Annotated in this window: 53 protein-coding genes and 1 pseudogene (2 of these 54 cut by a window edge); 42 read left to right on the forward strand and 12 right to left on the reverse strand. The window is 42.6% G+C overall.

Annotated features, from left to right (window positions below; all coding sequences use genetic code 11):
- Positions 1–2,070 carry the 3' portion of a methionine synthase gene (gene metH / locus MLE13_RS10070; protein ID WP_240749583.1) on the forward strand. The gene continues 1,368 nt to the left of window position 1, outside the view, so the window shows 2,070 of its 3,438 coding nt (coding positions 1,369–3,438); its start codon lies off the left edge, out of view; its stop codon occupies positions 2,068–2,070.
- A gap of 511 nt (positions 2,071–2,581) precedes the next feature.
- Here the strand turns inward: metH and msrA are convergent.
- Complete coding sequence (msrA, locus tag MLE13_RS10075; RefSeq protein WP_240749584.1) at positions 2,582–3,721, reverse strand: peptide-methionine (S)-S-oxide reductase MsrA; 1,140 nt, start codon at positions 3,719–3,721, stop codon at positions 2,582–2,584.
- A gap of 222 nt (positions 3,722–3,943) precedes the next feature.
- Between msrA and MLE13_RS10080 the strand changes: the two genes are divergently transcribed.
- Positions 3,944–4,951: an LLM class flavin-dependent oxidoreductase gene (locus MLE13_RS10080; RefSeq protein ID WP_240749585.1), complete on the forward strand. Its 1,008-nt coding sequence runs from the start codon at positions 3,944–3,946 to the stop codon at positions 4,949–4,951.
- 56 nt (positions 4,952–5,007) lie between these two features.
- Entirely contained in the window at positions 5,008–5,133 is a 126-nt protein-coding gene (locus tag MLE13_RS17995) for a hypothetical protein (RefSeq protein WP_276323892.1), read from the forward strand.
- 158 nt (positions 5,134–5,291) lie between these two features.
- Here the strand turns inward: MLE13_RS17995 and MLE13_RS10085 are convergent, their stop codons facing one another.
- Positions 5,292–6,320 (reverse strand): NADP-dependent oxidoreductase, encoded by a 1,029-nt coding sequence (locus MLE13_RS10085; RefSeq protein WP_240749586.1) that lies wholly within the window; start codon positions 6,318–6,320, stop codon positions 5,292–5,294.
- Between the two features lie 181 nt (positions 6,321–6,501).
- Here MLE13_RS10085 and MLE13_RS10090 point away from each other — a divergent pair, with 181 nt between their 5' ends.
- Positions 6,502–7,626, forward strand: a complete 1,125-nt coding sequence (locus MLE13_RS10090; protein WP_240749587.1) for an NADH-dependent flavin oxidoreductase — start codon at positions 6,502–6,504, stop codon at positions 7,624–7,626.
- Positions 7,627–7,694: 68 nt separating this feature from the next.
- On the opposite strand, the gene MLE13_RS10095 is transcribed toward MLE13_RS10090, so the two are convergent.
- The gene (locus tag MLE13_RS10095; RefSeq protein WP_240749588.1) at positions 7,695–9,023 is read right to left on the reverse strand and encodes a TrkH family potassium uptake protein; all 1,329 of its coding nucleotides are present in this window, start codon (positions 9,021–9,023) and stop codon (positions 7,695–7,697) included.
- Between the two features lie 274 nt (positions 9,024–9,297).
- Here MLE13_RS10095 and MLE13_RS10100 point away from each other — a divergent pair, with 274 nt between their 5' ends.
- The 13 genes from MLE13_RS10100 to MLE13_RS10160 all read left to right on the forward strand — a co-directional run bounded on the left by MLE13_RS10100 (position 9,298) and on the right by MLE13_RS10160 (position 25,518).
- Entirely contained in the window at positions 9,298–10,146 is an 849-nt protein-coding gene (locus tag MLE13_RS10100; protein WP_240749589.1) for a MurR/RpiR family transcriptional regulator, read from the forward strand.
- 131 nt (positions 10,147–10,277) lie between these two features.
- Positions 10,278–11,162, forward strand: coding sequence for an N-acetylmuramic acid 6-phosphate etherase (murQ, locus tag MLE13_RS10105; RefSeq protein WP_240749590.1), 885 nt, complete (start codon positions 10,278–10,280; stop codon positions 11,160–11,162).
- Between the two features lie 24 nt (positions 11,163–11,186).
- Positions 11,187–12,566, forward strand: coding sequence for a PTS transporter subunit EIIC (locus tag MLE13_RS10110; RefSeq protein WP_240749591.1), 1,380 nt, complete (start codon positions 11,187–11,189; stop codon positions 12,564–12,566).
- A gap of 61 nt (positions 12,567–12,627) precedes the next feature.
- Positions 12,628–13,680 carry a DUF871 domain-containing protein gene (locus tag MLE13_RS10115; RefSeq protein WP_240749592.1) on the forward strand — a complete coding sequence of 351 codons (1,053 nt, stop codon included), beginning with the start codon at positions 12,628–12,630 and terminating at the stop codon, positions 13,678–13,680.
- Positions 13,681–14,187: 507 nt separating this feature from the next.
- On the forward strand, positions 14,188–15,822 hold the full coding sequence (locus tag MLE13_RS10120; RefSeq protein WP_240749593.1) for a serine hydrolase domain-containing protein: 1,635 nt from the start codon (positions 14,188–14,190) through the stop codon (positions 15,820–15,822).
- 15 nt (positions 15,823–15,837) lie between these two features.
- Positions 15,838–17,943 (forward strand): glycoside hydrolase family 3 protein, encoded by a 2,106-nt coding sequence (locus MLE13_RS10125; RefSeq protein ID WP_240749594.1) that lies wholly within the window; start codon positions 15,838–15,840, stop codon positions 17,941–17,943.
- Positions 17,944–17,961: 18 nt separating this feature from the next.
- Positions 17,962–19,215, forward strand: a complete 1,254-nt coding sequence (locus MLE13_RS10130) for an exo-beta-N-acetylmuramidase NamZ family protein (protein ID WP_240749595.1) — start codon at positions 17,962–17,964, stop codon at positions 19,213–19,215.
- 640 nt (positions 19,216–19,855) lie between these two features.
- The gene (nagE, locus tag MLE13_RS10135) at positions 19,856–21,766 is read left to right on the forward strand and encodes an N-acetylglucosamine-specific PTS transporter subunit IIBC (protein WP_240749596.1); all 1,911 of its coding nucleotides are present in this window, start codon (positions 19,856–19,858) and stop codon (positions 21,764–21,766) included.
- Positions 21,767–21,830: 64 nt separating this feature from the next.
- On the forward strand, positions 21,831–23,000 hold the full coding sequence (nagA, locus tag MLE13_RS10140) for an N-acetylglucosamine-6-phosphate deacetylase (protein ID WP_240749597.1): 1,170 nt from the start codon (positions 21,831–21,833) through the stop codon (positions 22,998–23,000).
- Complete coding sequence (gene nagB / locus MLE13_RS10145; RefSeq protein WP_240749598.1) at positions 22,997–23,737, forward strand: glucosamine-6-phosphate deaminase; 741 nt, start codon at positions 22,997–22,999, stop codon at positions 23,735–23,737. The genes nagA and nagB overlap by 4 nt, the downstream gene beginning before the upstream one ends.
- A 5-nt stretch (positions 23,738–23,742) precedes the next feature.
- The gene (locus tag MLE13_RS10150) at positions 23,743–24,465 is read left to right on the forward strand and encodes a GntR family transcriptional regulator (RefSeq protein ID WP_240749599.1); all 723 of its coding nucleotides are present in this window, start codon (positions 23,743–23,745) and stop codon (positions 24,463–24,465) included.
- A 19-nt stretch (positions 24,466–24,484) separates the two neighbouring features.
- Positions 24,485–24,754, forward strand: coding sequence for a phosphocarrier protein HPr (locus MLE13_RS10155; protein WP_276323893.1), 270 nt, complete (start codon positions 24,485–24,487; stop codon positions 24,752–24,754).
- A 29-nt stretch (positions 24,755–24,783) separates the two neighbouring features.
- On the forward strand, positions 24,784–25,518 hold the full coding sequence (locus MLE13_RS10160) for an SIS domain-containing protein (protein ID WP_240749600.1): 735 nt from the start codon (positions 24,784–24,786) through the stop codon (positions 25,516–25,518).
- 587 nt (positions 25,519–26,105) lie between these two features.
- On the opposite strand, the gene MLE13_RS10165 is transcribed toward MLE13_RS10160, so the two are convergent.
- Positions 26,106–26,699, reverse strand: coding sequence for a YdhK family protein (locus MLE13_RS10165; protein ID WP_240749601.1), 594 nt, complete (start codon positions 26,697–26,699; stop codon positions 26,106–26,108).
- A 133-nt stretch (positions 26,700–26,832) separates the two neighbouring features.
- Between MLE13_RS10165 and MLE13_RS10170 the strand changes: the two genes are divergently transcribed.
- The 3 genes from MLE13_RS10170 to MLE13_RS10180 are packed head-to-tail and all read left to right on the forward strand — an operon-like array spanning position 26,833 to position 29,852.
- Positions 26,833–27,771, forward strand: coding sequence for a F510_1955 family glycosylhydrolase (locus MLE13_RS10170; protein WP_240749602.1), 939 nt, complete (start codon positions 26,833–26,835; stop codon positions 27,769–27,771).
- A gap of 31 nt (positions 27,772–27,802) precedes the next feature.
- Entirely contained in the window at positions 27,803–29,191 is a 1,389-nt protein-coding gene (locus MLE13_RS10175; RefSeq protein ID WP_240749603.1) for a sensor histidine kinase, read from the forward strand.
- Positions 29,184–29,852, forward strand: a complete 669-nt coding sequence (locus MLE13_RS10180) for a response regulator transcription factor (protein ID WP_240749670.1) — start codon at positions 29,184–29,186, stop codon at positions 29,850–29,852. Before MLE13_RS10175 ends, MLE13_RS10180 begins: the two co-directional genes overlap by 8 nt.
- 38 nt (positions 29,853–29,890) lie before the next feature.
- On the opposite strand, the gene MLE13_RS10185 is transcribed toward MLE13_RS10180, so the two are convergent.
- The 3 genes from MLE13_RS10185 to MLE13_RS10195 form a co-directional block, all read right to left on the reverse strand.
- Positions 29,891–31,369: a phytoene desaturase family protein gene (locus MLE13_RS10185; protein WP_240749604.1), complete on the reverse strand. Its 1,479-nt coding sequence runs from the start codon at positions 31,367–31,369 to the stop codon at positions 29,891–29,893.
- Positions 31,370–31,476: 107 nt separating this feature from the next.
- Positions 31,477–31,803, reverse strand: coding sequence for a four-helix bundle copper-binding protein (locus tag MLE13_RS10190; protein ID WP_240749605.1), 327 nt, complete (start codon positions 31,801–31,803; stop codon positions 31,477–31,479).
- A gap of 99 nt (positions 31,804–31,902) precedes the next feature.
- A complete protein-coding gene (locus MLE13_RS10195; protein WP_240749606.1) occupies positions 31,903–32,157 on the reverse strand; it encodes an SHOCT domain-containing protein in 255 nt (84 codons plus the stop codon).
- A gap of 193 nt (positions 32,158–32,350) precedes the next feature.
- On the opposite strand from MLE13_RS10195, the gene MLE13_RS10200 reads away from it, so the two are divergent.
- The 5 genes and pseudogenes from MLE13_RS10200 to MLE13_RS10220 all read left to right on the forward strand — a co-directional run bounded on the left by MLE13_RS10200 (position 32,351) and on the right by MLE13_RS10220 (position 36,282).
- Entirely contained in the window at positions 32,351–32,890 is a 540-nt protein-coding gene (locus tag MLE13_RS10200; protein WP_240749607.1) for a GNAT family N-acetyltransferase, read from the forward strand.
- A 96-nt stretch (positions 32,891–32,986) separates the two neighbouring features.
- Positions 32,987–33,712: an ABC transporter ATP-binding protein gene (locus MLE13_RS10205; protein ID WP_240749608.1), complete on the forward strand. Its 726-nt coding sequence runs from the start codon at positions 32,987–32,989 to the stop codon at positions 33,710–33,712.
- Positions 33,709–34,729: pseudogene (locus MLE13_RS10210) on the forward strand (ABC transporter permease). Before MLE13_RS10205 ends, MLE13_RS10210 begins: the two are co-directional and overlap by 4 nt.
- A gap of 497 nt (positions 34,730–35,226) precedes the next feature.
- On the forward strand, positions 35,227–35,511 hold the full coding sequence (locus MLE13_RS10215; RefSeq protein WP_008432718.1) for a DUF5316 domain-containing protein: 285 nt from the start codon (positions 35,227–35,229) through the stop codon (positions 35,509–35,511).
- Between the two features lie 18 nt (positions 35,512–35,529).
- Positions 35,530–36,282 carry a class I SAM-dependent methyltransferase gene (locus MLE13_RS10220; protein ID WP_240749609.1) on the forward strand — a complete coding sequence of 251 codons (753 nt, stop codon included), beginning with the start codon at positions 35,530–35,532 and terminating at the stop codon, positions 36,280–36,282.
- Between the two features lie 116 nt (positions 36,283–36,398).
- On the opposite strand, the gene MLE13_RS10225 is transcribed toward MLE13_RS10220, so the two are convergent.
- Entirely contained in the window at positions 36,399–36,755 is a 357-nt protein-coding gene (locus tag MLE13_RS10225) for a DUF1801 domain-containing protein (RefSeq protein ID WP_240749610.1), read from the reverse strand.
- Positions 36,756–36,768: 13 nt separating this feature from the next.
- Entirely contained in the window at positions 36,769–37,287 is a 519-nt protein-coding gene (locus MLE13_RS10230) for a helix-turn-helix domain-containing protein (protein ID WP_008497335.1), read from the reverse strand.
- 161 nt (positions 37,288–37,448) lie between these two features.
- Between MLE13_RS10230 and MLE13_RS10235 the strand changes: the two genes are divergently transcribed.
- From MLE13_RS10235 to MLE13_RS10245, 3 genes are read left to right on the forward strand one after another with little or no spacing between them, the layout of a single operon-like run.
- Entirely contained in the window at positions 37,449–38,762 is a 1,314-nt protein-coding gene (locus tag MLE13_RS10235) for an MFS transporter (protein WP_240749611.1), read from the forward strand.
- 24 nt (positions 38,763–38,786) lie between these two features.
- On the forward strand, positions 38,787–39,770 hold the full coding sequence (locus tag MLE13_RS10240; RefSeq protein ID WP_240749612.1) for an ornithine cyclodeaminase family protein: 984 nt from the start codon (positions 38,787–38,789) through the stop codon (positions 39,768–39,770).
- Positions 39,771–39,818: 48 nt separating this feature from the next.
- Positions 39,819–40,136: a hypothetical protein gene (locus MLE13_RS10245; protein WP_240749613.1), complete on the forward strand. Its 318-nt coding sequence runs from the start codon at positions 39,819–39,821 to the stop codon at positions 40,134–40,136.
- Between the two features lie 214 nt (positions 40,137–40,350).
- Here the strand turns inward: MLE13_RS10245 and MLE13_RS10250 are convergent, their stop codons facing one another.
- Positions 40,351–40,911, reverse strand: a complete 561-nt coding sequence (locus MLE13_RS10250) for a maltose acetyltransferase domain-containing protein (protein WP_240749614.1) — start codon at positions 40,909–40,911, stop codon at positions 40,351–40,353.
- Positions 40,912–41,026: 115 nt separating this feature from the next.
- Between MLE13_RS10250 and MLE13_RS10255 the strand changes: the two genes are divergently transcribed.
- A complete protein-coding gene (locus MLE13_RS10255; RefSeq protein WP_240749615.1) occupies positions 41,027–41,668 on the forward strand; it encodes an alpha/beta family hydrolase in 642 nt (213 codons plus the stop codon).
- A gap of 126 nt (positions 41,669–41,794) precedes the next feature.
- Here the strand turns inward: MLE13_RS10255 and MLE13_RS10260 are convergent, their stop codons facing one another.
- Positions 41,795–42,892: an ABC transporter ATP-binding protein gene (locus tag MLE13_RS10260; protein ID WP_240749616.1), complete on the reverse strand. Its 1,098-nt coding sequence runs from the start codon at positions 42,890–42,892 to the stop codon at positions 41,795–41,797.
- Between the two features lie 107 nt (positions 42,893–42,999).
- Positions 43,000–43,890 carry a PucR family transcriptional regulator gene (locus MLE13_RS10265; RefSeq protein ID WP_240749617.1) on the reverse strand — a complete coding sequence of 297 codons (891 nt, stop codon included), beginning with the start codon at positions 43,888–43,890 and terminating at the stop codon, positions 43,000–43,002.
- A gap of 154 nt (positions 43,891–44,044) precedes the next feature.
- On the opposite strand from MLE13_RS10265, the gene MLE13_RS10270 reads away from it, so the two are divergent.
- The 13 genes from MLE13_RS10270 to MLE13_RS10330 form a co-directional block, all read left to right on the forward strand.
- A complete protein-coding gene (locus MLE13_RS10270; protein ID WP_276323894.1) occupies positions 44,045–45,634 on the forward strand; it encodes a glycoside hydrolase family 13 protein in 1,590 nt (529 codons plus the stop codon).
- A 24-nt stretch (positions 45,635–45,658) separates the two neighbouring features.
- Positions 45,659–46,531, forward strand: a complete 873-nt coding sequence (locus tag MLE13_RS10275) for an ROK family protein (protein WP_240749619.1) — start codon at positions 45,659–45,661, stop codon at positions 46,529–46,531.
- A 214-nt stretch (positions 46,532–46,745) separates the two neighbouring features.
- Positions 46,746–48,053, forward strand: a complete 1,308-nt coding sequence (locus MLE13_RS10280; RefSeq protein WP_240749620.1) for an ABC transporter substrate-binding protein — start codon at positions 46,746–46,748, stop codon at positions 48,051–48,053.
- A gap of 441 nt (positions 48,054–48,494) precedes the next feature.
- Positions 48,495–49,355 carry a carbohydrate ABC transporter permease gene (locus MLE13_RS10285; protein WP_240749621.1) on the forward strand — a complete coding sequence of 287 codons (861 nt, stop codon included), beginning with the start codon at positions 48,495–48,497 and terminating at the stop codon, positions 49,353–49,355.
- Positions 49,355–50,170, forward strand: coding sequence for a carbohydrate ABC transporter permease (locus MLE13_RS10290; RefSeq protein ID WP_065528480.1), 816 nt, complete (start codon positions 49,355–49,357; stop codon positions 50,168–50,170). Before MLE13_RS10285 ends, MLE13_RS10290 begins: the two co-directional genes overlap by 1 nt.
- 13 nt (positions 50,171–50,183) lie before the next feature.
- A complete protein-coding gene (locus MLE13_RS10295; protein ID WP_240749622.1) occupies positions 50,184–51,203 on the forward strand; it encodes a LacI family DNA-binding transcriptional regulator in 1,020 nt (339 codons plus the stop codon).
- 12 nt (positions 51,204–51,215) lie between these two features.
- Entirely contained in the window at positions 51,216–52,853 is a 1,638-nt protein-coding gene (locus MLE13_RS10300; RefSeq protein WP_240749623.1) for a glycoside hydrolase family 13 protein, read from the forward strand.
- 213 nt (positions 52,854–53,066) lie between these two features.
- Positions 53,067–53,633: an MEDS domain-containing protein gene (locus MLE13_RS10305; protein ID WP_240749624.1), complete on the forward strand. Its 567-nt coding sequence runs from the start codon at positions 53,067–53,069 to the stop codon at positions 53,631–53,633.
- Positions 53,634–54,105: 472 nt separating this feature from the next.
- Positions 54,106–54,552: a DUF4385 domain-containing protein gene (locus MLE13_RS10310; protein ID WP_240749625.1), complete on the forward strand. Its 447-nt coding sequence runs from the start codon at positions 54,106–54,108 to the stop codon at positions 54,550–54,552.
- A 64-nt stretch (positions 54,553–54,616) separates the two neighbouring features.
- Positions 54,617–55,501 (forward strand): TIGR01777 family oxidoreductase, encoded by an 885-nt coding sequence (locus tag MLE13_RS10315; protein ID WP_240749626.1) that lies wholly within the window; start codon positions 54,617–54,619, stop codon positions 55,499–55,501.
- A gap of 152 nt (positions 55,502–55,653) precedes the next feature.
- A complete protein-coding gene (locus MLE13_RS10320) occupies positions 55,654–55,917 on the forward strand; it encodes an RNA polymerase sigma factor (protein ID WP_240749627.1) in 264 nt (87 codons plus the stop codon).
- A 140-nt stretch (positions 55,918–56,057) separates the two neighbouring features.
- Positions 56,058–56,522 carry a MarR family winged helix-turn-helix transcriptional regulator gene (locus MLE13_RS10325; protein ID WP_240749628.1) on the forward strand — a complete coding sequence of 155 codons (465 nt, stop codon included), beginning with the start codon at positions 56,058–56,060 and terminating at the stop codon, positions 56,520–56,522.
- On the forward strand, positions 56,519–57,671 hold the 5' portion of the coding sequence (locus MLE13_RS10330) for an ABC transporter ATP-binding protein (RefSeq protein WP_240749629.1). It continues 572 nt past the right edge of the window; 1,153 of the gene's 1,725 nt are visible here — the first part of the coding sequence; the start codon lies at positions 56,519–56,521; its stop codon lies off the right edge, out of view. The genes MLE13_RS10325 and MLE13_RS10330 overlap by 4 nt, the downstream gene beginning before the upstream one ends.

Here is a 57,671-nt window from a genome sequence, read left to right on the forward strand (position 1 = left end):
GTTGTGGTTGGAACGATTGATGAAGTGGGAATGGCCGTTACACGTGAACGGAAACTTGAAATTGCAGAACGCTCTTATGATTTACTAGTCAATAAATGGGGACTTGCACCAGAAGATATCATTTTTGATCCACTCGTGTTCCCAGTCGGAACAGGAGATCAACAATATATCGGTTCTGCAGTTGAGACGATTGAAGGCATTCGTCTCATTAAAGAAAAGCTGCCGCGTACGTTAACAATTCTAGGCGTCAGCAACGTATCATTCGGCTTGCCGCCGGTTGGTCGTGAAGTGTTGAACGCCGTGTATTTGTACCATTGCACACAGGCCGGTTTGGATTATGCCATCGTCAATACAGAAAAACTAGAGCGCTATGCATCGATTCCGAAACAAGAAATTGATATGGCCAATGAACTGCTATTTACCACTACAGATGCTACCTTAGCTGACTTTACGGCTTTTTATCGTGATAAGAAAAAAGAGAAAACCGAAGACGATATCCCAAAAACGGTACCAGATCGCTTAGCTTACTATATTATAGAAGGAACAAAAGAAGGGTTAATTCCCGATTTGGAAAAAGCGTTGGATATGTACGATGAACCACTTGATGTCATCAATGGACCTTTGATGAAAGGAATGGCTGAAGTGGGTCGATTGTTTAACGACAATCAATTAATTGTTGCGGAAGTGCTGCAAAGTGCAGGTGTTATGAAAGCAGCAGTGTCATTTCTTGAGCAGTTTATGGAGAAAAAAGAAGACGATTCTGGTAAAGGGAAGATCGTATTGGCTACTGTTAAAGGCGATGTTCATGACATCGGCAAAAACTTAGTGGAAATCATTTTGAGCAATAATGGCTTTAAAGTCATTGACGTCGGGATTAAAGTGACACCGGCTACGTTGATCGAAGTGATTCGAAAAGAAAAGCCGGACATGATTGGTTTGTCAGGTTTACTCGTCAAGTCGGCAAAACAAATGGTCATTACCGCGCAAGATTTTAAAGAAGCAGGCATAGATGTACCTATTTTGGTAGGGGGAGCGGCGTTATCGAGACGCTTTACCGAAACGAAAATTTCAGCAGAATACGACGGTCCGGTCATTTACGCGAAAGATGCGATGCAAGGACTCGACTTGGCGAACCGTTTGCAAAGTGGAGCAGGAAAAGCGGAGCTGTTGTTAGAATTAGATGTGCAGAAAGAAAAACGCCAAGCATCTGAAGCGGTCCGCGCAGCCAAACCAGCTGTGGCTGTGGCTGAAAAACCGGTCAAAACAGTACGAGAAGATGTCACAGTTTACGTGCCAAATGATTTGCGTCGTCACGTATTGAAAGATTATTCAGTGGCTCATTTATACCCGTACGTCAATATGCGCACATTGATTGGCCACCACCTTGGGTTAAAAGGCTATAGCGAAAAAACACTAGCAAATGGCGATCCGCGTGCTGTTCAGCTTCATGAACTGGCTACTGAGTTCCTAGGTTCAGGTGTATTAAAGCCATCGGGTCTGTATCAGTTTTTCCCGGCTCAAAGTGACGGAGACGATGTTATCGTTTACGACCCAACAGACGGCAAAACGGAAATTGAGCGATTTACATTCCCACGTCAATCAGCGCCACCATTTTTATGTTTGTCCGATTACTTAAAATCTGTCGACAGCGGCGAAATGGATTACGTGGCCTTTATGCAAGTAACGGCTGGATTTGGTGTACGCGAGCAAGCGACACGCTTGAAAGAACAAGGCAAATTTTTAGAAAGCCATGCACTGCAAGCAACAGCACTTGAATTAGCAGAAGGCTTTGCCGAACGCATTCACCAAGAAATCCGCGACCAATGGGGATTCCCAGACGCAACCGATTTCTCCATGCGCGAACGCTTTGCTGCCAAATACCAAGGACAACGGTTCTCTTTTGGATATCCCGCGTGTCCGAACTTAGAAGACCAAGCCAAATTATTCAACTTAATCAAACCAGAAGATATCGGCGTTCATTTAACCGAAGAATATATGATGGACCCTGAAGCATCAGTGTCCGCGATTGTCTTTGCGCATCCGGATGCGAGATATTTTATTGTGGATTGATGGAAGAAAAGCGGAAGCGCCCGTGTAGCTCTGCCGGGCATAAGACAGACCAGCGAAGTGGCGCACTTTGCCACACAGCTGGGTTGGCTTATGACCCAAAGAGCTGGGCGCTGGAGCCTGGACAAAGAAAAGCGGAAGCAGCCGTGTAGATTCGATGGGCATAAGACGCACTGGCGAAGCGGCGTTCTTTGCCGCACAGCCAGAGTGGCTTATGACCCAAAGAGCTGGGCGCTGGAGTCTAGACAAAGAAAAGCAGAAGCGTCCGTGTAGCTCTGCCGGGCATAAGACAGACCAGCGAAGTGGCGCACTTTGCCACACAGCTGGGTTGGCTTATGACCCAAAGAGCTGGGCGCTGGAGCCTGGACAAAGAAAAGCGGAAGCGGCAGAGGCTGTGCCCGCGGAAAGCGTCCGCCTGTAGCGAATTATTCACCTCGAAAACAACGAAAATCCCGAACACCATTTAATAGATGGTGTTCGGGATTTTGTGTTTTCATTTATTAATGACAGGCAATTAATTTACTTTATCCAACAGGAAGCCATAGCCTTGTGCTTCCATTTCTGCTTGAGGCACAAACAGCAACGCCGCACCGTTCATGCAAAAACGCAAGCCACCTTTGTCTGCGGGTCCGTCGTTAAAGACATGCCCTATGTGATTATCTCCGGCACGACTTCTAATTTCGGTTCGTTTCATGAAGAACAAGCCGTCATCGTGTTCAGTCACTACGTCGGGATCAATCGGCTTTGTGAAACTCGGCCATCCGGTTGTAGAATCGTATTTGTCGGCAGAAGAGAAAAGCGGTTCTCCTGTTGTGATGTCGACGTAAATTCCTGGTTCATAAAAACCATCATATTCACTTGAAAATGCTCGTTCTGTATCATCTTCTTGAGTGACGGCATATTGAATATCGGTTAATGTTGCTTTTAGTTCGTCGTCACTTGGTTTCGGATAAAGCGCTGGGTCGATTAACGACTGCGCGTCTTCACCTATTTTTTGATCTTCCAACGTATCAAATTCGACGTGGCAGTAGCCATCAGGATTTTTTTCGAGATAATCTTGGTGGTATTCTTCAGCTAAATAATAATTATCTAGCAATTCAACTTCGGTAACGATGGGGTCATCATAGCGATCTTCTTGGGCCGTCACCACTTTATCGATCACAGCAAGATCATCTTCATTTTCATAATAAATGCCTGTTCGGTACTGTTCACCTCGGTCATTGCCTTGTTGATTTAACAGCGTTGGGTCAATGATGAGGAAGTAATGATCAAGCAATCCTTCTAAATCCACGCGTTCAGGATCGTAACGGACATGGACCGTTTCAGCGTGTCCGGTGTTTTCACGAATAACTTCTTCGTAAGTAGGATTTTCGGTATTGCCATTCGCGTAACCCGATGTCACATCGTAAACGCCGTAAACTCGTGCCATATAAGCTTCGACGCCCCAGAAACAGCCGCCAGCTAAGTAGATATCTTGTAGTTTATCTGTATCGAACTCGAGGTCTGTGTTTGGATTGTCTGGAAATTTGGACGTGCTTGTCTTTGTTGCTTGCCCCGAATCAGCGCTGCTCGACTCCGAGACACTTGAGCTTTCACAACCTGAAAGCAGCAATAGCAATAAAATTACAAAGCCTGCAAATGTCAGTGTTTTCATATCAAAGCTCCTGCCTTTCTTGGTGGAGTGATTTCGTAACGGTTCTTAATCTTAAGTTTAAGCTACTAGCCAATAAAAGCGGTACTGAGGCGATTCGAAAAAAACTGATAATTTAAAGTGTTTGTCACAAAATGGATTTATTCAGTATCGGCAAGACTGTAGAGTAGAAGGGGATTTGATTGGCGTGCTAAGATTTAGTCATTGTGGAAAGGAGGCGGGCAAATGGTTGTGTTGAACGTCTTGGATTATTCACCAATTGATGAAGGACAGACTGCGTCGGTGGCGCTTGAACAAACTACTGAGCTTGCGCAGCTAGCAGAAACGCTTGGCTTTAAGCGATTTTGGGTAGCTGAGCATCATAAAGTCGAATCGGTCGCAGGCAGTACGCCGGAAATGTTGATGATGCATTTAGCAACTTCTACTAGAACCATTCGCATCGGATCGGGTGGTGTCATGTTGCCTCATTACAGTGCGTATAAAGTAGCAGAGAATTTCCGTATGCTTGAAGCGTTGCACCCGGGCCGCATTGATCTTGGCATTGGTCGTTCACGAAGTTATCGCAACGTTAACGAAGCGTTAAATGAAAGCAAAACAAAACGGTTGCCGTACGATCAACAAGTAACGGACCTTCAAAAATATTTCTCCGATGATACGAAGAGTGAGCATCGCTTTCAATCGTTAGTGGCGATGCCGATTATAAATACAGCACCCGAAATGTGGCTGCTCGGTACCGGACTTGGCAGTGCGAAATTGGCAGCTGAAAAAGGCATGAGTTATGCGTATGCACATTTTGCGAAGCCTTTAGGACAATCAGTCGATGTCGTGAAAGCGTATCGTGCGGAATTTCAGCCATCGGTATTTTTACAAGAACCAACAGTGATTCTAGCTGTTTTTGCAGTGGTTGCTGAAACGGAGGAAAAAGCTGAGGAGTTAGCAACTGCGTTTGATTTGTGGTTGTTGTTTATTGAATCGGATTCACCACCACCTTATTATCCCTCGGCGGAAACAGCTCGGAAGCGAGGCTTTAGTGCAAGTGAACAAGAAAAAGTGGATCGCAATCGTCAGCGCATGTTAATCGGAACTGCGGAGCAAGTAAAAGAGCAAATTGAAGATCTTGCTGAACGATTTGGAGCAGATGAAGTCACCGTAATTCCGAATATTTCGGGTGCCGCTAACCGCATGAACACACTGCGTTTATTGGCATTAGTATTTGATTTATCTGGAAAATGAAACCATTTGTGTCTTGCTGCGTATTATGTAAAAAAGCAGAAGGGTAGGCGTGGTAAATGGAAATCAAAACGAAGAGGAAAAATCGCGGGTGGATTTTTGATGTGATTGAATTTATATTAGAAGGCTTGGAGCTTTTATTTGTCTTGCCGCGCATGGTCTTTCGTTTTCTCAAAGATTTATAAGGGGTGTTGACGCTGGTGGACAGTATTTCTCGATTTTGGACAGTATTCGGCTCGATTTCGACAGTATTCTATCCAATTCGGACAGTATTTCATATAATCTCGACAGTATATCCATTAAATGGAAAAAAGCCGCCTAATTTAGGCGGCTTTTCTTCGTTTTATAGCTTGGCAAACTCAGGGTCTGCGACTTTTACTAATTGTTTACCGAGATTTGTACCTTTGAACAAGCCAAGGAACGCTTCCGGCGTATTTTCAAAGCCTTCGACAATCGTTTCGTCGTATTTCAATTTGCCTTCTTGTAGCCATTGCGTAAGTGCCGCAACGCCTGTTGGCAATTCTTTTGCGTAGTCGCCAAGCGTAAAGCCTTTCATCATTGTGCTGGTCCGAATAAATTGCCCTTGCATGCGTGGACCAAGGTCTCCCTCTTCATTGTTATAAGAAGAGATAGCACCGCATAATGAAATGCGTGCATGTTTGTTTAACTGGCTAATCACTGCGTCGGAAATATCGCCACCGACATTATCAAAGTACACGTCAACGCCGTCAGGAAGCGCGTTGATTAAGTCTTCTTTGAAGCTGTCTTTTTTATAATTCACCGCAGCGTCAAAACCGAGTTCATTGATCAAGTAATCGATTTTATCATCAGAACCGGCGATGCCAACAACGCGAGTCTCTTTGATTTTAGCGATTTGGCCTACAATCGAACCGACTGCACCGGCTGCGCCTGAAACGACAATTGTTTCTCCTGCTTGCGGGTTCGCGATATCAAGTAATCCGAAATAAGCAGTAAGTCCAGTCAATCCAAGAACACTCAAGTGTGCCGTAATAGATGCGGCAGTTGGGTCAATTTTTTGTAGCTTGCTGGCATTGGCTACATTGTACTCAGCCCAGCTCAGATTGCTGCTGACAATATCACCTTTTTCGAATAAATCCGAGCGCGATTCGACGACTTCAGCTAAAAGACCGCCAGTTAATGCTTGGTTTAATTCGAATGGTGGAATATAAGATTTTACATCTCTCATACGTCCACGCATATATGGATCTACTGATAGGTAAAGCGTTTTTAACAAAACTTCATTTTCAGCGGGTGTCGGAATTTCTTTTTCGACAAAATTAAAATCATCATTAGTTGGCATGCCTTCTGGGCGGTTCGCCAACTGAATTTCTTTATGTAATTGAGCTGTCATGAAAAATTCCTCCTTTAGATACGAATTCGAGAAAAGCGTACCACTTAGATAAAGAGTGGTCAAAAATAATGTACCGAAAAAACGAGGCGAGCGCGTATTCTTGATTCCTTAAAATCCATATGCTATTTTGAAATACCGATACCTTTCGGAAAAGATGAGAACGAAGAAAAGAGGAACTTCCATGAAGCCATTATATAAAGATTTATTTAACGAAATCACTTTGCCAAATGGCGTCGTGTTAAACGATCGTCTTGGTGTGGCACCGATGACGACTTATTCAGGAAATAAAGATGGCACGGTTTCCGATGAAGAGTTAAGCTATTACAACCGCCGCGCGGGTCTAGGCAGTTTATACGTTACGGCGTGCATCGCGGTTTCAGAAAATGGCATTGCGTTTCCAAATCAGTTTATTGGATTTGACGATAGTGCATTGCCACGCTTGAAACAGCTGGCAAAAGAAATGAAATCAAAAGGCAGTAAAGCTATACTGCAAATGCAACACGGCGGTCGACAAAGCAAGCCTGAATTGATTAAAGCAAACGAAACGGTAGCGCCAAGTGCTGTTCCAGGTGAAGCTGGCAAGCCAACTCCGCGCGAATTGACTGAAGCCGAAATTTACGCGATTATCGAAGATTTTGGTGAGACGACAAGAAGAGCGATTGATGCAGGATTTGACGGTGTTGAAATTCACGGTGCTAACACGTATTTGCTTCAGCAATTTGTTTCATCCGTGACAAACCAGCGTCAAGATCAATGGGGAGGCACGCTTGTAAATCGCATGAGATTCCCACTTGCTGTTATGAAAAAAGTTCAAGACACCGTTGCTAAATATGCGGATGAGCAATTTATCGTAGGTTACCGCCTATCGCCAGAAGAAAACAATGAAAAAACTACAGGTTATACAATTGAAGAAACGAAAATATTGGTGGAAGAATTAATCGATCGTGGCATTCATTATATTCATGTGTCGTTGTTCGAATTTAAGAAAACGCCAAAAGGCGCTGAACAAGGCGACAGCATCATTCGTATTTTAGCGGATCAAATTAAAGGCCGCGTGCCATTTGTAGCTGTTGGTAGTGTGAAAACACCAGAAGATGCTTTATCGGTCATCGCAGAAGGTGCCGATATAGTCGTGATGGGTCGCCAAGCATTGATCGATCCTGAGTGGACAGAAAAAATCAAACAAGGCAAAGAGCAGGAAATCAATCCCGTTATCAAGCAAAACATGGTAGGAACATTAGATATCCCACAAAACATGTGGCATTTGATTACATCGTACGGCATGGTTACAGTATCGGATAATTAATTTTTCATTTGTAAAAACGCTGATAAAAAGCGCAGTTCCGAAACATTCGGAACTGCGCTTTTTTGCGTTCATCCAGTAAATACTGGGTCATAAGGATATCGATAATTTTCTTTGCGCGGTTTCATTAAGATAAAGAACAAGGTCAATGGACCGATGCGGCCTGTAAACATGACTATGCTTAATAAAACTTCGCCAATACTAGTCATGTCTCCGCTAATGCCCATCGACAAGCCGACAGTTCCAAACGCTGAGACGACTTCAAATGCTAAAGGCAAGAACGGGATTTTTTCGGATACGGTTAATAGGAATAAGAATAAAACAACGAGCAAGACGCTAATCGTCGTGATGGCAAGTGAGCGAATGACGGTCTCTAGTCGAATAGAGCGGCCAAAGATTTCTGGTTCTCGCCGTGAGCGCAGAAAAGAAACGGTAGCTAGGATAACCACAATAAAAGTGGTCAGCTTAATGCCCGAAGCGGTTGACGCACTGCCGCCGCCAATAAACATCAACAGCATTGTGAACAACAAAGTCGGGTCTTCAAGTGCGCCGTAGTCCAGCATGTTGAATCCAGCAGTTCGTGGCGTCACGGCACTAAAATAAGACGTCACCAGTTTATCAAACAACGACATATTGCCGAGCGTTCCCGGATTATTGTATTCCAATAGGAAGAACACCAACATGGCTAAGCTATTTAAAATTAAGGTACCGCCTACCATTAACTTCGTGTGCAATGCCCACCGGCGAAATGATTTCTTTTGTGCAACATCCATAACGACTGTGAAACCAATTCCTCCGATAATGAACAAGGAAGAAATCAATATCGTCACCAGTGGATCGCCAGCAAAACTGATCATGTTGTCAGGGAATAAAGAAAATCCTGCGTTATTAAAAGCAGAGATAACATGAAAAATGCTGTAATTGAGTGCATCTTTAAAACCAAATTGCGGTATCCAGTAAATAGTCAAAAGGATGGTTGCAACAGCTTCTATCGTTAAAGCAAACGTCAAAATCAATTTGACGAGCTTGACGATGCCACCAATTGAGCTTTGTGTGAAGGATTCCTGCAGATAGATTCGACTTTGAAGACCAACTTTTTTGCGGAATAAAATAAGAATCGCGACCGCAAAAGTCATTAAGCCAATGCCGCCGCACTGAATGAGCACAAGAAGAACCAATTCTCCAAAAGCAGTAAGGACAGTCCCTGGATCAAAGACACTTAGTCCTGTCACCGTAGTAGCAGATGTAGCAGTAAACAAGGCATCAGTCCAAGAAATCGGCTGGGTAGTGGCGAACGGTAGCTTCAAAAGTAAAGTGCCCACTAAAATTAAAAACAAAAAGCTTCCGGATATCACCAATGGCGGAGAAACAGACATCCGCTTTTTTTTCCAGGACCGCATACTAGACACTTCCTCATACTATCGAAGTAAAATATGAGCCTACTCTATTCCTGTTTAATGAAACTGTCAACAAAATAATAGTTTCACCTCGATCATTATCCTTATACCTAAGGATGCTCCTTGTTTATAAAGGGATTTATTAAGTTCTGATGTGTAGAAAAATTTAAAATCACGTTCAATTCATACAAAAAATTCGTGTATGCTATATAAGTTGAACAAAAGAGTTTAAGATAATACATACAGCGCATACTAACAGAAATACAGGGGGTTAAAAATGACTTCTTTACGACAGAAAATCGAACAAGCCCTTTCGGAATTATCGGAAGCAGAGCGACGCATTGGAGAATACGTACTTGGGAATTCTGAAGCGGTTCCACATATGACGACAAAAGAACTTTCAAAAAAAGCAGCTGTGAGTGAAGCGACAATTATTCGCTTTTGTAAGTCTATCGGTATTGGAAGTTATAAATCTTTTAAGCTCGCTCTGATGAAAGACTTAAGCTTAACAGATACAAGTTTAACGGATTTTTCAGTGTTGAATAAAAAAGACTCACCATATGACCTTTTTCATAAAGTGATTCAGGTAAACAAGTCAGCAGTTGAATCATGTGCCGATTCACTAGATCGGAAAGAGTTAATGAAAGCAGTAGATGCAATACGCGATGCACGCAAAATTGTTTTTTTTGGCGTTGGCGGTTCTTCGACAGCGGCAATGGATGCGCAATATAAATTCACAAAACTTGGGTATCATTCAATTACTTCATTGGATTTTCATCATATGCTTTCTGTGATTCCACATTTGACAGAGAAAGATGTTTTCGTTGCGATTAGTACATCTGGAAAAACCAAAGACGTGCTAGAGCTTACTCGATTCGCCCAAAGAAAAGGTGCGACTGTTATTGCCATCACCACGCTTAGTAAATCTCCTTTATACAAAGAAGCGGACATTCACTTATGTACACCGAATGTTGAACAAGATTTTCGCATTGGTAGTCTTGCTTCTCGAATGACACAATTGACGGTGATTGATACCTTGTATTTGAGTATTTTTCATTATGTTGGAGAAAACGTATTGCAACAATATTATGATGCGCGCGGTGAAATGGAGCGTTTGAGAAGATAAGAGTCGAAAATCCGGCTCTTTTTTTTATACTTTATGAAATTTAAATTCATATTTTATTCAAAATATATTGACATTAAATTTCTTAAGGATAGAATGAAGACAAGAAATCAATGTAAAGAAGAGGTGAGCTGATGCTGGAGAATTTGTCCACAGAAAAACGTAACAATCACACCATGAAAATGGATGAAATGTCAGTACTAGAAATATTGAGAACGATGAACCAAGAAGACAAAAGCGTTCCGGGAATCATTGAAAAAGAATTAGCGAGCATTGAAGTGGCCGTAGAAAAGGTCATTCATTCCTTTAAGAAAAAAGGAAGATTGATTTATATTGGCGCTGGAACGAGCGGACGCTTAGGAATTTTGGATGCAGTTGAATGTGTTCCGACTTTTGGTGTTTCACCAGATCAAGTCGTTGGAATTATTGCAGGTGGTGCAGAAGCGATAAAGACAGCTATTGAAGGTGTGGAAGACAGTCGTCAATTCGGCAAGGACGATTTGGAAGCGATTTCTTTAACAAAAAACGATACGGTTGTTGGCATTGCTGCAAGTGGCCGAACGCCTTATGTTATTGGCGCACTTCAATATGCTAAACAAATTGGTGCAGAGACGGTTGCGGTTTCATGCAATACACAGTCGGAAATCAGTCGTTATGCCGATACGGCAATCGAAATCGAAACGGGTGCAGAAGTATTAACGGGTTCTACGCGTCTAAAAGCCGGAACTGCTCAAAAGCTCGTGCTAAATATGATTTCGACAGCAGCAATGATTGGCGTAGGGAAAGTTTATGGGAATTTGATGGTTGATGTCCAAGCCACGAACGCAAAACTTATTGAGCGATCAAAACGGATTATTATGGATGCAACGCAAGTCGATTATGAAACGGCAGAGCATTTTTATGAAAAAGCTGATGGTCATGTGAAGACAGCAATTGTCATGAGTTTACTAGATTGTACAAAAGAACAAGCAATTGAAAAACTAGAAATAGCAGGTGGATTTGTTCGCAAAGCTTTATAACATTTAGAGGAGCGGAGGGGTTGTATGAAAAAAGAACAGCAAATGGCGCAAGATATTCTCGAGAAAATTGGTGGCAAACAGAATATCAACCAAGTAGCACATTGCATGACGCGATTACGCTTATCGATTAAAGATGACAGCAAAGTAAATCTTAATGAACTCAAACGTGTAGACGGGGTAATGGGAGTTGTCGAAGACGATACACTTCAAATTGTTGTGGGTCCAGGGACAGTCAACAAAGTGGCCGCTGAAATAAGTAAGGAAACTGGACTGGCGATCGGTGAAATGGCCGACGTAAGTGAAGGGGATATGAGTTTCGAAGAAAAAGCCGTGATGAAAAAAGCGAAATTAAAAGAAAAAAACAAAACACCTTTCAAATTGTTTTTGCGTAGTGTGGGAAATATCTTTATTCCGTTGATTCCTGGGTTAGTAGCTTCAGGACTGATTAACGGAGCAGCTAACTTTGCAATAAATGGTGGTGCTGATAGAACGGAAACATGGATGCAGATTTTATTATTGCTCGGCAGCACGGTATTTGCCTACTTAGCGATTTTAGTTGGTTGGAACACAGCGAAAGAATTTGGAGGAACACCGGTACTTGGCGCGATTGCAGGAGGAATTTTGTTCAATCCATTGTTAGGCGATATTGTCATTTATGGAGAACCATTAATTGTCGGTAGAGGTGGATTGTTTGGAGTCATTTTTGCCGCTTGGTTAATGACGTTTGTTGAGAAAAATGTTCGTAAAGTGATGCACAGTTCAGTCGATATTTTATTTACACCACTCTTTACGCTATTAATCGTAGGATTCTTTTCTCTTTATGCGATTGTGCCAGTCGCAGGTGTTTTATCAGATGGCATCATGACCGTATTAACTTCTGTACTTGATGTTGGTGGCGCTGTAGCGGGTGCGGTTCTAGCGGGATTCTTCTTGCCACTTGTTATGCTTGGCTTGCATCATGGACTGACACCCATTCACTTAGAATTAATGAACACAGTAGGAGCGACAGCGTTACTGCCGATCTTGGCAATGGCTGGAGCGGGTCAAGTTGGTGCAACGATTGCAGTATTTGTTAAAACAAAAAATCAACGATTAAAGAACATTATTAAAGGCGCATTACCCGTAGGTTTTCTCGGTATCGGAGAACCATTGCTTTACGGTGTAACTTTACCGCTTGGTCGTCCGTTTATCACGGCTTGCATGGGAGCTGCCTTTGGTGGTGCCTTCCAAGCAGTCATGCACACAGCAGCTCTTGGAATCGGAGTATCCGGTATTTCATTGATTCCTTTAATAGCTGAAAGTAAATATGTTTGGTACTTTGTCGGATTGGTTGTTTCGTATATTTTTGGGTTCATCTTTACGTATTTGTTTGGATTCAAAGAAGAGATGGCAGAAGGTATCTAAAAAAAGGGAGAGAGATCTCCCTTTTTTTCTATGGAATGTATATTGAGGAGGAGCTAGCAAGATGCTTGGAATTTCGGTTTATTTGGGAGACGAGTCGTTTCAACAGTTACAGCCTTATATTGAACGAGTGAGTAAGATTGGATTTACCTCTATTTTTACTTCGCTACATATCCCGGAGGACAATCCACTCTTCTATAAAGAACGATTGCAGCAATTAGGAAGCTGGGCGCAGCAATTCGATATGGAATTAATAGCAGATATTGCACCGCAATCTTTGGCTCATCTTGGCTTTGATTGGGACAATGCAGAAGGTTTGTTGGACTGGGGTGTGACAGGTTTACGAATTGATTATGGAGTTGATGACAAAATAATTGCTGCATTGTCGCACAAGATGAAAATTGCATTAAACGCCAGCACATTAACAAAAGAGGGACTTGCTGCATTGGTGGAATCAGGGATGCAGAAAGAAACTGTAGAAATGTGGCATAATTTTTATCCGCGACCAGAAACCGGTTTAGATTCTATGGAGTTTGTAAAAACCAATCTTTGGTTGAAAAGCGAAGGCTTAACGGTAATGGCTTTTATCCCGGGAGATGGAATTTTCCGAGGCCCTTTGTACAAAGGGCTACCAACTTTAGAGGAACATCGAGGAATGTCTCCTTTTGCAGCTTATTTACATTTAAAAGGCAACGGGGCAGTAAATAAAGTGCTGGTTGGTGACATTACGCTCAGCGAGAAAAGCTTGCAACAATTTGAGATGTTTGGGCAAGGGATTATTTCACTGAGAGCAAAGAATTTCGTGCAGGTGGACGAGATGCCAGTTCAAACCAATCGTTGGGATGCTGCTCGGGATTGCATTCGGTCGGTGGAATCCCGTCAATATGGCTTAATCGGCACTCATCTACTGAAACCCGAAAACACCATTTTTCGAATTAAAGGAAGTATCACGGTGGATAATGAACGTTATGGTCGATATCGAGGCGAGCTGCAAATTGTTAAAAGAGACTTGCCGGCTGATGATAAAGTGAATGTGATTGGAAAAGTGATAGAGGAAGATCTATCGTTACTGGCATCCATTAAAGGCGGCGTTAAATTTCAAATTGAATGGATTTGAAGAAGAAATTAGCTATTCAAACTGTAGAGTAACTCGAAGTAGTCGAGTTAGCTGCAGTTTTTTTGTGGGGAATTTTGCTGAGTAGTGAGTGGGAGATGGATATGCGCGTTTGGCGTGGAATATGCGCGATGCGAGGGTGGATACGCGCGTTCCGGTGAGAATACGCACGATTGAGCGGAGCTTATGCGCGGTCCAGAAGAAATACGCGCGGAGGCGGAAATTACCCACGATGCTGAGAAAATATGTACTCTTTCTTTTGGAGACAAGAGATATAGAGAACATCTAATCACAAAGTGTTTGATTGCAATGAAATTAAATTTCTTTAAAATCGTTACTTTTTAATCAGTAAAATTTCATTCAAGTAAGTAATTGTAAATGGAGTTATAAATATAATATTCGGAATATATTGTAAATACAGCTCCATTGTTGGATAGGAACTTGGTAAAGCTTTCGGTACCCTTAAAGAATAAAGGCTGTGCATCATAAAAATGAATTTGGAGGGATAGCATGAAAAAAGGGTTAAGTCTCAAAGCAACAGTAGCAATTGTAGCAATTGTACTAGTACTACCTTTAAGTCATCCAACATCTACGGCAGCTACTTCAGTTAAGCAATGGGATTCACCAACCCCATTATCTTCAGTACTACATAAAGGATCTGCACAAAGTTCAGGACTAATCAAAGAACCGTTAGAGCAAATTGATGGACTGATGAATACAGCGGTAGAAAATGGTACGGCACCGGGCATCGTTACTTTTGCCACCAAAAGTGGACATATTGTTAAACACGACGCTTATGGCTATGCCGCTCTGTATAAAGATGACAAGCGAACAGAAATGGAAAACCCTGTCGCCATGACAAAAGAGACGATATTTGATATTGCGTCAATTAGCAAAATCTTTACAACTACAGCCGCAATGATTTTGTACGAAGATGGTTTTTTCCAGCTAGATGATCCAGTCAGCATGCATTTGACAGCGTTTGCAGAGAATGGCAAAGAAGACGTAACGATTCGACAGTTGATGACACATACTTCTGGATTTACTTCATGGGTGCCAATCTATCAGCAGCAAGGAGTACGCGAAGAACGAATTGACTATGTATTGAATTATCCTCTTAGCAATTCACCCGGAACTACGTATAAATACAGTGACCTTAATTTAATTACGTTAGGGGCGTTGGTTGAAAAGTTTTCAGGTATGCGTCTGGATGAATTTATTAGCAAAGAACTAACAGGTCCACTGGGTATGAAAGATACGATGTACAACCCACCGGCTTCACTAAAACATCGAATTGCGGCAACGGAATATCAGCCGGCCATTGGTCGAGGAATGGTGTGGGGGGAAGTTCATGATGAAAATGCATGGTCACTTGATGGCGTTGCGGGTCATGCCGGCGTGTTTTCCACGGCGCTAGACTTAGGCAAGCTGGCACATATGTTTTTGAATGACGGCAAATACGCAGGACAACAAATTTTGAAAAAAGAAACAGTCCGCATGCTAGAAACCAATCAAATTCCCGAATTTTCCGGATCTGACCACGGATTGGGTTGGGAATTAAACCAAGGCTGGTATATGGATGCATTATCCGATTCGACTTCATTTGGTCACACTGGTTATACCGGGACAAGCATTGTTATAAATCGTGCCAATCACACAACGGCTATTTTGTTAACAAATCGCGTGCACCCTACAAGAGCGACCGTATCAACGAATTTCATTCGTCGGGACTTCGCACGGAAAGTTGCCGCCGCCATTGCCATTCCTATAAAAAATCAAGAAAAAGCGTGGTTTGCAGGATATGGAGACACGCAAAATCGTCAAATGACGATTGCTGTAGAAGGGGCGTCTTCACTTCATTTTGAAGCATGGCATCGCATTGAACAAAATTCGGATTACGGCTATGTCGAAACATCAGCCGATGGTGAAAACTGGAGCGAACCGTTGCTTCAATTAACAGGGAATAGCGAACACTGGACAAATTATCAATTGAACTTGCCTGAAGAAACGCAGTTTGTTCGTTTTCGTTACGTCACGGATAATTCGGTTAATGGCCGCGGATTATACGTGAGAAATTTGGCTGCCGACAATGAAAAACTAGAACCTATGAAGAGTCACAATGAGTGGATCTTGCGCAAGTACTAATTAGGAGGCTGGAAAATGAACAACGTGAAAAAAATGTTATTATTGCCGATGTTAATCACCACATTGATCGTTTCTTCATTGTATGCAGGAGCAGATAAAGCAGCAGCAGAAAGTTTCGTTACAGATTTAGTCATTCTTCAAAACGTTCCTGAAGTTGAAGTGGGCACGGTTAACGATAGCCTTCAGCTTAAAGCATTGCATCTTGCGGATAAAGGACATTATCAGCTCACCACAACTAATCTAAACTGGCACTCTTCAAACAAAACTGTAGCGACAGTCGATTCAACTGGACTTGTTTCGGTAGCGGGCAAACCAGGAAAGACCGTTGTTCACGTTACTGATGGAAAGTACGCAGATAAAATTGCCATCCATGTAAAGCCGGATGCGAAAACTAAAGGAGAAAAAGGCAAACCAGCGCTTATCGTTTCTGTAATCAAAGAAAGTGGAGATCGCTACCAATTAATCGATCACGCAATCGAACAAATGACCATGGAAGAAAAAGTTGGCCAAATGTTAATGCCTGATTTCAGAAAATGGAATGGACAGAATGTCACTACTTTGTTGCCTGAAATCGAACAATTGGTGAAAAAATATCATCTAGGCGGCGTTATTTTATTCCGTGAAAACGTAGTAACTACGGAACAAACCACTAAATTGGTCAATGATTACCAACAGGCGGCTGAAAAGCATAACTTGTTAATGACGATTGACCAAGAAGGTGGAATTGTCACTCGTTTGCAGTCCGGTACCGACATGCCTGGCAATATGGCACTTGGTGCTACGCGTTCAACAGAGGTTACTCAAAATGTAGGACGAGCAATTGGAGAAGAATTATCAGCACTTGGCATCAATATGAACTTTGCTCCTTCATTTGATATTAATAACAATCCAGATAATCCCGTTATAGGCGTTCGTTCTTTCGGGGAAAAGCCAGAACTTGTTGCTGAGCTAGGAGTTGCTTATACAAAAGGGCTGCAACAAACAGGAACAGCTGCGACTGCCAAGCATTTTCCAGGGCATGGAGATACAGCGGTAGATTCACATCTTGGTTTGCCGTCTGTACCTTACGATTTGGAACGGTTGAAAGCTGTCGAATTGTACCCTTTCCAAAAAGCCATGGAAGCTAATATTGATGCCATCATGACCGCTCATGTAACATTCCCAAAAATTGACGATACTAAAGTCATTTCACAAAAAGATGGCACAGAAATCAATTTGCCAGCGACGCTTTCTTATAAAGTTTTGACAGAGTTAATGCGAGAAGATATGGGCTATGAAGGCGTTATTTTTACCGATGCACTTAATATGCAAGCGATTGCTGATCATTTTGGTCCAGTAGATGCGGTAATTCGTGCAGTAAACGCTGGAACTGATATTGTCCTAATGCCAGTTGGACTCGAGCAAGTGGCAACAGGTCTTTATGAAGCAGTTCGTTCAGGTGAAGTAACAGAAGAACGTATTGACGCATCTGCTAAACGCATTCTAAGTTTAAAAATGAAACGGAGTATTTTGAAAGAAGAATTACCCGTTTCATTAGAGGAGAAAACAGCAAATGCATTACAAGTAGTTGGCTCTGAAGAACATAAAAAAGTAGAAAAAGAAGCTGCTGAAAAATCCATTACTTTAGTAAAAAATGAAAGTGTACTGCCTTTATCACCAACTGCTGAAGAGTTACTAGTAGTAGTTGGTAATTCTTCTTCAACAGAATTATATGAAGAAATAAAATTAAAACACGATCGAACGGTTTGGATCGAATCCACAAAACCCTTAACAGAAAATCAGTTAGAAACGATTAATATAGCAAAAGCCGTAATTGTTGGAACTTCCACATCATCACTATCGCAACGTTCACCAGACAGCGATCAAATGAAATTAGTCAATCAAGTAATCGCTGAATCACAAGTACCCGTAGTTGGGGTAGCCATCCGAAATCCTTACGACATTATGGCATACCCTGAAATTGATGCCTATTTGACGCAATATAGTTTCCGTACGGCAAGCTATAAGGCAATGGCCGCGGCAATAATGGGTGAGTTAAACCCTACAGGTAAACTGCCGGTCACGATTCCAAATCTAACTGGAGAAATACTTTATGAGTATGGACATGGAGTAAATTATTAATCATAGGGGGGGAAAGTAATGAAAAAGTGGATAGCATTATTGACAACAATTTTATTAGTATTAACTTCTTTATCCATTGCGTTTGCGGACCATGACAATGGCAATGGGAAATCAAAAGACAATCGGAAAGCTCATAAAGATATCAAACTTGGCGTCGAAGTATTACTAGAAGAACAAAAAGAATTGATAAGCGGAAAAAATGTCGGGTTAATTACCAATCCGACAGGTGTTGATCAGGAACTAAACAGCATTGTCGATTTGTTAAACAACGATCCGGAAATTAATTTGACTGCATTATATGGACCAGAGCACGGTGTACGAGGAGATGCGCAGGCAGGGCAGTACGTTGATTATTATATTGATGAAGTAACCGGGTTACCTGTCTATAGTCTTTATGGAAAAACTCGTAAGCCATCGCCTGAAATGCTCGAAGGCATAGAAGTGTTAATCTTTGATATTCAAGATGTGGGAGCGCGATTCTATACGTATATTTATACTATGGCTTTAGCGATGGAAGCAGCACAAGAGCAAGGCATTCCATTTATCGTACTAGATCGACCTAACCCGCTTGGCGGCACAAAAGTAGAAGGGCCAGTCTTAGACCCAGCGTATGCTTCGTTTGTTGGTCAATACGCCATCCCTCTTCGTCACGGAATGACCGTTGGAGAACTTGCAGAATTTTTTAATGAAGAAATTGAAATTGGCGTAGACTTAACAGTTGTGAAAATGGAAGGATGGCAACGACAATCTTATTATGACGAAACGGGTCTGGAGTTCGTACCACCATCACCTAATATGCCGACACTCGATACCGCTTTGGTGTATCCAGGAACGGCATTGATCGAAGGAACAAATGCCTCAGAAGGACGTGGCACCACAAAGCCTTTCGAATATATAGGCGCACCTTTCATAAATAGTACGGAACTTGCACAAGAACTAAATGCGTTGCAACTACCAGGAGTTAGTTTCCGCGCAACTTCTTTTACGCCGGCGTTTTCTAAACATGTTGGAAAGTTATCGCATGGTGTCCAAGTTCATGTCACCGATCGAGAAGCTTATCTTCCAATAGAGACTGGACTGCACATAGTCAAAACTATTTATGATCTGTATCCAGATCAACTACAATTAACTTCATTCTTCAATAATTTGATAGGGAATGAATGGATCAGTAGCGGCATAAAAGAAGGAATGACCGTAGAAGAAATGAAAGAGCGTTGGCAAGGAGAGTTAAAAGAGTTTAAAAAAGTTAGAAGAAATTACTTATTGTATTAAACATTAAAGAAGCAGCGCAAAGGAGAGTAGATGTCCTTCAACGTTCTGCTTCTTTTTTGCTATTCGACGAGTAGTTCGTCAACAAGGAATAACTGAAAGCGAGTTATTGGCTGAAAAAATGATGAAATCCCCTGAATTTTTGTTGGGGATTTTAAGTAGAAGTTTGATATGCACGTTTGGCGTGGAATATGCGCGGTGCCGGGGAGGTTACGCGCGCTCCGGTGAGAATACGCACGGTTGAGCGGAGCTTATGCGCGGTCCAGAAGAAATACGCGCGGATGCGGAGGTTATGCACGTTCCAACGAGAATACGCACGGTGCGTGAGAAAATACGCACGTTTCGCCGAAAATACGCACGCTCCCCCAAAAATACGCGCGGCCCAAGAAATCTACCCCAAACCCCAATTACACAAAAAAGCACGGCAGAAAAACCTGCCGTGCGCTCAAAGCCAATCTTCAAGCACCCTCCAAAATTTGCTCGCTGCACGTGTCGATATGTAAAAAGGCCATAGATATTGGAATTTGTAAGCATTCATAAGAAAACGCTTACTTTATTTTAAAAAATTCTCAAATTGGTATAGACAACTATACCGATTGTGTTTATAGTGAAAATTAAGAATATATAAAAGGGGTGGAAATTTATGTTCAGTTTTCTACAAAAAATAGGGAAATCGTTAATGTTCCCGATCGCTACATTACCAGCCGCAGCGTTATTGCTACGTTTTGGACAAGATGACATGCTTGGCATTCCGTTTATGTCAGCTGCCGGAGCCGGAATTATCGATAATTTGGCAATCATTTTTGCGATTGGTATTGCCATGGGTCTCGCTCATGATGGGAACGGTGGAGCAGCTTTAGCGGGTGCTGTCGCTTATCTCGTCTTAACTTCAGCGATCGTAACGATTAACGATACGATTAATATGGGTGTTTTTGCCGGTATTTTATCCGGTATCGTTGGCGGTCTTTTATACAATAAATTCTATGATGTGAAATTCCCACAATGGCTTGCTTTCTTTGGAGGCAGACGATTTGTGCCGATTATTACCGCAGCAACGATGACCATTTTAGCTGGTGTTCTTGGATATGCATGGCCACCAATTCAAGAAGGAATTGATAGTGCAGGTGAGTGGATTTTAAATGCCGGAATGTTCGGAGTAGGCGCATACGGATTCTTAAACCGTTTGTTGATCCCAACCGGCTTGCACCACGTGATCAACACAGTTGTTTGGTTTGATTTTGGAACATTTACGGATGCATCTGGAGAAGTGGTACGTGGAGAGATTAACCGCTTCCTAAAAGGCGATCCAACAGCAGGGCCATTTTTATCTGGATTCTTCCCAATTATGATGTTCGGTTTACCAGCAGCATGTCTTGCGATGTATGCGGCTGCTAAAAAAGAACGTAAAGCCGTTGTTGGTGGGATGCTTTTCAGTATCGGATTCACTTCATTCTTAACAGGGATCACAGAACCAATTGAATTCACGTTCATGTTCTTGTCTCCTCTATTATATGTGATTCATGCTCTACTCACGGGTGTGTCAATGATGGTTTCTTATGCATTAGATATTCATCACGGTTTCGGTTTCTCTGCAGGAGCGATTGACTATGTGCTCAATTATGGTCTCGCAACAAATCCGTTATTGCTTCTTGTCGTTGGATTGGGTATAGGAATCATTTACTTTGTGATTTTCTACTTCTTGATTATCAAACTTGACTTGAAAACACCAGGTCGTGAAGATGAAGACGAAGATGGTGCAGAAAATGCAGGATCAGGCAATAAAGCAGTTGACGTTCGCGCATTCCATACAATTGAAGGGCTTGGCGGCGTTGATAATGTCGTTGCAGTCGATTATTGCACGACGCGTCTTCGTATGACAGTTAAAGATTCAGACCGTGTAAACGAGAAAGAATTAAAACGCCATGGTGCGATGGGCGTTATGAAAATAAATAAAACAAACGTTCAAGTTGTAATCGGAACGGCAGTAGAATTTTTAGCAGATGCGATGAAGCCACGTCTAGCGAATGGCAATCCCGCGCCTAGTGATTTATCAGTCATAGAAGAAGAAAAAACAAACGAAGCAGCGGCAGTTCAAGCAATTGCTGCTAAAGATTTTGAAATGCCAATTCAAGGGGACATCATTCCATTGTCTGAAGTGCCGGATGAAGTATTTGCAACAGGCATGATGGGGCAAGGATTTGCGATTATGCCAACTGGCAACACTCTTTACTCTCCAGTCGATGGTCGTGTTGTTAGTGTGTTCCCAACAAAACATGCCATTGGTATTCAAACAGATACAGGAGTTGACCTGTTAATCCATGTTGGTTTGGATACGGTCAAATTAAAAGGACAAGGCTTTGAAACATTAGTAGAACAAGACACATTCGTGCAACGCGGAGATGCTTTGTTGAAACTGGATCTGGAATTCTTAAAAGCAAATGCACCTTCGATTGCGACACCGGTAATTTTTACAAACTTAACAGAACAAAAAGTGACGATGATAAAAGACGGCTTCCAAGAACAAGGAACGGCTTCCATTCTGAAAGTCGAATAACTAGAGCCGAAAAACCAGGGACATCTACCAAGATTTTCCTGGTTTTTCGCAAGGAGTGGTCCAAATGAAGAATAGTTTATTGATTTCAGGCATCACCATTGCGGATGCTAACGAAGAAAGCTTTGTAGGAGATATCTTGATAGAAGATGGACAAATCACACGCGTTGCTGAAAATCTTGAGGTACAAGCAGATAGCTATATCGATGCAACCGGCAAAAATTGGACGGCGTTTCCAGGATTTATTGACATCCATATTCACGGAGCTGCTGGACATGATGTGATGGACGGTACACCCGAAGCATTGAACGGCTTAGCCGCTGCTTTGCCAAAAGAAGGCACGACAAGTTTTCTTGCGACGACGATGACGCAAACTGATGAAGCAATCTCAGTAGCGTTGCAAAACATTCAAGCGTTTAAAGCACAAGAAGGTCAGGCAGAAATGCTGGGTGTTCACTTAGAAGGTCCGTTTATTTCAGACAAACGAGCAGGCGCTCAACCCATTGAACACATTATCAATCCGTCTTTGCCGCTATTTAATAAATGGCAAAAGTTGAGCGGTGATCAAATTCGTGTCGTGACAATGGCTCCTGAAACAGTAACTGACTCAACGTTTATCCAAAGTTTAGCAAACGAGGGTGTGACTGTATCGATTGGACATTCAGACGCTACATTTGAAGAAGTGCAAAAGGCTGTGCGTAGCGGAGCAAAACATGTGACTCATCTTTACAATCAAATGAGCCCACTTCATCATCGCAATCCGGGCGTAGTAGGCGCCGCATTGTTAGAAGACGATTTATCAGTAGAAGTGATTGCCGATTTTATTCACAGTCATCCGTCTGCTGTTGAACTGGCTTTCCGACAAAAAGGGGCGGAACACGTCATCCTGATTACGGATGCGATGCGCGCGAAAGGTTTGTCAGCGGGTGTTTACGATTTGGGCGGACAAGATGTGCAAGTGACTGAAAAAGATGCACGACTTGCTGATGGCACATTAGCAGGCAGTATTTTGACGATGGAAAAGGCGATTCAAAATGTCCAGTCGATTACACATTGCAGTTTGAATGAGCTAGTGGCGATGACTTCTGCCAACGCAGCGGCCGCACTGGGACTTTCGAACAAAGGCAAGTTAAAAGCTGGCATGGACGCAGACGTAGCGATTGTCGACGATAGCTTTACTGTTCAACTGACGATTTGCAGAGGAACGATTGCTTATAAGAAGGAGAATCGAGTATGAAACTAATACGTGTCGAAAACTACGAAGAGATGAGCAGCAAGGCGGCAGAGTTAGTAGAGCAACAAATTTTAGAAAACGATCATTCGGTGCTCGGACTTGCAACGGGTTCGACACCGCTTGGCCTTTATGAAAACCTTATTCAAGGTGTCAAAGAACGCGGGATTTCGTATCAGAAAGTTCATACCGTAAACTTGGATGAATACCGAGGATTAGCAGGAACTCATCCAAACAGCTACCGCTATTTTATGAATAAAAAACTGTTCCGTCATATTGATATTGATTTAGAAAACACGCATATTCCTGATGGCAAAGCAAAATCAGTTGAAGCAGAATGCGCACGTTACGAAGCATTGATCCATGAAATCGGTCCACCCGATTTACAAATTCTCGGTATGGGGATGAACGGGCATATCGGCTTTAACGAGCCTGGCACGAAAGAGGAAAGTGTGACACATTGCGTATCGCTTGATCCATCAACACGAAACAGCAATGCCCGTTTTTTCAGTGACCGTGATGAAGTCCCTACACATGCGATTACGATGGGAATTGAGTCGATTTTAAAAAGCAAGCAAATTCTCGTTTTGGTTTCCGGGAAAAATAAAGCGCAGGCAGTCAAGCGTTTGTTGGCCGGGCGGGTTAGTGAAGAGTTTCCAGCGTCGTTTTTGTGGAAACACAATCGTGTTACACTAATTGTGGATAAGGAAGCATACAGCTTGGTAGCGGCAAACGAGGAGTGATTACAGTGCTGGACAAACAATCGCCAATTCCGATTTACATTCAAATAGAAGAACAGTTGAAAAAGCAAATTCAGCAAGGAGATTTTTTAGTGGGCACGGCGATTCCATCTGAACGTGAGTTGACCGAATCCTTCGGAGTCAGCCGGATGACGGTGCGCCAGTCGGTTACCAACTTGGTTAATGAAGGTTTGCTGTATCGAGAAAAAGGCCGTGGCACATTTGTTGCTTCTCCTAAAGTGGAGCAGCCATTAAATGGCTTGACGAGTTTTACAGAAGACATGCTAGCTCGCGGCATGGTACCGAGTAATAAAATCATCGGCTTTGAAATTTTAGAACCTGATGCTGATGTTTCAGCCGATTTGCAACTGGTTGACGGCGACAAAGTTTACTTTATCGAACGAATTCGTTTTGCCGATGACAAGACCATGGCCATCGAACGAACTTACTTGCCGGTTGACCGAGTCCCGAGCCTGCACCGAGATTTGCTACAAGGATCGCTGTATGCGATGATAGAAAACAATCAGCAGCTGAAAATCAGTCATGCCACCCAGCGGATGGAAGCTGGAATGGTCAAAAAAGAAGATGCCGAACTGCTACAAATCGATGTGCCAGCCGCTATCTTAATGATTGAACGCATCAGCTATTTGGATGGCGACTTGCCATTTGAATTGGTACGCAGTACGTACCGGGCAGATCGCTATAAATTCACAACCGAAATTAAACGTTAATCAAAAAGGAGAAATGGACATGATTGAAAAAAGTTATACTATTACAAGCGACGAAGGGCTTCACGCACGTCCGGCATCAAAATTAGTAGGCGCAGTATCACCATTTTCGGCTGAAGTAAAAATGCTTTATAAAGAAAAAGAAGTTAACTTAAAATCAATTATGGGCGTCATGTCACTTGGCGTTTCAAAAGGCAATACGGTTAAAATTACAGCTGACGGTAGCGATGAAGAATCATTAATGGCTAAAGTAGACGAAATGATTATCGCTGAAGGACTTGGGGAAGCATAAGTATCTATCTGATGTGGAGTTGAGTCACAATGTTAAAAAGCTATTTCAAGCAAGCGCATGAACGTCTAGACCTTGTAGAAAAAAATGAAACACAAGCAATGCTGTCCGCTGCTAAAAAAGTAGCAACTGCCATCCAATCGGGTGGAATCATTCAACTATTTGGTTGTGGACACTCACATATTTTGACCGAAGAAGTGTTTTACCGTGCTGGTGGCTTGGTGCCGATTAAGCCGATTTTCGTGGAACCGTTAATGTTGCACGAAGGCGCAGTTCAGTCATCTCAGCTCGAGCGTCAAAATGACTATGCAGCGAGTTTCTTGAAAGACCAGGATTTTCAAAAAGACGATGTGGTTTTTGTTATTTCAACATCTGGTCGCAATCCAGTGCCGGTAGACGTAGCTCTAGCAGCACGTGAAAAAGGCGCATTTGTGATTGGCATTACCTCGCTTGCTTATTCAAGCAGTCAGGCCTCTCGACATAGCACCGGCAAACATCTTTTCAATTCGGTAGATTTGGTAATCGACAATCATTCTGTTTCAGGAGATGCGGTCCTATCGTACGAAGGCGTTGATGTTCCATTCGGTCCGACATCAACAGTAGTCGGAGCCACAATCTTGAATGCGATTTTTGCAGAAGCGATTAAAGAAATGGCAGACGCTCGATTTGCGCCGCCGATATTTTTAAGTGGCAATATCGACGGGTCCGACGAACATAATCAAAACTTGATCGACACGTACAGTGAGCGAATTTCGTTGCTGTCTTAAGGGGTTAGGTTTAGCGCACGGCAGATTTTTCTGCCGTGCTTTTTTGTGTAATTGGGGGTTTAGGTTTTTGGGTAGGTTTTGTGGTGCGCGCGTATTTTCGCTGGAACGTGCGTAAGAATCGCGGGCCGCGTGTATTTTTTCGGGACCGCGCGTAAGCTCCGCCACACCGCGCGTAACACCCGAGCTCGCGCGTATTTTCGCTGGAACGCGCGTAAGAATCGCGGACCGCGCGTATTTTTTCGGGACCGCGCGTAAGCTCCGCCACATCGCGCGTAACACCCGAGCTCGCGCGTATTTTCGCTGGAACGCGCGTAAGAATCGCGGACCGCGCGTATTTTTTCAGGACCGCGCATAACCGTCGCGCAACCGCGCGTATTTTTCCATCACCGCGCGTAACTCCCGAGCTCGCGCGTATTTTCGCTGGAACGTGCGTAAGAATCGCGGACCGCGCGTATTTTTTCGGGACCGCGCATAACCATCGCACAACCGCGCGTATTTCCCCATCACCGCGCGTAACCCCCCAACGCACCACACAAAACATCCTCCCACAAAAAAATCCCCTGCAAACATGCAGGGGATTTCATCATTTATTCAGCAGATAACTCGCTTTCAGTTATCCATTTATGATTAACTACTTCTTCACCACTATCGGTAGTGGTAAAGTCGACCATATAAACCGTCGTTTCTTCTGCAGTATCGATCGTTGCATTGGCTCCGTCCATGCCTGCCATATGATCTGCAGCAATTACTGCTTCATCGCCAGCTGAAAGTGGCATGTCACCAGCATCTTCTAACTCTTCGTGAATGACCCATTTGTGATTTTCAACGGGTTCTCCACCTGTAGTTGGTGTAAAGCTCAATGCGTAAACCGTTGTGTCGTATGCGCCGACGATAGTCGCTTCAGCACCATCCATGCCTGGCATATGATCAGCATTGATTATCGCTTGGCTGCCAACTTCAAATGTTGGGCTATCCGACTCTGCCAATCCTTCAGGCACTTCAGCAGAACTAGAATGATCCATGTCACCGTGACCTGCATCATCATCTTTTTCTTCATTCATTTCAACGTGCGTATCCGGGTCTGCTGGGTTCATATCTTCTTCTTCTGTATCACTGCAAGCAGCTAATGTAATGGCTGTTAAAGTCGACATTGTGAGTAGCAAAAATTTCTTTTTAATCATCTAAATCCCTCTTTCATTTTGTTAGTAAGTGTACTTTACCCCCAAATTGTGCAATTGCTGTGCAGAATCTGCACCAAAACTCAAAACTTTTCCTGTACAATGAAACCTAAATAATGATCGGAGGATGAATAAAATGAAAGCAAGATGGATTTTAACTCCTATAATGACAGGATTACTGCTTGTCGGATGCGCACAAAGCGAAGAATCAACTACATCAAATAACGAAACCACCCCAAATTCGGAGGATTTTGAAGTAGCATTCGATGGTAGCATTGAGCATGTTCATGGCATGGGCTATATCGAAAATGAAGAAGGCTTATACTTGGCATCACATAATGGCTTACGAATTTACCGTGATGGACAGTGGTTAGAAGCAACTGAACACGCGAATGATTATATGGGATTTAACGCAGTAGCGGATGGATTTTATACATCTGGCCACCCAGGACCGGGTTCCATGATGCAAAATCCAATTGGAATCCAACGCAGTAAAGACGGAGGTCGTTCACTCGATCACATGGGCTTTGAAGGCGAAACAGATTTTCATCATATGGCGGTCGGTTATCGTAGCCATCACATGTTCGTCATGAACCCTCAAGAAAATTCTCAGATGGGCCCAGGGTATTTTCATAGTGAAAATGAAGGGCAAGAGTGGCAACAAGTAAGTGGATCGGGATTACCGAGCGAAGTGTCTGCTTTTGCGATGCATCCAAGTGATTCGCAATTAATTGCTGCAGCTTCAGCTGAGGGCGTTTTCTTATCAGAAGATGGCGGAGATAGCTTTTCGCCACTTACAAAAGATGGAATTTTCGGGACGGCTGTGTTTTTCAATGAAGATTCGCTGTATTTCGCAACGTATGGCACACAAGCAGAGCTGATCAACTATACGTTAGAAACGGGCAATGAGCAGTCAATTGAATTGCCGGACTTACCGGAAGATGGGATTTTATACATCGCTCAAAACCCGCTACAAAAAGAACAACTTACCATTTACACAGCAGCCGGTCACGCGTTTATTTTTGAAGACGATAACTGGAAGCAGATTTTAAATGCTGGACAAGTAGAGCAATAAAAAGAAATGCTGGATAACAGCGGAGGTTCTTATGTTCAATAAACTATCTTTGAAAATCGGTATGCTGTTTTTTATCTTTATTTTAATTATTGAAGCGTTCTTGTTTACAACGCTGTATGTAACTTTGGTCAATGAACGGGTAGACGAAGTGATGGAGAATTTGCTAGCGCGTGGTGAAACACATAGCGAAGTGTTAGCCGACAGTTTTGAAGAAGTGACGTTGAGCCATGTGGGGATGATGGAAGCGGCAACTGATTTTATTGTTGTTATTACTGATGAAGAGGGCGAAATCTTAGTTAATTCGGATGCATTGGAACCAGAAATGGTGGCTGTACTTGAACATACAGAATTTGAAGAAATGCCACCACAAGGTGAAATTGTCGAGGAAGATTGGCAAAGCAAGCGCTACATCGCAACAGATAGCCCGATTACGATTGATGGGCAACACGCCGGGCATATTTTTATGTTTTCGCCAACGGACAATATTGATCGCATCGTTGCTCATTTGAAAAACCAGTTTCTGTTAGTAGCGCTGATCGCTTTGGTTGTAACGATTATTACGATTTTACTATTGTCACGGTTTATTACGCTGCCTTTAATTCGTATGAAAGAAGCCACTGAACAGTTAAGCCAAGGCAACAATCGAGTCGATTTAACAAATGAACGAAATGATGAGCTTGGCGAATTAGCGAATGCAATTACCAAATTATCGACAGACCTTGACCGGTTGAAAAAAGCGCGCAATGAATTTCTGTCGAGTATTTCTCATGAATTGCGGACTCCGTTAACTTATATTAAAGGTTATGCTGATATTTTGGAACGCGGGGACACAACAGAGCGAGAGCGCGAAGAATATTTGAGTATTATTCGCGAAGAAACAGCTCATTTAACGTTGTTAATTGGGAATTTATTTGATTTGGCGAAATTGGACCGCAATCAATTTACGATTGAACAAAAAGACGTCTCAATCGCTGAATTGTTAAATTCCGTTGCTGTTTTAGTAAAACCAGCATTTGATGATAAACAACTTACCTTGTCGGTAAATTGCAGCGAAGACTTGCAAGCGTTTATCGATTCCGAACGAATTCAACAAGTGTTGCTCAATATTTTAGACAATGCCCGTAAGCACTCGTTTGCAGGCGGAAGCGTGAAGACGACGTGCACTGAGGAAGATGATAAAATCGCAATCCGAATTAGTGACGAAGGGCAAGGAATACCTGAAGATGAACTGCCATTTGTTTTTGATCGACTTTACCGCGTGGAAAAATCGAGATCGCGGGAAAGAGGCGGTTCGGGACTTGGACTGGCAATTGCTAAAGAAATCATGGAATCGCATGGTGGGCAGATCAACATCGATAGCCAATTTGGCAAAGGAACGACTGTGACCATTCGATTGAAAAGAGGTGGAGACCATTCATAAAGTATTGTTAGTGGACGATGAAAAACGAATGCTCGATTTAGTTGCCCTTTATTTGCGGCCACATAACTACGTTTGCACAAAAGCAGACAATGGCAAACTAGCATTGGAGTTATTGAAAAAAGAATCTTTTGATTTGGTGTTGCTGGATATTATGATGCCAGATATGGATGGTTGGGAAGTATGCCGAGACATCCGCAAGTTTTCGAGTGTCCCGATCATTATGCTGACAGCTCGTGAACAACAAGAAGACGTCGTCAAAGGACTGCGTCTCGGTGCAGACGATTACATGACAAAACCTTTCGGCGAAGAAGAGTTGCTCGCGCGCATGGAAGCTTTATTGCGCCGAAGTGCTCCTGCAAACCGGGTTGAGTTTAAAGGGTTACTTTGGGACGAAGAAAGTTTCGAATTGAATTATGAACAAAAATCGATTCGCCTCACCCCAAAAGAGTTTTCAATGCTCGGGCTGTTAATGAAAAATCCGAATAAAGTATTCGAACGCGACCGGTTATTAGAGTTAGTATGGGGTTACGATTCGGAAACAGAAGGACGAACAGTCGATTCACATGTCCGCAATATTCGAGAAAAAGTTCGCCAAGCAGGTTTTCCCGTCGATGATCATTTCCTGACGGTATGGGGAATCGGCTATAAATGGGTTCATTAAAAAAACCACTGCAGATTTTTTTTCTGCAGTGGTTTTCTCTAGATTAATCGTTTACCAGAAACTGAGCGCGCGGCGTGAATGCCACTTGCAGCAGCGCCAATCGTACCGCCACCTGGGAAAATGTGATCGCCACAAACATATAGATTAGGCAATCCAGAATGATGCGAAATCGAATGGAACAAAGAGGCATCTAAAGTTTGAGGAAATCCACCGACCAAGCCATTAACACGACCCGCAAAACGTTCCCAAGCTTTAGGCGCACCGCTCTCCATATGGACAATGGCCTCACGAAACCCAGGAACCACTTGTTGAATCGCTTGCAGTATACGTTCAGTTAATATTTCGCGCGTTTCTTCATATTTTTCTCGACTGTCCCATTCTGCGATTCGCGAATGGGTGGAAATTGTTACCGTTTGAAAGCCTTCAGGCGCACGTAATTCGTCGTTTAGAAGAGAAGAAGACATAAAGAAATGGCCGCCTTCAGCAAGTCCGTCGCCAGTAGAAATTTGCCTGAATGCCGGTAATGGCTCGACTAGTTTGGTTGAATCAATGGCCATGTAAAGTGTCAACGTTGCCCAAGTTTCCCCAGCAATACCGTCACGCAATGACACTTTCAGTTTAGAGACAAGTTCCGGTGCTAAAATTTTCGTCAATTGCTGAATCGGTACGTTTAAAATAACATCGCTTGCATCATACGTATTGCCGCGGTGGTCAGTCGCAATCCAACCATCACCTTGGCGCTCTAGCTTTTCAATCGTTCGTCGTTTTTTTAACACACCACCATTTTCGGTTAAGCTGTCACCCATCAGTTCAGCAAAACGATACAAGCCGCCAGGTACATAATAGGCCCCTTCATGATAAATATCCAGCGCTACTGCTGCCAATAAATACGCGACATCTTCACTACCCGTTTGCATGCTATCAATTAATAACCCATCAAGCATATGACGGAATTCATGCAATTCATTGAGGTCATGCTTTTTTAAACGCTGATCTAAGGTTTGATTGAAAAAAGGAAGCAGTTTGATGTGTTGTGGCCGCATTGATTTTACTAAATAAGCCCATTCGTTTGCGGTAGCGGGAGGCAAGGCAGGAAGAGGGTCCATCAACGTGCGGACAGTCGCGGCTACAGCAAAAATTTCTTTATAGAACGCTCGAATTTTTTCACTGTGAGATGGAAAATGAGCAACGATGCCGTCAACGTGTTGCGCCCGGTCTTGATGAAACACAAAAGTCGAATCCCGGTGGACCATTTCCATTACGCGCGCGAGCGGTTCGATGGACATTGGTTTACCGAGATAACGAAAAACGCGTTCGTGAATGCCGCCTGGCTCTAACCCCATACCGAGTGTGGCACCAACAGGAAATAAATACTTATGGCGTTTGAATTTACTAGCACAGCCACCAAGTTCTGAAGACGCTTCGAGCAAGGTCACAGACCAACCGTCTTGTGCGAGTAGTGAACTCGCTGTTAAACCGCCAATCCCCGCACCTACAACCAATACATGTCGAGTCATCCGAATCCACTCCTTTGCTTTTATTATGGAGAAAAGCGAACCTTCCTGCCAATACAAAAGCCCGGCCGCGGAGAATTTCCCTGCGACCGGGCTTTTGATGGAGAAAATTACGCTACGTTACGGCAAGCTTCTGCGCATTTTGCACAAGCTTCTGCACATTTTTTACAATGATCGTGTTCGTGTTTTGAACATTCTTCTGCACAAGCTTCACAAATCGCTGCACAAGCTTTCGCTAGTTCTGCAACAAACGGTGAATTACGTGTAATGGCATGCTCGAGGTAAGCACAAATGTCCGCGCATTCTCGGTCTAGACGAATGCACTGCGCCATCATTTTCACGTCATCTTCTTGCAAGCAAGCATCAAAACAGTGGTTGCACGCTGCTGCGCAATCGTGCAAAGTCTTAATCAGTTCTGCATGTTGTTCATTAGCCATCAATAAAACCTCCAATTTCAGATTTTGTAGCTTCTCTTTTTAGCTTCCCTTTAATCTGGAAATTAAACGAAAAAAAGAAACTCCACAAAAACTGCACAATTAGTTTTTTGGTGACTCTTTTAACAAGCGCAACTGCTCATCATATTGTTCTTTACTAATTTCGCCTCTCACATAACGTTGACGTAATGATTCGATTGCATGATCTGATTCATGCGGTTCGGTGCTCGCTGCATTTTTGCGCGCTTTGATCAATGTAAACCATAAAGCGCCACCAATTAGAGTCAATACGACGATAAATCCAACAGCAATCGTGACGCCAAGTGCTTGGTTACCGGGTGTGAAAAACTCTCCCATTGCTTTCAACTCACTTTCTTTAAAGAAGTTTATTTCTTACAAATGACTATCTCCATACCTTACGGTTAGTGTAGTTCACCCATTGGATAAATGCAATGAACGGAAATATTTGGTGATAAGAGCATCCATTAATAGAAAGACTTTATTGGAAGTTATGCTACGATAGGTGCATACAATAAAAGGGGTGTTTTCCATGTTCATACATAAAATTGACGAAGACTTATCATTGAAAGTTCTGGAAATGCGTGATGCAGAAAGAATTTTTAGCCTGACTGATGTATCGAGAGAGTATTTGAGAGAATGGTTACCTTGGCTCGATTTTACAACAAAAGTAGAAGACACGAGAGATTTTATCAAATCCGGTAGCAGTAATTTTGTTGAAGGCAAATCTTTAGGCGCAGCCATTTTGTACAAAGGAGAAATTGTGGGAGTTGGGGGCTTTAACAGCATTAATGGAGCTAACAAAACCGCATATATTGGCTATTGGCTCGGGCAGGAATATCAAGGAAAGGGCATCATGACGCGCGTTGCAAAAGCTTTGACTGATTATGCACTAACTGAGCTCAAGTTGAATAAAGTCGAAATTCGTGCAGCCGCAGAAAATCACAAAAGCCGCAGCATTCCTGAACGTCTAGGCTTTAAAGAAGAAGGCACTATCCGCCAAGCTGAGTGGCTATACGACCATTATGTCGATCACGTAGTTTACGGTATGTTGGCTGAGGAATGGAAATAAATAGAAATTAAAACAAAGCAGCGAAATTGTTGCTTTGTTTTTTTTGAAATGAGCGTACAATACAAAGTAACAAGAAGTCGACTGGAGGGAATGCACATGAATAATAGCATCTCCATCAATAACCTCAGTAAAGCTTATGGCAAAGCAGGAGTACTTAAAAAAGTTGACTTGCAAATTGCAGAAGGTGAAATTTTTGGCTTGATCGGACCATCAGGATCAGGGAAAACAACGTTAGTTAAAATGATTGTCGGAATTGAATCCGCGACGAATGGGACAGTAGAAGTATTGGGCAAGCGAGTCCCTAATTTGACGTTGCTCGAAAACATTGGCTATATGGCTCAAGAAGATGCCTTGTACCCTGAATTGACGGGAAAAGAAAATTTGAGTTTCTTTGCATCACTGTACAAAATGAAAAAAGCGAATTTGAAAGACCGAATCGCTTATGCAGCAGATTTGGTGGAGTTAACCGACGAATTAGGAAAAAAAGTCGCGGCTTATTCAGGTGGTATGAAACGGCGCTTGTCTTTAGCGATTGCGCTTGTTCACGACCCGCAAATTCTAATTCTTGATGAGCCAACTGTCGGCATCGACCCAGAACTTCGCATATCCATATGGCGTGAATTGATGACACTAAAAAAAGAGCAAGGGAAGACGATTATCGTAACCACTCACGTAATGGATGAAGCAGAAAAATGCGACCGCATTGCCATGGTTCGTGAAGGTGGGATTTTAGCAGTTGGAACACCAGACGAGCTGAAAACGACATATGGCGCAGCTGATTTAGAAGAAGTCTTTCTGCAAGCAGGGAGGGATGCGCGATGAGAACGCTAGCCCTAATTCGACGCATCATGCTGCAATTACTTCGTGACAAACGGACAATGGCTTTGCTGTTTTTTGCCCCATTAATTGTGTTGACTTTAATGTATTTTTTCTTTAATGGCGAATCAGAAGACCCGAGACTCGCAGTTGTCGGAGGCAGTGAACCGCTCATCACGGCGATGGAAAACGCATCGATTGATGTGGTTTCTTATGATGCAGCCGATAATCAAACCATCATTTCGGACAACCTAGCAGGTTTGTTAGAAATAAAAGACGGCAGTTTCCAAGTGGTTTTGGAAAATAATGACCCAAGCACATCTCGTGCATTGCTTATGAAAATTACACAAATCGCAGCGATGCAAGGGGGAGGAAACGCACCGAGCATAGAGACCGAATACATTTTTGGGGATGAAGATACCGCATTTTTTGATGTGCTCGGACCGATACTAGTCGGCTTTTTCGTATTCTTTTTTGTGTTTCTCATTTCAGGCATTGGCTTGTTAAAAGAACGCGTATCGGGAACATTGGAACGCTTATTAGCAACACCAATCCGTCGCTGGGAAATTGTTGTGGCTTACTTAACGGGTTTTGGCATCTTTGCGATTATCCAAACCATTATCGTCGTATTTTACTCGATACAAGTATTGGATATGATCATGATCGGTCAAGTGTGGCATGTTATTATTGTCAATTTAATGCTGGCATTAGTGGCGCTGTCGCTTGGGATTCTGTTATCAACTTTCGCATCATCTGAATTCCAAATGGTCCAGTTTATCCCGATTGTCGTCATTCCACAAATCTTTTTTGCCGGTATTATCCCACTCGAAGGTATGGCCGATTGGCTGCAAAATTTAAGCCGCATCATGCCGCTATATTACGCAGCCGACTCCTTAAAAGCGATTATGTATAGAGGAGAAGGGTTATCGGATATCTCGGGGCAACCTGCTGGCTCTCGCTGCTTTTGCGGTGGTGTTTATCTTTATGAACATCATTGCTTTGAAGCGCTACCGAAAATTATAAAAGTATTTCAGCTGTCTGCTTTTGTGGACAGTTTTTTTATGGGGTTATGGGGATAGCGCAGTTCGCTTATGTGAACTGCTAGGCATTGTAGGGAGGTTGGTTTTGTGAAAAGGTGTTGTGAAATTTCCGATACGTGTAGAGGGCGGGAAAGTTCATGTAAAGAGTTCGAAAGTTCGTGTAAAGAGTTCAAAAGCTCATATAAGGGAATCAAAAGTTCGTGTATAAATCGTGATGAGTGTAAAGAGGTGAAAAGTTCATGTAAAGAGTTCGAAAGTTCATGTAAGAGGACAAAAAATTCGTGTAAGGGCTGCAAAGTTGCTGTATAAATCACAACCCATGCAAATGGTCGAAAACCTCATGTAACACCCACAAATCTACTCAACACATAACAAGAAAACAAATTTCCAACTCTCCGACTACCTCTATCGTGTGACTTTTGATAAAATTAACGAGCAGGCGAATTTTAGCCACATACAGTATCTAAAGGAGAGAACATAATGAAATACTTTTTAGCTGGAACAGCGATTGCTTTAATTGGCGTGTTAGTGGCGTATTTACTAAATGATTGGTCATTAATTTACATGATCAGCGGCATTGTTGCTGGCGTTGCATTGATATGGGGCGTTTTGGCATTGGGCACTGGTAAAAACAAGTCAACAAGAACAACAAGTTCAGAAAAACGTCGCGAAAAGCAACAGCGCGTGACAAAAATGAAAAACGCAGTGATGGTGGCTGTGCCGAATATAATTGCAGTAATCGTTAACTTAGCGATGATTTCATAAAACGGATGGGGTGAGGCATTGTTAGGGTATTACAGCAAGTTGTCGTCAGAAGTGTACGATCTCGATAAGCCGATTGGTAGTTCGTTCGGGGATATTGAATATTACTTGGAGCGGCTCGATTCATGCAAAGGTCGCATTTTGGAACCAGCAACTGGAACAGGACGTTTGCTTGTGCCATTGCTTGAAAAAGGGTTCGAAGTAGACGGTTTTGATGTATCCGAGGAAATGCTGACGGTGTGTCATACCAATTGTGAAAAACATGGCTTCCATCCGAATTTATTTCATGCAAAAATGGAGTCGTTTTCGGTTGATAGAACATATGCAGCCATTGTGATTCCGACCGGGACATTTCTGTTGCTCGATGAACGTGAAAAATCGCTTAGAGCGCTTCAGAATTTCTACAACCATTTGGAGACAGGGGGACGATTAATTGTCGACTTGGATGTGCCAGCAGGTGTCGAACTGGAGAAAACTTCTACACGAACGTGGCAAGCGCTTAATGGCGATACGTTAACCGTGGAAAGCAAGAAAATCAAAGTGGATTGGATTCACCAAACCTTTGTTTCACAAGGGCGTTATGAACGTTGGCGCGAAGGGAAGTTGATCGAAACCGAACTCGAACGCTATCCGATGCGTTGGTACGGAGTTGAAGAATTCCGTACTATTTTAGAAAACATTGGCTTTAAAGAAGTTGCTATTTCATCTGGCTATCAAGTTGATCACTACCCAAAAAACGCAAATTCCATCATCACATACGAAGCGACAAAATAAGAAAAACCGAGGCAGAATTCCGCCTCGGTTTTTCTTATTTAGAAACTTTAAATGCCTGGGACATAAGCCAGCTCGGCTCTATGCCGACCTGTCTTACGTCCGCTAAAATCAGCTAATCATTTCCGGTTTAATTCCACCGCATCCCAAATCAATAGCTTCAGTTCATCGCTCTTAATTTCGTCGGTCCGGTTCAAGCGAACGTGCCGCATTTTTTTGCCGTCACCTTCGAGTAGATTGGATTCGTCGCGAAGTTCCGCGCCGCGGTAAAAGCCGAAATTGACATGACCTTTAGCCGTTTGCATATAGCACACAAGACCTTCTTTGGCGTAACTCGGCTTGTCCCATTTAAAGCCTTCGTCCATTTCTGGATAAGCTTCGAATACCAATGTGCGAAGTTCTGAAACGATGTCTTGTACTGGGTTTTCTAGCCCTTCGATAAATTCATCTACTTGCGGATCTTTGACTGGATGCATAGACAGATTCCCCTTAATTCGTTTTGGATGATACGAGTAAAAATTGTACATCGTGCTCCGTTAAGTTAAACCAATAATGTCTTTTACGTGCATCAAACATGATGGATTGTCGCTTGGTAAGTTCGGTACGTTCGCCGTCCACCTCGACAGTTAACACCCCATCCAATACGAATAAAAACTCATAACCACTATGAGCAAATGGATTACCTTCGGATTCAGCAGGTTTCATAGTCACCAGCATCGGGACTAAATTTGCTTCTTTAACGCCGTGTGACAAATCTTTGTAGTGGAATTTTTCGAGTCGAGATTCCCAATCGGTTTTTTCGGTTTCATTAGCGAAAAAAAGACTAGGGTCGACATTTAAAGCATCTGCTATTTTCCGCAGCGATTCTAATGTCACGCTCGATTTTCCGCGTTCGACTTGCGATAAGAAGCTAATGGAGACATTGGTTTGCTCTGCTAACTCTTTCAAGGTCAATTTGCGCTCCTTGCGAAGATTTTTTAATGTTACCCCAATTGTTCCGTTCGACATGCAGAAACCCCTCTTTACTAAATGTTCTGTCTCTATCATAACGTACATACGCTGAAAATAAAATTTAAGAAGGTTATTGACAGAATATTGCTAACTGACTAAACTGTTGAAAAGGGAGAATTAAAGTGTCACTTCAATTTATTCGTAAAGGGGAAGTTAGAATGGATAAAAAGCAAACACGCAAAGTTTTAACGGCAAGTCTTGTGGGGAGTTCGATTGAATGGTTTGATTATTTTTTATACGGCACCATGGCAGCATTAGTATTTAACCAATTATTTTTTGTCAACGAAGATCCAACAGTTGGGTTAATGCTCGCTTATGCATCTTTTGCATTATCATTCTTTATTCGTCCATTTGGTGGCATTATCTTCAGTCACATCGGCGACCGCATTGGCCGCAAAAAGACATTGGTTATCACGTTGAGTTTAATGGGCTTTGCAACGTTCGCAATGGGTTTATTGCCAACTTATCAAGCAATTGGAGTTGCAGCACCAATTTTGTTAATCACACTTCGTTTAATCCAAGGACTTGGGATTGGTGGAGAATGGGGTGGCGCATTACTACTTGCGACAGAATATGCACCACCTGAAAGACGCGGATTTTTTGGAAGCATCCCACAAATGGGTGTTACGATCGGGATGGTCATGGGAACTTTGGCGCTTTACTTGATGACTTTATTGCCAGAAGCGGCATTTATGAGCTGGGGCTGGCGCGTACCGTTTATCTTGAGTGCGTTTCTTGTTTTATTTGGTTTATGGATTCGTAAAGGCATCGACGAAACACCGGAATTTAAAGCAGTGAAAGCATCTGGAGAAATTCCGAAATTGCCGATTGTCGATACATTAAAATATCACTGGCGTGAAGTGTTAATCGCCATTGGGGCAAAAGTTGTTGAAACAGCACCGTTTTATATTTTTGGTACGTTCGTTGTGTCTTACGCAACAACAAATCTTGAGTTTTCAAGAACAGCAACACTCGCAGCAGTTATGATTGCAACGGTGATTACGACGATTTTGATCCCGATTATGGGTGCATTGTCTGACCGTGTCGGACGTAAGAAAATGTACGTGACTGGCGCTGTAGCGATGGGCTTGTTCGCTTTCCCTTACTTCTGGATGTTGCAACAAGGTTCTGTACTATTGTTAATCGTTGCGACAATCATTGGACTAGGCGTTATTTGGGCGCCAATCACAGCAGTTCTTGGAACGATGTTCTCAGAGATTTTCGATGCAAAAGTTCGTTACACGGGAGTTACATTAGGCTATCAAATTGGTGCAGCATTAGCAGGGGGAACAGCGCCTTTAGTGGCAACATTCTTGCTAGCGACATTCGATAACTCATACGTGCCGGTAGCATTATATATCATGTTAACAGCCGTGATTTCGTTATTATCTATCTGGGCAGTAAAAGATTTAAGTGGCACACAAAAACAAGAAAAAGCAGCTACATTAGTAGCGAAGGAAAGCCGCGTTTAAGCGCATATTTTTAGGAGGGGTTTCATGCTTATCATCAACGAACAACAGATTCAGCAACAATACGAAATGAGTGACGCCATCCGCGACGTAACAGAAATGCTTCGGGCAAAAGAGCAGGGCCAGATTAATAACCCGCATCGCACCGTCCTTAGCTTTCCAGAACGCCAAGCCTCAGCACTTTATATGCCAAGTGCAGATATGGTCAATAAAATCTCAGGCGTGAAAATCGTCACCATCTTTCCGGAAAACCCGGCACAAAACAAGCCGACGACTCAAGGGGTGATTCTTTTGTCAGACGGAGATAACGGAGAACATGTGGCAATGATGACGGCATCGTATTTAACGCGATTGCGCACAGGCGCACTTAGCGGAATTGCAACGGATTTGTTGGCACGAAAAGATAGTCGCGTACTGACAGTGATCGGTACAGGCGGCATGGCGTTCGAGCAAGTGCTTGGCGTATTAGCAGTGAGACCCATCAAAAAAATAATTTTGGTAAACCGCACACCGGAAAAAGCACAGCGGTTTGGTGAACGGCTTGTTGAATTCGGTATCGATATTCCGTACACAGTCGAACCAAACGTGTCATCTGCCGTTCAGCAAGCAGACATCATTTGCTGCGCCACCCGTTCGAACGATCCGGTGTTTAACGGAGACGATTTAAAACCAGGTACGCACATTAACGGCGTCGGTTCTTATTTGCCAAGCATGCGCGAAGTCGATGAAACGACCATCTTGCGCGCTGACAAAATCGTCGCTGACGACTTACCAGGCGTTAAAGACGAAGCAGGCGAATTAATCCACACCGTTAAAACGGGCGCCTGGTCATTCGATCAACTGCATGCAGAACTTGGGCAAATCGTTGTAGAAACTGCTGCAGGCCGTGAGTCGGAATCGGAAATCACCTTCTTCAAATGCGTTGGCGCCGCTTATTTTGATCTCGCTGTAGCCAAAGGTGTTTACAGCAAAATAAAAGCAAATGGTACGGGCATAGAAGTAGAGATGTAAAGTTGAGTGATCCCCCAAGCGGCGTATGTTGCTTGGGGGATTTTTTTGTTGGGGAGTGTGGAAGGGGGATGTGAAGTTTTGGGGTCTTTACCTGAACTTTTGAACTCTTTACATGAACTTTTGAAGTTTATACATGAACTTTTAGAGTCTTTACCGGGATGGCGATTTATACATGAATTTTTGAGCTCTTTACCTGAACTTTTCGCACTCTTACCTGAACTTTTGAAGCTTATACCTGAACTTTTAGAGTCTTTACCGGGATGGCTATTTATACATGAATTTTTGAGCTCTTTACCTGAACTTTTCGCACTCTTACCTGAACTTTTAGAGCTTATACCTGAACTTTTAGCATCCTTACATGGATAGCGATTTATACCTGAATTTTTGAGCTCTTTACATGAATTTTCGAAGTCTTAACCTGAACTTTTAATGCTTTAACCTGAACTTTTAAAGCCTTTAAAGAGATCAAAATCGCTACACCAACTTCTCAACATATTTTCTTACAAAAAATTCGCTTTTTCATAATTTATTTGTATAATGATGGAAAGTAAAAAAAGCAACGCGTCAGAGCGCATTGCTTTTATTCCTCTATTTGCTTAATGATTCGTGCGGGATTGCCACCTACCAACATATTGGCGGGCACGTCTTGAGTAACAACGGCGCCAGCTGCGATAATTGCATTGTCGCCAATCGTGATGCCGGGATTAATAATGGCGCGACCGCCGATCCAGACATTGTCGCCGATTGTGACGGGTTTACCAAATTCTTTGCCAGAGTTTCGCGCTGTGGCATTTAGCGGGTGAGTCGCTGTGTATATATGAACTCCCGGAGCAATCATGCAATTGTCGCCGATCCGGATTTCGCATACATCAAGAAACACGCAGTCGAAATTGGCATAAAAATTATCGCCGACGTGAATGTTATATCCGTAATCACATCGAATGGTTGGTTCGACGTGAATCATATCGCCGGTCGAGCCTAGTAATTTTTTCAGCAAATCTGCACGATCTTGGCCGTCCATTTCGGTAGTTTCGTTGAACAGTCGACTAAGTCGGCGAGCGTTCATGCGATTTTGGCGCAAGGTCGAATCAGCCGGATCGTACATTTCACCAGCGAGCATTTTGTCTTTTTCCGTCATCATTTGTTAGCCTCCCCGAAAAAATACTGGTAAATCGATTGTATCATAGCTAATTTCAAAAATATTTAGTAAACTTATGGAATATTCTTTATAATAGAGAGAGACAGGAGTGAAAGTTATGAAAGCAATTAACAACAAAGTCGTAGGTTACAAGGGGATTGAAGTACCTTATACCGTGATGCTAACGGAAGATTACACAAAAAAATTGGCTATTTTCTTGCCAGGTGCTGGATATACAACAAAAAGTCCGCTTTTCCATTTCGCAGAAGAAATTTTCTTGAATGCAAATTACGATGTGTTGCGAGTAAACTACCAATATACGGACAAAGCATATGACGAGTTCACGATGACTGAATTGAACGAAGCGATTGTTCACGATGTGCGTTTAGTAATTAGCCAAGTGCTTAAAGGAAGAAACTATCAAGACTTTTACTTGGTCGGCAAATCGCTTGGCACGATTGCGATGGGAACTGAAATGCTGCGCCCAGAATTTAGCGATGCTAAAGCTGTGTGGGTAACACCATTACTAAATCAAGAACAGGTTCTCAACACAATGGTCAACAGCGAAAACGAAGCATTATGCTTTATTGGCGACAAAGATCGCTACTACTCAGCAGGTGCGTTCGAGCTGTTAAAAGCAAACTCAAATTTAAAATCGACACTATTGCCAGACATTAATCACCGCTTGGATTGCCAAAACGATCCACTCAAATCGATTGATGCCTTGAAACAAATCATTGCTGGAATTAAAGAATTTTAACAAATGAGCTGCCCTATTGGGTGGCTTTTTTTATGGAATACTTGTTGGCCTTTATGTGAACAAATGAAATCTCCGCTAAATAAAAGAAGCCACCGAGTCATACTCGGTGGCTAACAAAACTCTCGATTAACGAATACGTAATTCAGAGTCGCCATCAAAGAAATGGGCTTTATTCATATCAAATGCAAGATCGATTGTAGATTCGGCTTCAACGTTAAAGCGAGAATCGACACGTGCGACGAAATCTTGGTCATCGATTTTCGAGTACAAGATGATTTCCGCACCCATCAATTCAGCAACATCGATATATGCTTGGAGCTTTGTATGTGGTGAATGTTCCAAGAATAGCGGCTCATCGTGAATATCTTCAGGACGGATACCAAGAACAAGGTTTTTGCTTTCATAGCCTTGGTCTTGAAGCATTTTTAGTTTGCTTTCTGGAATAAGAACTTTGGAATCGCCCATGACAAAATGGCTACCAACTAATTTGCCTGTTAAAAAGTTCATAGAAGGAGAACCAATAAATCCGCCAACAAACATGTTTTCCGGTAAGTCGTAAACTTCTTTTGGCGTACCGACTTGCTGAACAAAGCCATCTTTCATAACAACTAAACGAGTCGCCATTGTCATCGCTTCTGTTTGGTCATGTGTTACATAAACGGTCGTCGTTTGGAGACGGCGGTGTAATTTTTGGATTTCTGCGCGCATTTGCACACGTAGTTTGGCGTCAAGATTGGATAAAGGCTCATCCATCAAAAAGACTTTAGCATCACGGACAATCGCACGGCCTAAAGCGACACGTTGACGCTGACCGCCTGATAGCGCTTTCGGTTTACGGTTTAAGTAATCGTCTAAACCTAAAATTTTTGAAGCGTTGGCAACACGTGCTTTAATCTCGTCTTTTTTCATTTTGCGTAATTTCAAACTAAACGCCATGTTTTCATATACAGTCATATGCGGGTACAATGCGTAGTTTTGGAAAACCATCGCGATGTCGCGGTCTTTTGGTGACACGTCGTTAACGCGTTTGTCTCCGATATATAAATCACCATCTGTAATATCTTCTAATCCTGCGATCATGCGAAGTGTCGTTGACTTACCACAACCTGAAGGTCCAACTAGTACTAAAAACTCTTTATCGCGAATTTCTAAGTTAAAGTCTTGTACCGAAACTACACCTTTTTCGTATTCTTTTTTGATATTAACTAATGTTAAGCCCGTCATTTGGTTTCCCCCAATAATCTGTTTGTCGTTGGTAACAGCTTAACCGAATGACGATTGAGAGGAAATATCAAAATTGCCTAAAAATTTAAAGTTGTTTTTGTGCACATTTACTTTTCAATCAATATCGCTAAGTAAACGGCCAGCGCTTCATGGAATTTCCGAACGTCGATTCCGGTGTTTTCATAAAAACGATCAAAACGATATTGCAGGCTATTGCGATGCATATGCAAAGCTTTTGCCGTTTCTGAGATATTTAAGTTATTGCGAACAAAAACTTCAATCATTTTCATCGTTTCTTCATCGCCTTGATAAACTTGCAAAACCGATTGTTTTATTTCATTCTGGAGTGGTTCTGGTGTTTGATCAAGCAATAAATACGGAATGGCATCGGTATAACTGATAACGGTTTTTTTCGAATACAGGCTAACGGTTTTTGCACCATCGACCATTGCCTGGTAATGGGGGACAGCACCGTCCAAACTTGCACGAAGTGGACCAACGAAAAAATGGATTTTGATATACAAATCGCTCATCAACACATCGATAATTTCATCGTAAGAAATCGGTCCGTCTTCTTTTGTGACGTATTCAACCAAAATTCCTTGATGGTCGTTTTCCCACAAAATCGGCACGTGCTGCGCATAAAAATCTTGAACCGCTTGTTTAAACGCTGCAGGGCTTATTTGTTTTTCTTGAATGGAAAAATGCACAAAGCGATACGGAGAATTTAATGGAAACGGCTTAACGTCAGCGGAAAAAGCAGGATCAACCGCAGCCGACCACTTTTTTTCTTCGTCTGTCAGCACCGGAAACGTCGGATTATAAGGCGTTAAAAATGTCGTAAGCAAAGACAAATCTCTTGGAGCAAGTTCGCTTTCGTGAATGCCTATAATCACGCCATCAGAAAATGAAAACCATTTATAGGTTGCATCTGAAGAAAGTGTGCTTTGGTCAAATAGTTGAAGCGAAGGATAGAGTTCTTTTAATTGATTGATCATCGAATACCTCTTTTCGCAATTTTAGCATTCTGAAGAATTGCATAATTTATTCATTATACAATAAAACCACAGTTTAAATTAAGTAGTTGGCAAAACAGCGGATTCATGTATGATGTTAGAATAGTAATCACTTTACAAGAAAAGGGGCATCTTGATGACTGAATGGTGGAAAAAATCGACTGTGTATCAAATTTATCCGCGAAGTTTTATGGATTCGAATGGCGATGGAATTGGCGATATTCGTGGGATTATCCAGAAACTCGATTACTTGCATGAACTCGGTGTAGATATTCTTTGGCTGTCGCCGGTATATGATTCACCGAACGACGATAACGGCTATGACATTCGCGATTATTATGAAATCATGAAAGAATTCGGCACGATGGCGGATTTTGATGAGCTATTGGAAAAAGTACACGTGCGTGACATGAAATTGGTCATGGACCTTGTCGTCAACCATACGTCTGATGAGCATGCTTGGTTTAAAGACCATCCCGATTTTTACATATGGCGCGATCAGCCAACCAATTGGCGTTCGTTTTTTGGTGGATCGACGTGGGAGTACCAAAAAGAACGCAATCAGTACTACTTGCACTTGTTTTCCAAAAAGCAGCCAGACCTAAACTGGGAAAACCCAGAAATGCGAAACGCGGTTTACGAAATGATGCGCTGGTGGCTGGATAAAGGTGTAGATGGTTTCCGGATGGATGTCATCAACATGATTTCAAAAGTTCCGGAGATGCAAGACGCACCAGGTGGCGATGCCAGCAGTCAATTTATGAATGGCCCCAATGTTCATACCTACTTAAAAGAAATGAATACACAAGTACTGTCTCAATACGATATCGTCACAGTCGGTGAAACACCAGGCACGACGCCAAAAGAAGCACGCGACTATACCGCCGCACAAAATCAAGAACTCAATATGATTTTCACGTTCGAGCATATGGACCTCGACCAAGCATCGGGGGAGAAATGGGATTTAAAGCCGCTCGATTTGATCGATTTAAAAGAGAATCTGGAAAAATGGCAGCACGGTTTACACGATGAAGGTTGGAATAGTTTGTACTGGAACAATCATGACCAGCCGCGCATTGTGTCGCGTTTTGGTGATGATCAACAATGGCGCGTTGAATCAGCTAAAATGCTCGCAACGTGTCTACACTTTATGCAAGGCACGCCGTATATTTATCAAGGCGAAGAACTGGGCATGACCAATGTCCGCTTTGATGCTATTGAAGAATACAAAGACATTGAAACCATCAATATGTATCAAGAAAAGCGCGTAGCGGGAATTTCGCATGACGACATCATGACGAAAATTTACGCGAAAGGTCGCGACAATGCACGAACGCCAATGCAATGGTCGGATGCGCCAAATGGTGGCTTTACAACAGGTACACCTTGGATAAAGGTGAATCCAAATTACACAGATATCAACGCTCTCCAGCATCAAGAGCCGGATTCCATTTATCAATACTATAAAAAACTCATCGCATTCCGTAAAAACATGGACATCATCACGCATGGTGACTTCCAGTTATTGCACCGCGAAGACAAAGAATTATTCGCATATACGCGTACATGGAACAAAGAAAGCTTGACCGTTTACTGTAATTTTTCAAGTCAACCAAAAACAGTAGAACGCCCAGAAGGCGACAAGTTAATCGGCAATTATAATCGTCGGAGCGGTGAAGACGAACTCGTGCTCAAGCCATACGAAGCCGTTGTATATTACAAATAAAAACGAAGACCATAAGGAGGAACTATGGAAAAAGTATTAGGAGTCGACATAGGTGGCACAAAAATCCGTATAGGCATCATTGATGCTAGCGGTCAAATTATTTACGAGGAAAAAATTCCGACAATCATCCCGCTTTATCCGTATCTTGAAGAAAACATTTTGCGGATATTGGTAGAGCAGCCAGAAGTCCAAGCAATTGGCATTGGTACGCATGGCTTTGTCGATCCAAAACAAGGAAAAGTAATTTACGCGGCGGAAACATTGCCAGGCTGGACCGATACACCTGTTAAAGAATGGCTTCAAAAAGCAACAGGAAAACGCGTCGAAGTCGAAAACGACGCCAATGTTGTGGCACTTGCAGAAGCGAAGTTTGGCGCAGCACAAGGGCTAAATCGTGTAGTGGTGTTAACACTCGGCACAGGTCTTGGCGGTGGCGTAATATGGGACGGCAAGCTATTAAGTGGTGGACCTCACGGTGGTGCAGCAGAACTTGGCCACATGATTCTCTATCCAAACGGAGTGAAATGTGCGTGTGGACGTCTAGGGTGCAGTGAAATGTATGTATCCGGCACAGCACTTCAGCGCAGGATTAAAGAAGCGGGGCTTCCAGTGACGCCACCCGAACTTTTTGAAAACGCAAAGACTGATCCCGCAGCTAAAAAAGTGGTAGAAGAATTTACAGCTGACTTAGCACTAGTCATTAGTAGTTTGCAAGCGGCCTTTGATATGGAAATGGTCATTATCGGTGGCGGTGTATCAGAAGCGGCAGACTTGTGGATGGCTTCATTGGAGCAAAAGCTTGATGCGGTTTTATTAAATCCGGTGCCAGTAGAAGTGGCACGTTTTGAAAACGATGCCGGCATTTTAGGAGCTGCATTGTTAGTTCTTGAAAATTAAAGTGTGTAGGAGCGGAGAAAGAAACCGCTCCTATTTTTTTGCTTAAATGCTAAAAAAGTTTTTTAATTATTTTAAAAATATACCTTGTGCAAACGTTTTCATAATGATATGATACAGATAATTAATTTGTGGGAACAAGTTCCAGTCCGTTCTCATTTTTTATTTGAAGCTTTGTGCAAACGATTTCACAAACATTCTAAAGGGGGATTTACTGATGAAAGAATTAAAGTTTAGCAAGGGGCTAGTCGCATCATTGATGTTATCAGCAGCAGTGTTAGCAGGATGTAGTAGTGATGGAGAAGAAAAAGGTTCAGGATCTGAAGGAGAAGAGCAAGTAACCGTTGACATTTTCCAATTTAAAGTGGAATTCAAAGAACAATTTGAAGATGTTGTTGCACTTTACGAAGAAGAAAACCCGAACGTTAATATTGAAATCACAACAGTTGGTGGCGGAGAAGATTACGGCGCAGCACTTCGTTCACGCTTTGCATCTGGCAACGAACCCGCAATCTTTAACATCGGTGGACCTCAAGATGTAGCGGACTGGAAAGACAGCTTAGCAGATTTAACAGACACAGCAGCATCAGGCGCAGCTCTTGAAGGCACCCTTGACGGCGTAACAGTTGAGTCTGAAGTACTTGGACTTCCTTATAACCAAGAAGGTTACGGCTTTATCTACAACACACGTCTATTCGAAGAAGCAGGAATTGATCCTGCATCAATCACGGATTACGCATCACTTGAAGAAGCTGTAAAAACATTGGATTCGAAAAAAGACGAGCTTGGTCTTGAATCAGTATTTGCTTTCCCAGGTAAAGAAACGTGGGTAACAGGACTTCACTTGTCGAACACATTCTTAGCACCAGAATTCGACAACAACGTATTAACAGCATTTGACGCAGAAACAGTTGACTTCAAATACGGAGAAGGCTTCAAGAAAATCGTTGATTTGCAAAACGAATACTCGAAACAACCAACAGTTAGTCTTGATTACTCTCAACAAGTAGAAGAATTGTTCTCACTTGAGCGTGTAGCGATCATCCAACAAGGAAACTGGGCTTACGGCTCAATCGCTGGCATCGACCAAGAACTTGCGGACAGCGGTGTTGGCCTTATGCCGATTCCTGTAGAAGGCATTGATAATGCGGGTCTACCAGTTGGCGTACCAATGTATTGGGGCGTAAACAAAAAAGCTGACGAAGCAGTTGTAGAAGAATCAAAAGCATTTTTAGACTGGTTATACACATCTGATGCAGGTAAAACAGCTGTATTGGAAGACTTCAAATTTATCCCAGCTTATGAAGGTTACGATACTTCAAAAATCTCTGACCCAATGTCGAAAGCTATTTATGACGCTTCTGAGTCAGGTAACACAATCGGATGGGTATTCATGGGCTATCCAACTGGATGGGGACAAGACGAGCTTGGCTCGAACATCCAAAAATACCTAAGCGACGAAGCGAGCTGGGACGAAGTAATCGACTCAGCGAAAGAAGCTTGGAAAACAGACAGAGCTAAATAAGCAATTCGCAAGCTAATGATCATTATGAGTGTTTCAAACAAAGTAGCCTCTGTGCTACTTTGTTTTGTTACTAGGGTAAATTGGACTTGTGATTTATAACAGAAATCATTTTACAAAGGATATTCCGCAAACCAACTCCGCTTTCCTGCGGGCTTGCGCCGAACTAACTCGGGCTTAACGCCCGAGTGGATTTCGACACTTCGCTATCCCGCGGGAGTCTCCGTTGGTTTGCTCCATATCTTGGTGAATTGTTAGTAAAGGATACTTAAAAGAAAAAGCGAAAGACGGCGACTCCTGCGGGAAAAGCGCGAGCCGGAGCCACTGGACTGAGCAAAGCGAGGGAAGCGGCAAAGGCCGTGCCCGCGGAAAGCGTCCGTCTGGAGCGATTTCTCAACCAAATCTAAATTTCATCGAACAATTCAAGAAAGGAATGATGCCCGTATGCGTACAAAAGAGTTATCTTATTGGTTGTTTCTTGCCCCTGTCTTATTGGCACTTACGCTAGTCGTCATCGTTCCGATGCTACTAGGCGTCTATTACTCCTTCACCACTTGGAACGGCATAAACACAGGTGAGTTTGTTGGATTCCAAAACTACATCGACTTATTCCACGATCAGCGTTTCCTAGATTCGCTATGGTTCACTACAAAATTTTCAGTAGTGTCCGTTATTTTAATTAACGTAATTGGCTTGTCGCTGGCACTTCTTGTTACAGGTCGCGTTCGCTCAAGTAAATTATTACGGACAACATTCTTTATGCCAAACTTAATCGGCGGATTAATCTTAGGGTTCATTTGGCAGTTTATCTTCATTAAAGTATTTGCAAGTGTTGGCGAAATTATCGGCATGGAAAGTTTGCAAGGCTGGTTGTCTACAACAGACACTGGATTCTGGGGCTTGGTTATTTTGATGAGCTGGCAAATGGCTGGTTATATTATGGTTATCTATATTGCTTATTTGGAAGGGATGCCGAAAGAACTGCTTGAGGCGTCTGAAATCGACGGAGCTTCTTCGTACCAACGTTTCCGTTTTGTCATCTTCCCACTTGTGGCACCTGCGTTTACCGTCAGCATGTTCTTGACGCTGTCGAATACGTTTAAATTGTACGACCAAAACTTGTCGCTAACAGGCGGCGGACCTTACAACTCTACAGAAATGGTCGCGATGGAAATCTTTAAGACGGCGTTTATGCAAAATGCCTTTGCTTATGCACAAGCGAAAGCCGTTATTTTCTTCATCATCGTGGCGATCATCGCACTTGTCCAGGTGTATCTGAACAAACGTAAGGAGGTCGAAATGTAATGAAGAAAAAGTGGAATATTAAACTAGAAGTTCTCGGCTTATTGTTAGCGATTTTATGGCTAGCACCGTTTTACTTGATGTTCGTAAACTCGTTTAAATCAAAAAAAGAAATCTTTATGGATACGATTAGTCCTCCAGAAAACTGGAGTTTTGATAACTACATTAAAGCATTCGAAGAACTTGATTTTATGCAAACTTTATTTAATTCACTATTAATTACTGTGATTAGTGTTGTGTTAATTATTATCTTCTCAGCAATGGCGGCCTACGCATTGTCGCGCGCTAAAAGTAAGCTTAGTACAGTACTGTTTTTCACATTCGTTGCAGCGATGTTAATTCCGTTTCAATCTGTAATGATTCCGCTTGTTACCGTATTCGGTAAGTTTGACATGTTGAACCGCGGCGGCTTGATTTTTATGTATATCGGATTTGGTGCAAGTCTTTCGATTTTCTTGTATCACGGTGCATTAAACAATATCCCGCGCTCACTTGATGAAGCGGCGACAATTGATGGTGCCAATCGTTGGCAAGTGTTCTGGCATATTATTTTCCCAATCCTGAAACCGATTACGGTGACAGTCGCGATCCTTAACATCATTTGGATTTGGAACGATTATTTATTGCCATCACTTGTTATTAATACACCAGGAAGTGAGACCATTCCATTGAAGATGTTCTTCTTCTTCGGCGAATATACGAAGCAATGGCATCTAGCGCTTGCTGGATTGACACTGGCTATCGTCCCAGTTATCGTTTTCTACTTCTTTGCACAGCGCGAAATTATCAAAGGGGTATCAGATGGAGCAGTAAAATAAGGGAGACGGTTAAATGGCAATCACGATTAAAGATGTTGCGAAAAAAGCGGGCGTCTCACCAGCCACCGTTTCCCGCGTAATCGCAGATAATCCGAGAATCAGTGTGAAAACGAAAGCAAAAGTGCGGGAAGTTATGAAGGACATGGGGTATTACCCAAACTTTCAAGCCCGCAATTTGGTGGCAAATAAAAGCCGAACACTTGGTATCATTATGGAAAACTCAGCAGCATTGGCTTTTCAAAATCCTTTCTTTCCTGAAGTATTGCGCGGCATTTCAACGCAAGCTCATGACAGTAAATATGGCTTGTATTTATCAACAGGAGCCACACAAGAAGAAATTTACCAAGAAGTTGTTGAAATGGTACAAGGTCGGCGAGTCGACGGCATTATTTTGCTGTACTCAAAAATCGGCGATCCGGTGTTGGAATTTTTAAGACAAAGCGAGTTGCCATTTGCAGTTGTCGGGCGTCCCCATCAAGATCCGTGTTCAGTAACGTATGTCAATAACGATAATATCAATACCGCGAAAGACACAGTTGAATACTTGATTGGTTTGGGTCATCGCCATATTGCATTTGTTGGAGGAGCGACGGATTTTGTCGTGTCCATTGACCGAATGCAAGGGTATCAGCAGGCGCTTGCTGAGCACGATATTTCATTTGATGCGGATTATACGGTGAACCAAGATTTTATCCAAGGCAAAGAACGCGAATCGATTCGTCGGCTGATGGCACTTCCAATTCCACCCACGGCAATCGTCACGCATGATGACATGGTGGCGTACGAAGTAATTGGTTATCTTGAAGATTTGAAAATTGGAGTGCCGGACGATGTTTCCATCATTGGATTTAACAACCACACTATTTCAAGATATTTAAAGCCGCCACTGAGCACGGTAGACATCTCCATTTATGAGCTTGGCCTGCGTGCTGCAGAGTTGGTATTAGAGAAAATAACAGACGAATCGACACCTTCTAAACAAGTCACGGTTCCTTCACGCCTGATTGAAAGAGGTTCGTGTCGACGTCTTTGAGAGGGATCGAATATGACTAAAAAATGGTGGAAAGAAGCGATCGTTTATCAAGTCTACCCACGTAGTTTTATGGACTCGAACGGCGATGGCCTAGGCGATATTAACGGTGTCACTAGTAAATTGGATTACTTAAAAGACATGGGCATCGACGTTATTTGGATTTGCCCAATGTACAAGTCGCCAAATGACGACAATGGCTACGACATTAGTGATTATCAAGCCATTTTAGAAGAATTTGGCACGATGGCTGATTTCGAACGATTAATGGAAGAAGTACACGCACGTGGTATGAAACTGATTATTGATTTAGTCATCAACCATACAAGTGATGAACATCCATGGTTTTTGGAATCAAGTTCATCACGTAACAATCCAAAACGCGACTGGTACGTTTGGCGCGACGAACCGTTAAACTGGGAAAGTATATTTGGAGGACCTGCTTGGGAATTTGATGAAAAGACGCAGCAATATTATTTGCACATCTTCTCGAAAAAGCAGCCCGATTTAAATTGGGAAAACCCAGAAGTGCGCAACGAACTTTATAAAATGATTAATTGGTGGATCGATAAGGGAATCGACGGTTACCGCGTAGATGCCATTAGCCATATTAAAAAAGAGTACGCCAACACAGAAGGTGCAGGCGATCATTTATTTGTTCCTTCGTGGGATAAATTCATGAACGTTGACGGCATCCAGCCGTTGTTGAAAGAATTGCACGAAGAAACGTTCAGCAAGTACGACATTATGACAGTCGGCGAAGCGAACGGCGTTTCAGCAGATGAAATCGATGAATGGGTTAGCGAAGAAAGCGGCAAATTCAATATGATCTTCCAATTTGAAGACATTGATTTGTGGAATACGGAAGTGAGTAATGGTGTAAACGTACCAGAACTAAAACAAGTACTAAGCAAATGGCAAGACAAAGTAAATGGCATCGGCTGGAATGCATTATTTATCGAAAACCACGACAAGCCGCGCGTCGTCTCCACGTGGGGCGACGATCATTCCTACTGGCGTGAAAGTGCGACCGCTTTAGCGTGTATGTATTTCTTCATGCAAGGCACGCCGTTTATTTACCAAGGGCAAGAAATCGGCATGTCAAACGCGCCATTTGAAGAACTCGATCATTTTGATGACGTTCATACGCATAACTTGTATTTCCATAAAAAAGAAACTGGCATGGATCACGAAACCATTATGACGCTACTGCGCGCAACAAGCCGCGACCATTCACGGACACCAATGCAGTGGGACAATACGCTCCATGCAGGCTTCTCTGAAGAAATGCCCTGGATCAACGTCAATCCAAATTACGAGTGGTTAAACGTCGAAGCACAAGAAAACGATCCGCATTCGGTACTAGCCTTCTATAAACAAATGATTTGGCTACGCAAAAATATGGATGTCTTCGTCTACGGAGAATACAAGCTAATCGAAATGGGGCATGACTCCGTATTTGCCTATACACGCGAATCGGCCGACGATAAAGTGCTTATCGTCACCAACCTAGGCAAGCACTCCTGCCTATGCGCCGTTCACCCAGAAGATTCCACACTGCTATTGGCCAATTATAAAAACATCGATCCTGAACAATTGCTTCCATATGAAGCACGTGTTTATAAAATACCAAAAGACGCAGTGATTAGGTGAACCCAAAAAGCCGAGGAAAGATCAACTTTCCTCGGCTTTTATATGTCTAGCGTCAGAATTCTTGCATGTATAAATTGTATCTTTACATAAAATTTGAGGCTGCTTCATGAATCACCAGGCACAAACCTTCAAGCAAATCGGGGGACATACGTTCTCTAAATGTGTATAATAAGTTCTGTAAATAGTTACATTGAACTTTTAAGGGGTGACTAAATGAACAAAAACATGCTCCAATTATTTAAAGAACGGCAAGGTGTACGCGTTTTATATGCCTATGACGAGATTCAAAAATACATCGAACACGTCGCAGCTTACGCGAAGCATGGCATAGAAGCAGGGGATCATATCGTGTTGATTGAAAATCCTCGCTTGTCTCCAAAAATCTATTCTGAATTAGAGAGCCAGCTAACAAAAGAACAGATGGAATTTATTCATTTTGTCAAAAGCTTTGATTTTTATTTTTCAAATGGTAGCTATCATCCGCCCGCGATTCAACTCTATTTTGAAAAAATGCTTCAACCGTTTATAGAAGAACAAGCAACTTATAGAGCTTGGGTACACGTAGAGTGGGCATCTGGAGAGTTTCCTATGCACTTGATAGAAGACTTTGAAAAAGTTCTCGACGTCTCCGTGAAAAATTATCAATTCCCATTGATATGTGCTTATGATGATAAATTACTAGAAGACCCGATTCGAGACATGTTACTCAAAAAACATCCATATATATTGGGTGAAGACGATATCGTCGTATCTGATTTATATGTAACAACAGAAGCTTAACCTAAAAAACACCGCCGAGACCTCTCGGCGGTGTTTTTGCTTCTTTATATAGAAGAATCTTGCATGGTATAGAATCTTTACATGAATATAATTATCTTATACATGAAAATTTCGAGCTGTTACCTGAATTTTTACTGCTCTTACATGAACTTTTAAGCTTTTTACACGAATCAAAGATTTTACCAGAAGTTTCCGCGTTGTTACCTGAATATTTCGAGCTGTTACATGAACTTTCAAAGCTCTTACATGAACTTTTCAAGTCTTTACACGAATCAAAGCCTCTTACCGGAAGTTTGCAGGTTGTTACCCGCACATTTCAAAGCTCTTACATGAACTTTCAAAGCTCTTATCCGAACTTTTCCCCTCTTTACCCATATCCCTACCAATCTCCCCCAAACCACATAAAAAAGATTCACACCTCTCAATCGAGGGTATATTCCTAACAAAGCACAGCATAAAGGAGTCGATCATGATGGCGTTTGATTATGACCTTGATTATGAAAATCTCGATTTGCGTAAAAATCCGGAACTGTACCGTGTCGGGAAAGGTGAGCAAGGCGTACTGTTAGTGCAGCCGTATAAAGGTGAAATTTTACCCCATTGGCGATTCAAGACGCCTGAGATTGCACAAGAGTCGTGCGATAAGATTTCAGAGATGTTCGAGGAGTATCGTAAACAAGATGATTTTGTTGGCATGGACATGGCACGGAAATTTATACAAATGGGCTATACGCGTGCACGGCGCTATACCAATTACAAAGGTGGCCGTAAATACAATGAAGATGGCAGCATTAAAGAGCGAGACATCGATCCGGTCAAAGCAGAATCGGCAGCAATTTTTAAAAAACGGTGGGATGAAATTCGAGAAGACGAAGATTATATAAAGCGCAAAAAGAAACACCAGAAAGAATTTGGTTAAGCTGCATCTTTTATTCAAGCCAAGCGTCAACTACTATAACAACTTACAGAAAATAGGTGGCTAGATGAAAAAGATCGTATTAGCTGGTGGCACAGGCTTTGTTGGACAATACTTAGAACAGAAGTTCACAGAACAAGGCTATAAAGTGATTATCATATCTCGACAGTCGGGACATTTGAATTGGTCAAATCATACTGGTATTGTCCATGCTTTGGAAGGCGCAGAAATGGTTGTCAATTTAGCTGGGAAGTCAGTAAATTGTCGTTATACAGAAGCCAACAAACGAGAAATTTTTGATTCGCGAATGGAAACGACAGAAGCGCTTGGCACAGCAATTTTAAACTGTGACAACCCGCCGCCGCTATGGATTAATTCCAGCACATCGACGATTTACCGTCATGCGGAAGATCGTCCAATGACTGAGGCGAACGGTGAATTTGGCAGTGGGTTTTCAGTGGAGGTAGGCAAAGCGTGGGAGCAGGCACTGTTTTCTTTTAACTTGCCTACTACGCGCCAAGTAGCACTGCGATTATCAATAGTCCTTGGTAAAGGGGGCGGAGTTATGACGCCTTATGAAAACATGGTGCGCTTTGGGCTCGGTGGTAAACAAGGAAATGGCAAGCAAATGTTTAGTTGGATTCACTTAGAAGATGTCTATAGAATCATCCTATTCGTACGTGACCATAACCAAATTAGCGGTGTGCTCAATACAACTTCCCCTGAACCCGTCACCAATCGCGAGTTTATGAAGCAATTGCGAATGACGATGGACCGCAAAGTGGGATTGCCTGCAACCGAATGGATGTTGAATATCGGAGCGGTAATGATTGGAACAGAACCAGAATTGATTTTGAAAAGTCGCTGGATTTTACCCGAACGACTAGAGCAATTCGATTTTCACTTTACTTATCCAACTATTGACAAAGCGCTTGAAAATATTCTTCACTAACAGAATAAATAGATCTATAGCACTAGGAAGTTCTTCATAAGGAGGATTTTTCTAGTGTTATTTATTTTATATGAAATAAATGCCTTCATTTCGAGATAATTGGGTTTAAGATAATCCTTTATAGGCAATGACTAAGTTAAGGGGGTGACGAATTGACCATAGACGAACAATTGATGACTGGAATTTGCAATCGTGAAGAACAAGCTTTATCTGATTTGTACGACCGTTACCACCGAATACTATGGAACATTGCACGTCAAAACCATCCAGATCAATCTGTCTGTGAACAACTCGTCACTCATGTGTTTCGAACAGTTTGGACAAAACCTCAAGACTTCATGCAAAACCGTCGACTGCTGGCGATGTTGATTGATTGTTGCCGGTCGCAAAGCATGGTTTCAAACAATAAAATATAAACACTCAAAACAACTCTTTTTAATAAAGAGTTGTTTTTTTGTGAATCAATACTTCCAAGTTGACCACTCACTATAAAGAGAGTAGCTTATAGACAATAGTTCCATTTGGAACAGTTCAGAAATGAAAGATGGTGAAGCACATGAAAGAAAGAGAAACGTATATGCAATTGATGATGTCATTTGCCAATGTGCAAAAAAATATGGTGCGATTTATTCAAAAGTCGGCTGCGGAAAAAGGCTTGTCAATTCCGCAATATTCGATTTTGATGACCATTTTTAATTGCAGCGAAATGACTCAAAAGACAGTCGCAGAAAAAACCTTTTTACCGAAAAGTACGTTGAGCCAAGCGGTAGATGGGCTTGTGAAAGAAGGATATCTTAACCGTCAACAAGTGGTGTGCAACCGCCGGGAAATGATGCTGTCACTGAGTGAACAAGGGCAACAGTTAGTAGATGAGTTCCATTTACAAGAAGACGGATTATACCAAGTGTTTAAATCAGCGAGTAATCAATTTACTGCTGAACAAATGACAGAACTTCTAAATGCACACCAGAAAATTTCAACGTACTTAACAGAAGTCGAATTAGAGGTGACGACCAAATGATTAAAGTGCTAAAAAACTTGAGTCCGTATAAATGGATTGTCTGGGGCGTTGTAGCACTGGTTTTTGCTCAATCAATGGCAGAACTATTTTTGCCAACATTGATGGCCGACATAATTGACAATGGCGTAGTAAAAGGCAACATTCCGTACATTTGGGAAATCGGTGGCTGGATGCTACTCGTTTCTGCAATCGGTGCTGTGGCATCTGTTTTTGCTAGTTTTTATTCATCGAAAGCGGCGATGGGGCTAGGTCGTGATTTGCGGCAAAAAGTCTTTAAACACGTTGGGCAATTTTCACTTCAAGAATTTGATGAAGTCGGAACTGCCTCGCTAATTACCCGTACAACGAACGACATCAATCAAATTCAGCAAGTCACCATTATGATGTTGCGGATGGTTATTAGTGCACCCATTATGTTAGTCGGCGGGATCATTATGGCCGTTTCAAAAGATGCAAAATTGTCGCTAGTCATTATTGGCGCGATGCCGGTTTTGGTCATTGCTGTCATGCTGATTTTGAAATACGGGATTCCGTTGTTCCAACAAGTTCAAAAACGTCTGGATGGATTGAACTTGGTCGTGCGGGAAAACTTAACAGGCATTCGCGTTATTCGCGCGTTTAACCGCGAAACCGAAGAAAAAGCGCGTCTTCAAAAAGCCAATCGTGAATTGGCAGATGTGTCGATTCGCGTCAATAAAGTCATGGCGTTTATGATGCCGACGATGATGTTGGTGATGAATATGACGGTTGTTGCTGTTATTTGGTTTGGTGGCATTCGTATTAGTAACGGAGCTATGCAAATTGGTGACTTGATGGCGTTTATTCAATACGTCATGATGATTATGTTTGCCTTACTGATGGCGTCATTTATGTTTGTAATGATTCCGCGGGCAGCTGTATCAGCGAAACGTATTAACGAAGTATTGGAAATGCAGCCAGCTTTTAAAGACGATGGCACGGCTAAAGCAGACCGCAGTCGTGGCACGCTGGAATTTGAAAACGTGACGTTCCATTATCCGGGAGCGGAAGAACCGGCATTGTCGAATATTAGTTTTACCGCAAAACCGGGTGAAATCACGGCGTTGATCGGTGGGACCGGTTCTGGTAAAACCACACTCGTTAATCTCGTGCCGCGTTTTTACGAAGCGA

It is taken from the genome of Planococcus halocryophilus (genome assembly GCF_022489025.1).
Taxonomy (GTDB): domain Bacteria; phylum Bacillota; class Bacilli; order Bacillales_A; family Planococcaceae; genus Planococcus; species Planococcus halocryophilus_A.

What these genes read in the sequence shown, in the direction of transcription:
- msrA (WP_240749584.1), bottom strand. Translation starts at nt 3,721, where the DNA reads ATGAAAACACTGACATTTGCAGGCTTTGTAATTTTATTGCTATTGCTG.
- MLE13_RS10080 (WP_240749585.1), top strand. Translation starts at nt 3,944, where the DNA reads ATGGTTGTGTTGAACGTCTTGGATTATTCACCAATTGATGAAGGACAG.
- MLE13_RS17995 (WP_276323892.1), top strand. Translation starts at nt 5,008, where the DNA reads ATGGAAATCAAAACGAAGAGGAAAAATCGCGGGTGGATTTTTGATGTG.
- MLE13_RS10085 (WP_240749586.1), bottom strand. Translation starts at nt 6,320, where the DNA reads ATGACAGCTCAATTACATAAAGAAATTCAGTTGGCGAACCGCCCAGAA.
- MLE13_RS10090 (WP_240749587.1), top strand. Translation starts at nt 6,502, where the DNA reads ATGAAGCCATTATATAAAGATTTATTTAACGAAATCACTTTGCCAAAT.
- MLE13_RS10095 (WP_240749588.1), bottom strand. Translation starts at nt 9,023, where the DNA reads ATGCGGTCCTGGAAAAAAAAGCGGATGTCTGTTTCTCCGCCATTGGTG.
- MLE13_RS10100 (WP_240749589.1), top strand. Translation starts at nt 9,298, where the DNA reads ATGACTTCTTTACGACAGAAAATCGAACAAGCCCTTTCGGAATTATCG.
- murQ (WP_240749590.1), top strand. Translation starts at nt 10,278, where the DNA reads ATGCTGGAGAATTTGTCCACAGAAAAACGTAACAATCACACCATGAAA.
- MLE13_RS10110 (WP_240749591.1), top strand. Translation starts at nt 11,187, where the DNA reads ATGAAAAAAGAACAGCAAATGGCGCAAGATATTCTCGAGAAAATTGGT.
- MLE13_RS10115 (WP_240749592.1), top strand. Translation starts at nt 12,628, where the DNA reads ATGCTTGGAATTTCGGTTTATTTGGGAGACGAGTCGTTTCAACAGTTA.
- MLE13_RS10120 (WP_240749593.1), top strand. Translation starts at nt 14,188, where the DNA reads ATGAAAAAAGGGTTAAGTCTCAAAGCAACAGTAGCAATTGTAGCAATT.
- MLE13_RS10125 (WP_240749594.1), top strand. Translation starts at nt 15,838, where the DNA reads ATGAACAACGTGAAAAAAATGTTATTATTGCCGATGTTAATCACCACA.
- MLE13_RS10130 (WP_240749595.1), top strand. Translation starts at nt 17,962, where the DNA reads ATGAAAAAGTGGATAGCATTATTGACAACAATTTTATTAGTATTAACT.
- nagE (WP_240749596.1), top strand. Translation starts at nt 19,856, where the DNA reads ATGTTCAGTTTTCTACAAAAAATAGGGAAATCGTTAATGTTCCCGATC.
- nagA (WP_240749597.1), top strand. Translation starts at nt 21,831, where the DNA reads ATGAAGAATAGTTTATTGATTTCAGGCATCACCATTGCGGATGCTAAC.
- nagB (WP_240749598.1), top strand. Translation starts at nt 22,997, where the DNA reads ATGAAACTAATACGTGTCGAAAACTACGAAGAGATGAGCAGCAAGGCG.
- MLE13_RS10155 (WP_276323893.1), top strand. Translation starts at nt 24,485, where the DNA reads ATGATTGAAAAAAGTTATACTATTACAAGCGACGAAGGGCTTCACGCA.
- MLE13_RS10160 (WP_240749600.1), top strand. Translation starts at nt 24,784, where the DNA reads ATGTTAAAAAGCTATTTCAAGCAAGCGCATGAACGTCTAGACCTTGTA.
- MLE13_RS10165 (WP_240749601.1), bottom strand. Translation starts at nt 26,699, where the DNA reads ATGATTAAAAAGAAATTTTTGCTACTCACAATGTCGACTTTAACAGCC.
- MLE13_RS10170 (WP_240749602.1), top strand. Translation starts at nt 26,833, where the DNA reads ATGAAAGCAAGATGGATTTTAACTCCTATAATGACAGGATTACTGCTT.
- MLE13_RS10175 (WP_240749603.1), top strand. Translation starts at nt 27,803, where the DNA reads ATGTTCAATAAACTATCTTTGAAAATCGGTATGCTGTTTTTTATCTTT.
- MLE13_RS10185 (WP_240749604.1), bottom strand. Translation starts at nt 31,369, where the DNA reads ATGACTCGACATGTATTGGTTGTAGGTGCGGGGATTGGCGGTTTAACA.
- MLE13_RS10190 (WP_240749605.1), bottom strand. Translation starts at nt 31,803, where the DNA reads ATGGCTAATGAACAACATGCAGAACTGATTAAGACTTTGCACGATTGC.
- MLE13_RS10195 (WP_240749606.1), bottom strand. Translation starts at nt 32,157, where the DNA reads ATGGGAGAGTTTTTCACACCCGGTAACCAAGCACTTGGCGTCACGATT.
- MLE13_RS10200 (WP_240749607.1), top strand. Translation starts at nt 32,351, where the DNA reads ATGTTCATACATAAAATTGACGAAGACTTATCATTGAAAGTTCTGGAA.
- MLE13_RS10205 (WP_240749608.1), top strand. Translation starts at nt 32,987, where the DNA reads ATGAATAATAGCATCTCCATCAATAACCTCAGTAAAGCTTATGGCAAA.
- MLE13_RS10215 (WP_008432718.1), top strand. Translation starts at nt 35,227, where the DNA reads ATGAAATACTTTTTAGCTGGAACAGCGATTGCTTTAATTGGCGTGTTA.
- MLE13_RS10225 (WP_240749610.1), bottom strand. Translation starts at nt 36,755, where the DNA reads ATGCATCCAGTCAAAGATCCGCAAGTAGATGAATTTATCGAAGGGCTA.
- MLE13_RS10230 (WP_008497335.1), bottom strand. Translation starts at nt 37,287, where the DNA reads ATGTCGAACGGAACAATTGGGGTAACATTAAAAAATCTTCGCAAGGAG.
- MLE13_RS10235 (WP_240749611.1), top strand. Translation starts at nt 37,449, where the DNA reads ATGGATAAAAAGCAAACACGCAAAGTTTTAACGGCAAGTCTTGTGGGG.
- MLE13_RS10240 (WP_240749612.1), top strand. Translation starts at nt 38,787, where the DNA reads ATGCTTATCATCAACGAACAACAGATTCAGCAACAATACGAAATGAGT.
- MLE13_RS10250 (WP_240749614.1), bottom strand. Translation starts at nt 40,911, where the DNA reads ATGATGACGGAAAAAGACAAAATGCTCGCTGGTGAAATGTACGATCCG.
- MLE13_RS10255 (WP_240749615.1), top strand. Translation starts at nt 41,027, where the DNA reads ATGAAAGCAATTAACAACAAAGTCGTAGGTTACAAGGGGATTGAAGTA.
- MLE13_RS10260 (WP_240749616.1), bottom strand. Translation starts at nt 42,892, where the DNA reads ATGACGGGCTTAACATTAGTTAATATCAAAAAAGAATACGAAAAAGGT.
- MLE13_RS10265 (WP_240749617.1), bottom strand. Translation starts at nt 43,890, where the DNA reads ATGATCAATCAATTAAAAGAACTCTATCCTTCGCTTCAACTATTTGAC.
- MLE13_RS10270 (WP_276323894.1), top strand. Translation starts at nt 44,045, where the DNA reads ATGACTGAATGGTGGAAAAAATCGACTGTGTATCAAATTTATCCGCGA.
- MLE13_RS10275 (WP_240749619.1), top strand. Translation starts at nt 45,659, where the DNA reads ATGGAAAAAGTATTAGGAGTCGACATAGGTGGCACAAAAATCCGTATA.
- MLE13_RS10280 (WP_240749620.1), top strand. Translation starts at nt 46,746, where the DNA reads ATGAAAGAATTAAAGTTTAGCAAGGGGCTAGTCGCATCATTGATGTTA.
- MLE13_RS10285 (WP_240749621.1), top strand. Translation starts at nt 48,495, where the DNA reads ATGCGTACAAAAGAGTTATCTTATTGGTTGTTTCTTGCCCCTGTCTTA.
- MLE13_RS10290 (WP_065528480.1), top strand. Translation starts at nt 49,355, where the DNA reads ATGAAGAAAAAGTGGAATATTAAACTAGAAGTTCTCGGCTTATTGTTA.
- MLE13_RS10295 (WP_240749622.1), top strand. Translation starts at nt 50,184, where the DNA reads ATGGCAATCACGATTAAAGATGTTGCGAAAAAAGCGGGCGTCTCACCA.
- MLE13_RS10300 (WP_240749623.1), top strand. Translation starts at nt 51,216, where the DNA reads ATGACTAAAAAATGGTGGAAAGAAGCGATCGTTTATCAAGTCTACCCA.
- MLE13_RS10305 (WP_240749624.1), top strand. Translation starts at nt 53,067, where the DNA reads ATGAACAAAAACATGCTCCAATTATTTAAAGAACGGCAAGGTGTACGC.
- MLE13_RS10310 (WP_240749625.1), top strand. Translation starts at nt 54,106, where the DNA reads ATGGCGTTTGATTATGACCTTGATTATGAAAATCTCGATTTGCGTAAA.
- MLE13_RS10315 (WP_240749626.1), top strand. Translation starts at nt 54,617, where the DNA reads ATGAAAAAGATCGTATTAGCTGGTGGCACAGGCTTTGTTGGACAATAC.
- MLE13_RS10325 (WP_240749628.1), top strand. Translation starts at nt 56,058, where the DNA reads ATGAAAGAAAGAGAAACGTATATGCAATTGATGATGTCATTTGCCAAT.